General features: G+C 71.0%; 55 protein-coding genes, 1 tRNA gene, 1 pseudogene and 1 riboswitch (1 of these 58 only partly in view). Of the genes and pseudogenes, 37 read left to right on the top strand and 20 right to left on the bottom strand.

Annotated features, from left to right (window positions below; translation table 11 throughout):
- A protein-coding gene (locus tag ACI3KY_RS10355; protein WP_404930083.1) for a homoserine O-acetyltransferase crosses the window boundary here: on the bottom strand, positions 1-573 show its beginning. Its footprint begins 633 nt before the window's first position; the window shows 573 of its 1206 coding nt (coding positions 1-573); its start codon is at positions 571-573; its stop codon lies beyond the left edge, outside the window.
- A 104-nt stretch (positions 574-677) separates the two neighbouring features.
- On the opposite strand from ACI3KY_RS10355, the gene ACI3KY_RS10350 reads away from it, so the two are divergent.
- Complete coding sequence (locus ACI3KY_RS10350; protein ID WP_404930082.1) at positions 678-923, top strand: hypothetical protein; 246 nt, start codon at positions 678-680, stop codon at positions 921-923.
- 59 nt (positions 924-982) lie between these two features.
- Here the strand turns inward: ACI3KY_RS10350 and ACI3KY_RS10345 are convergent, their stop codons facing one another.
- Positions 983-2305 (bottom strand): bifunctional o-acetylhomoserine/o-acetylserine sulfhydrylase, encoded by a 1323-nt coding sequence (locus ACI3KY_RS10345; protein ID WP_404930081.1) that lies wholly within the window; start codon positions 2303-2305, stop codon positions 983-985.
- Between the two features lie 231 nt (positions 2306-2536).
- On the opposite strand from ACI3KY_RS10345, the gene ACI3KY_RS10340 reads away from it, so the two are divergent.
- From ACI3KY_RS10340 to ACI3KY_RS10325, 4 genes are read left to right on the top strand one after another with little or no spacing between them, the layout of a single operon-like run.
- Positions 2537-3325, top strand: a complete 789-nt coding sequence (locus ACI3KY_RS10340) for an SDR family oxidoreductase (protein WP_404930080.1) — start codon at positions 2537-2539, stop codon at positions 3323-3325.
- Positions 3322-4215, top strand: a complete 894-nt coding sequence (locus ACI3KY_RS10335; RefSeq protein ID WP_404930079.1) for a metal-dependent hydrolase — start codon at positions 3322-3324, stop codon at positions 4213-4215. Before ACI3KY_RS10340 ends, ACI3KY_RS10335 begins: the two co-directional genes overlap by 4 nt.
- Positions 4215-4907 carry a uracil-DNA glycosylase gene (locus ACI3KY_RS10330; protein ID WP_404930078.1) on the top strand — a complete coding sequence of 231 codons (693 nt, stop codon included), beginning with the start codon at positions 4215-4217 and terminating at the stop codon, positions 4905-4907. The genes ACI3KY_RS10335 and ACI3KY_RS10330 overlap by 1 nt, the downstream gene beginning before the upstream one ends.
- Positions 4908-4939: 32 nt before the next feature.
- Positions 4940-5551: a GNAT family N-acetyltransferase gene (locus tag ACI3KY_RS10325; protein WP_404930077.1), complete on the top strand. Its 612-nt coding sequence runs from the start codon at positions 4940-4942 to the stop codon at positions 5549-5551.
- Positions 5552-5595: 44 nt separating this feature from the next.
- Here ACI3KY_RS10325 and ACI3KY_RS10320 read toward each other — a convergent pair whose 3' ends face one another.
- The 8 genes from ACI3KY_RS10320 to ACI3KY_RS10285 form a co-directional block, all read right to left on the bottom strand.
- Positions 5596-6069 (bottom strand): hypothetical protein, encoded by a 474-nt coding sequence (locus ACI3KY_RS10320; protein WP_404930076.1) that lies wholly within the window; start codon positions 6067-6069, stop codon positions 5596-5598.
- Positions 6047-7117, bottom strand: a complete 1071-nt coding sequence (locus ACI3KY_RS10315; protein ID WP_404930075.1) for a M4 family metallopeptidase — start codon at positions 7115-7117, stop codon at positions 6047-6049. The genes ACI3KY_RS10320 and ACI3KY_RS10315 overlap by 23 nt, the downstream gene beginning before the upstream one ends.
- A 199-nt stretch (positions 7118-7316) precedes the next feature.
- On the bottom strand, positions 7317-8108 hold the full coding sequence (locus tag ACI3KY_RS10310; protein ID WP_404930095.1) for an ABC transporter ATP-binding protein: 792 nt from the start codon (positions 8106-8108) through the stop codon (positions 7317-7319).
- Between the two features lie 8 nt (positions 8109-8116).
- On the bottom strand, positions 8117-8950 hold the full coding sequence (locus tag ACI3KY_RS10305) for an ATP-binding cassette domain-containing protein (RefSeq protein ID WP_404930074.1): 834 nt from the start codon (positions 8948-8950) through the stop codon (positions 8117-8119).
- Entirely contained in the window at positions 8947-9798 is an 852-nt protein-coding gene (locus ACI3KY_RS10300) for an ABC transporter permease (RefSeq protein ID WP_404930094.1), read from the bottom strand. Before ACI3KY_RS10300 ends, ACI3KY_RS10305 begins: the two co-directional genes overlap by 4 nt.
- A 167-nt stretch (positions 9799-9965) precedes the next feature.
- Complete coding sequence (locus tag ACI3KY_RS10295) at positions 9966-10916, bottom strand: ABC transporter permease (RefSeq protein WP_404930073.1); 951 nt, start codon at positions 10914-10916, stop codon at positions 9966-9968.
- Positions 10913-12424 (bottom strand): ABC transporter substrate-binding protein, encoded by a 1512-nt coding sequence (locus ACI3KY_RS10290; protein WP_404930072.1) that lies wholly within the window; start codon positions 12422-12424, stop codon positions 10913-10915. The genes ACI3KY_RS10295 and ACI3KY_RS10290 overlap by 4 nt, the downstream gene beginning before the upstream one ends.
- Positions 12425-12592: 168 nt before the next feature.
- A complete protein-coding gene (locus tag ACI3KY_RS10285; protein WP_404930071.1) occupies positions 12593-13570 on the bottom strand; it encodes an alpha/beta fold hydrolase in 978 nt (325 codons plus the stop codon).
- A 67-nt stretch (positions 13571-13637) separates the two neighbouring features.
- On the opposite strand from ACI3KY_RS10285, the gene ACI3KY_RS10280 reads away from it, so the two are divergent.
- The 4 genes from ACI3KY_RS10280 (at position 13638) to ACI3KY_RS10265 (ending at position 15918) form a co-directional block, all read left to right on the top strand.
- Positions 13638-14147: a carboxymuconolactone decarboxylase family protein gene (locus tag ACI3KY_RS10280; RefSeq protein ID WP_404930070.1), complete on the top strand. Its 510-nt coding sequence runs from the start codon at positions 13638-13640 to the stop codon at positions 14145-14147.
- The gene (locus tag ACI3KY_RS10275) at positions 14144-14902 is read left to right on the top strand and encodes a tyrosine-protein phosphatase (RefSeq protein WP_404930069.1); all 759 of its coding nucleotides are present in this window, start codon (positions 14144-14146) and stop codon (positions 14900-14902) included. The genes ACI3KY_RS10280 and ACI3KY_RS10275 overlap by 4 nt, the downstream gene beginning before the upstream one ends.
- Positions 14903-14982: 80 nt before the next feature.
- Complete coding sequence (locus ACI3KY_RS10270) at positions 14983-15459, top strand: SIP domain-containing protein (RefSeq protein WP_404930068.1); 477 nt, start codon at positions 14983-14985, stop codon at positions 15457-15459.
- A 135-nt stretch (positions 15460-15594) separates the two neighbouring features.
- The gene (locus tag ACI3KY_RS10265) at positions 15595-15918 is read left to right on the top strand and encodes a hypothetical protein (RefSeq protein WP_404930067.1); all 324 of its coding nucleotides are present in this window, start codon (positions 15595-15597) and stop codon (positions 15916-15918) included.
- 40 nt (positions 15919-15958) lie between these two features.
- On the opposite strand, the gene ACI3KY_RS10260 is transcribed toward ACI3KY_RS10265, so the two are convergent.
- The 4 genes from ACI3KY_RS10260 to ACI3KY_RS10245 form a co-directional block, all read right to left on the bottom strand.
- A complete protein-coding gene (locus ACI3KY_RS10260; protein WP_404930066.1) occupies positions 15959-16417 on the bottom strand; it encodes a Fe-S oxidoreductase in 459 nt (152 codons plus the stop codon).
- Positions 16414-17247, bottom strand: a complete 834-nt coding sequence (locus tag ACI3KY_RS10255; protein WP_404930065.1) for an arginase family protein — start codon at positions 17245-17247, stop codon at positions 16414-16416. The genes ACI3KY_RS10260 and ACI3KY_RS10255 overlap by 4 nt, the downstream gene beginning before the upstream one ends.
- A 156-nt stretch (positions 17248-17403) precedes the next feature.
- On the bottom strand, positions 17404-18144 hold the full coding sequence (locus ACI3KY_RS10250) for a PspA/IM30 family protein (protein WP_347978540.1): 741 nt from the start codon (positions 18142-18144) through the stop codon (positions 17404-17406).
- A gap of 99 nt (positions 18145-18243) precedes the next feature.
- Entirely contained in the window at positions 18244-20277 is a 2034-nt protein-coding gene (locus tag ACI3KY_RS10245) for a TPM domain-containing protein (RefSeq protein ID WP_404930064.1), read from the bottom strand.
- Between the two features lie 322 nt (positions 20278-20599).
- On the opposite strand from ACI3KY_RS10245, the gene ACI3KY_RS10240 reads away from it, so the two are divergent.
- From ACI3KY_RS10240 to ACI3KY_RS10200, 9 genes are all read left to right on the top strand, one after another.
- Positions 20600-21442 carry a DUF3097 family protein gene (locus tag ACI3KY_RS10240; protein ID WP_404930063.1) on the top strand — a complete coding sequence of 281 codons (843 nt, stop codon included), beginning with the start codon at positions 20600-20602 and terminating at the stop codon, positions 21440-21442.
- A gap of 193 nt (positions 21443-21635) precedes the next feature.
- On the top strand, positions 21636-22301 hold the full coding sequence (gene trmB / locus ACI3KY_RS10235) for a tRNA (guanosine(46)-N7)-methyltransferase TrmB (RefSeq protein WP_404930093.1): 666 nt from the start codon (positions 21636-21638) through the stop codon (positions 22299-22301).
- A 107-nt stretch (positions 22302-22408) separates the two neighbouring features.
- Positions 22409-23653, top strand: coding sequence for an MFS transporter (locus ACI3KY_RS10230; protein WP_404930092.1), 1245 nt, complete (start codon positions 22409-22411; stop codon positions 23651-23653).
- 32 nt (positions 23654-23685) lie between these two features.
- Complete coding sequence (locus ACI3KY_RS10225; RefSeq protein ID WP_404930062.1) at positions 23686-24645, top strand: CPBP family intramembrane glutamic endopeptidase; 960 nt, start codon at positions 23686-23688, stop codon at positions 24643-24645.
- Positions 24646-24707: 62 nt separating this feature from the next.
- A riboswitch (guanidine-III (ykkC-III) riboswitch) is annotated at positions 24708-24773 on the top strand.
- A 9-nt stretch (positions 24774-24782) separates the two neighbouring features.
- The gene (locus ACI3KY_RS10220; protein ID WP_404930061.1) at positions 24783-25103 is read left to right on the top strand and encodes a DMT family transporter; all 321 of its coding nucleotides are present in this window, start codon (positions 24783-24785) and stop codon (positions 25101-25103) included.
- Positions 25104-25626: 523 nt separating this feature from the next.
- The gene (locus tag ACI3KY_RS10215) at positions 25627-27285 is read left to right on the top strand and encodes a SulP family inorganic anion transporter (protein WP_404930060.1); all 1659 of its coding nucleotides are present in this window, start codon (positions 25627-25629) and stop codon (positions 27283-27285) included.
- Positions 27286-27323: 38 nt separating this feature from the next.
- Positions 27324-29195 carry an alkyl/aryl-sulfatase gene (locus ACI3KY_RS10210; protein ID WP_404930059.1) on the top strand — a complete coding sequence of 624 codons (1872 nt, stop codon included), beginning with the start codon at positions 27324-27326 and terminating at the stop codon, positions 29193-29195.
- Between the two features lie 149 nt (positions 29196-29344).
- Complete coding sequence (locus tag ACI3KY_RS10205; protein WP_404930058.1) at positions 29345-29815, top strand: hypothetical protein; 471 nt, start codon at positions 29345-29347, stop codon at positions 29813-29815.
- A 5-nt stretch (positions 29816-29820) separates the two neighbouring features.
- Positions 29821-30801, top strand: coding sequence for a cation diffusion facilitator family transporter (locus tag ACI3KY_RS10200; protein WP_404930091.1), 981 nt, complete (start codon positions 29821-29823; stop codon positions 30799-30801).
- A 33-nt stretch (positions 30802-30834) separates the two neighbouring features.
- Here the strand turns inward: ACI3KY_RS10200 and ACI3KY_RS10195 are convergent, their stop codons facing one another.
- Together ACI3KY_RS10195 and ACI3KY_RS10190 are read right to left on the bottom strand one after the other, a co-directional pair.
- Complete coding sequence (locus tag ACI3KY_RS10195; protein WP_404930057.1) at positions 30835-31098, bottom strand: hypothetical protein; 264 nt, start codon at positions 31096-31098, stop codon at positions 30835-30837.
- 90 nt (positions 31099-31188) lie between these two features.
- On the bottom strand, positions 31189-31536 hold the full coding sequence (locus ACI3KY_RS10190; protein WP_404930056.1) for an ATP-dependent DNA ligase: 348 nt from the start codon (positions 31534-31536) through the stop codon (positions 31189-31191).
- Between the two features lie 254 nt (positions 31537-31790).
- On the opposite strand from ACI3KY_RS10190, the gene ACI3KY_RS10185 reads away from it, so the two are divergent.
- A tRNA-Arg gene (locus ACI3KY_RS10185) sits at positions 31791-31863 on the top strand.
- Positions 31864-31932: 69 nt separating this feature from the next.
- Here ACI3KY_RS10185 and ACI3KY_RS10180 read toward each other — a convergent pair.
- Entirely contained in the window at positions 31933-32757 is an 825-nt protein-coding gene (locus ACI3KY_RS10180) for an SGNH/GDSL hydrolase family protein (protein ID WP_404930055.1), read from the bottom strand.
- Positions 32758-32917: 160 nt separating this feature from the next.
- Here ACI3KY_RS10180 and ACI3KY_RS10175 point away from each other — a divergent pair, with 160 nt between their 5' ends.
- The 11 genes from ACI3KY_RS10175 to ACI3KY_RS10125 all read left to right on the top strand — a co-directional run bounded on the left by ACI3KY_RS10175 (position 32918) and on the right by ACI3KY_RS10125 (position 48354).
- Positions 32918-33805, top strand: a complete 888-nt coding sequence (locus tag ACI3KY_RS10175) for a transglutaminase family protein (RefSeq protein ID WP_404930054.1) — start codon at positions 32918-32920, stop codon at positions 33803-33805.
- 90 nt (positions 33806-33895) lie between these two features.
- Positions 33896-35563, top strand: a complete 1668-nt coding sequence (gene argS, locus ACI3KY_RS10170; RefSeq protein WP_404930053.1) for an arginine--tRNA ligase — start codon at positions 33896-33898, stop codon at positions 35561-35563.
- A 2-nt stretch (positions 35564-35565) separates the two neighbouring features.
- Complete coding sequence (locus ACI3KY_RS10165; protein ID WP_404930052.1) at positions 35566-36387, top strand: DUF2993 domain-containing protein; 822 nt, start codon at positions 35566-35568, stop codon at positions 36385-36387.
- Positions 36388-36553: 166 nt separating this feature from the next.
- A complete protein-coding gene (lysA, locus tag ACI3KY_RS10160; RefSeq protein WP_404930051.1) occupies positions 36554-38023 on the top strand; it encodes a diaminopimelate decarboxylase in 1470 nt (489 codons plus the stop codon).
- A complete protein-coding gene (locus ACI3KY_RS10155; RefSeq protein ID WP_404930050.1) occupies positions 38020-39333 on the top strand; it encodes a homoserine dehydrogenase in 1314 nt (437 codons plus the stop codon). The genes lysA and ACI3KY_RS10155 overlap by 4 nt, the downstream gene beginning before the upstream one ends.
- A gap of 20 nt (positions 39334-39353) precedes the next feature.
- Entirely contained in the window at positions 39354-40466 is a 1113-nt protein-coding gene (gene thrC / locus ACI3KY_RS10150; RefSeq protein WP_404930049.1) for a threonine synthase, read from the top strand.
- Positions 40463-41428 (top strand): homoserine kinase, encoded by a 966-nt coding sequence (gene thrB, locus ACI3KY_RS10145; protein ID WP_404930048.1) that lies wholly within the window; start codon positions 40463-40465, stop codon positions 41426-41428. Before thrC ends, thrB begins: the two co-directional genes overlap by 4 nt.
- Positions 41429-41630: 202 nt before the next feature.
- On the top strand, positions 41631-43913 hold the full coding sequence (rho, locus tag ACI3KY_RS10140; protein WP_404930047.1) for a transcription termination factor Rho: 2283 nt from the start codon (positions 41631-41633) through the stop codon (positions 43911-43913).
- Between the two features lie 21 nt (positions 43914-43934).
- A complete protein-coding gene (gene prfA / locus ACI3KY_RS10135; protein ID WP_404930090.1) occupies positions 43935-45014 on the top strand; it encodes a peptide chain release factor 1 in 1080 nt (359 codons plus the stop codon).
- Positions 45015-45111: 97 nt separating this feature from the next.
- Positions 45112-45510 carry a hypothetical protein gene (locus ACI3KY_RS10130; protein ID WP_404930046.1) on the top strand — a complete coding sequence of 133 codons (399 nt, stop codon included), beginning with the start codon at positions 45112-45114 and terminating at the stop codon, positions 45508-45510.
- A gap of 39 nt (positions 45511-45549) precedes the next feature.
- Positions 45550-48354 (top strand): AAA family ATPase, encoded by a 2805-nt coding sequence (locus ACI3KY_RS10125; RefSeq protein ID WP_404930045.1) that lies wholly within the window; start codon positions 45550-45552, stop codon positions 48352-48354.
- 41 nt (positions 48355-48395) lie between these two features.
- On the opposite strand, the gene epsC is transcribed toward ACI3KY_RS10125, so the two are convergent.
- The 3 genes from epsC to cysK (ACI3KY_RS10110) all read right to left on the bottom strand — a co-directional run bounded on the left by epsC (position 48396) and on the right by cysK (ACI3KY_RS10110) (position 50958).
- Positions 48396-48980 carry a serine O-acetyltransferase EpsC gene (gene epsC / locus ACI3KY_RS10120; RefSeq protein ID WP_404930044.1) on the bottom strand — a complete coding sequence of 195 codons (585 nt, stop codon included), beginning with the start codon at positions 48978-48980 and terminating at the stop codon, positions 48396-48398.
- Positions 48977-49930 (bottom strand): cysteine synthase A, encoded by a 954-nt coding sequence (cysK, locus tag ACI3KY_RS10115; RefSeq protein WP_404930089.1) that lies wholly within the window; start codon positions 49928-49930, stop codon positions 48977-48979. Before cysK (ACI3KY_RS10115) ends, epsC begins: the two co-directional genes overlap by 4 nt.
- Before the next feature lie 89 nt (positions 49931-50019).
- Positions 50020-50958 (bottom strand): cysteine synthase A, encoded by a 939-nt coding sequence (gene cysK, locus ACI3KY_RS10110; protein WP_404930043.1) that lies wholly within the window; start codon positions 50956-50958, stop codon positions 50020-50022.
- 202 nt (positions 50959-51160) lie between these two features.
- On the opposite strand from cysK (ACI3KY_RS10110), the gene prmC reads away from it, so the two are divergent.
- From prmC to ACI3KY_RS10075, 7 genes and pseudogenes are all read left to right on the top strand, one after another.
- Positions 51161-52039: a peptide chain release factor N(5)-glutamine methyltransferase gene (gene prmC / locus ACI3KY_RS10105; protein WP_404930042.1), complete on the top strand. Its 879-nt coding sequence runs from the start codon at positions 51161-51163 to the stop codon at positions 52037-52039.
- Between the two features lie 56 nt (positions 52040-52095).
- A pseudogene (locus ACI3KY_RS10100) lies at positions 52096-52779 on the top strand (L-threonylcarbamoyladenylate synthase); the annotation flags it as partial.
- Positions 52780-52952: 173 nt separating this feature from the next.
- Positions 52953-54170, top strand: coding sequence for an MraY family glycosyltransferase (locus ACI3KY_RS10095; RefSeq protein ID WP_404930041.1), 1218 nt, complete (start codon positions 52953-52955; stop codon positions 54168-54170).
- A complete protein-coding gene (locus ACI3KY_RS10090; RefSeq protein ID WP_404930040.1) occupies positions 54167-54655 on the top strand; it encodes a hypothetical protein in 489 nt (162 codons plus the stop codon). The genes ACI3KY_RS10095 and ACI3KY_RS10090 overlap by 4 nt, the downstream gene beginning before the upstream one ends.
- Before the next feature lie 168 nt (positions 54656-54823).
- Positions 54824-55615 carry a F0F1 ATP synthase subunit A gene (gene atpB / locus ACI3KY_RS10085; RefSeq protein ID WP_404930088.1) on the top strand — a complete coding sequence of 264 codons (792 nt, stop codon included), beginning with the start codon at positions 54824-54826 and terminating at the stop codon, positions 55613-55615.
- Positions 55616-55661: 46 nt separating this feature from the next.
- Positions 55662-55901, top strand: coding sequence for an ATP synthase F0 subunit C (gene atpE, locus ACI3KY_RS10080; RefSeq protein WP_056121278.1), 240 nt, complete (start codon positions 55662-55664; stop codon positions 55899-55901).
- Positions 55902-55942: 41 nt separating this feature from the next.
- Positions 55943-56497 carry a F0F1 ATP synthase subunit B gene (locus tag ACI3KY_RS10075; RefSeq protein WP_404930039.1) on the top strand — a complete coding sequence of 185 codons (555 nt, stop codon included), beginning with the start codon at positions 55943-55945 and terminating at the stop codon, positions 56495-56497.
- Positions 56498-56502 lie beyond the last annotated feature (5 nt).

The raw sequence follows: 56502 nt of genomic DNA, 5'->3' as shown, positions 1-56502 counted from the left end.
CCACTCGAGGGCGTGCATGCCGCCCATCGATCCGCCGACGACCGCCGCCCACACGTCGATGCCGAGCGCATCGGCGAGGCGCACCTGGGCGGCGACCTGGTCGCGGATCGTCAGGTACGGGAAGCGCGAGGCCCACTCGTAACCGTCCGGGCCGATGGATGCCGGACCCGTCGAGCCCTGGCATCCGCCGAGCATGTTGGGAGCGATGACGAACCAGCGGTCAGTGTCGATGGGCGCGCCCGGGCCGACGATGTCGTCCCACCATCCGGACGTCGGATGCCCCGCCCCTGCCGGTCCGCGGACGTGGCTGTCGCCGGTGAGGGCGTGCAGCACGAGCACGGCGTTGTCGCGTGCGGCGTTCAGCTCGCCCCACGTCTCGTAGGCGAGGCGGTAGGCGGGCAGCTCTCTTCCGCCCTCGGTGCGGAACGAGCCGAAGGCGGCGAACTGGCGGTCGCCGACCGGGTCGCCGTCACGCCACGCGCCGGTCGCCGGCGGTCGCCCCAGCAGCAGGCGGGCGTCGGCCTCCGTCACCGGCGCGCTCGGCACCGTGTCTTCGGAGGTCTGCCAGTCCATTCGTCCATTCTCGCGTGCCCGTGCGGTCGCACGCGGTCTGTTACGGGTGCCTGGTGCGCGGCGCGTGACATCGTCCGTGCACGCGCTCGTGGGATGATGCGCGGATGTCCAGCGCTGAGCCCTTCATGCCCGCCCATGAGCCGTCGCCGTCCGCTCCGCCGGAGGAGCACGACATCGATCACGATGTCGACGTGCTCTTCGAGCCCGCGGACGCGAGCGAGGACGCCGGTGCGGACCCGCAGCCGTGGCACACCGCCGCCGCCGCGCCGCCGCTGCCCCGTCCGGTGCCGGGGGCGCATCTCACGCCGGAGCAGCTCGCCGCCGACCTGACGTCCGAAGACCCCGAATGACGGATGCCTCCGCCGGCGCAGTGCGCCGGGCAGAGGCATCCGTTCCCGAGGAGGGATTATCAGGCGCGAGCGGCCTCCGACACGCGCCGGGCCGCCGCGAGCGCCTGCTCGAGGTCGGCCTTGAGGTCGTCGATGTTCTCGAGCCCGACCGACAGGCGCACGAGTCCCGGCGTGACGCCGGTCGTGAGCTGCTGCTCGGGGGTGAGCTGCGAGTGCGTGGTCGAGGCCGGGTGGATCACGAGCGAGCGCACGTCGCCGATGTTCGCCAGGTGGCTGAACAGCGTCAGCGAGTTGACGAACTCGCGGCCCGCCTCGACACCGCCCTTGAGCTCGAACGACAGCACCGCGCCCACGCCCTTCGGGGCGTAGTTGTTGGCGGCGGCGTACCAGGGCGAGGTGGGCAGGCCCGAGTAGTTGACCGACGCGACGTCGGCGTGGTTCTCGAGCCACTCGGCGATCTCCTGCGCGTTCTGCACGTGGCGCTCCACGCGCAGCGACAGCGTCTCGATGCCCTGGATGAGCAGCCACGCGCTGTTCGGCGAGATCGCGGCACCCAGGTCGCGCAGCAGCTGCACGCGCGCCTTGATGATGTACGCGAGGCCGTCGCCGACCGCGGCGGTGTACGACGCGCCGTGGTACGACGGGTCGGGAACGGTGAGCCCCGGGAACTTCTCGACGTTCTTCGACCACTCGAACGTGCCGCCGTCGACGATCACGCCTCCGATGGTGGTGCCGTGGCCGCCGAGGAACTTCGTCGCGGAGTGGACGATGATGTCGGCGCCGTGCTCGAACGGCTTGATGAGGTACGGCGTGGCGATCGTGTTGTCCACGATGAGCGGCACGCCGTTCTCGTGCGCGACGTCCGCGACGGTGCGGATGTCGAGCACGTTGATCTTCGGGTTGCCGATGGTCTCGGCGAAGAAGAGCTTCGTGTTCGGCCGGACCGCGCGGCGCCACTCCTCGGCGTCGTCCTGGTTCTCGACGAACGTCGTCTCGATGCCGAGCTTGGCCAGCGTGTACTTGAAGAGGTTGTACGTGCCGCCGTAGATCGAGCTCGACGACACGATGTGGTCCCCGGACTCGGCGATGTTGAGGACGGCGGAGGTGGCCGCCGCCTGCCCGCTCGCGAGGAGGAGCGCGCCGGTGCCGCCCTCGAGCGCGGCGAGGCGCTCCTCGACGACGGCCTGCGTCGGGTTCTGGATGCGCGTGTAGATGTTGCCGAACTCCGCGAGGGCGAAGAGGTTCGCCGCGTGGTCGGCGTTGTCGAAGACGTACGACGTGGTCTGGTAGATCGGCGTCGCGCGAGCCTTCGTCACCGGATCGGGCTGGGCCCCCGAGTGGATCTGCTTGGTCTCGAAACGCCAGTTCTCGGGTGCGGACATGGCTTGGCTCCTGCGGGATCGGATGCCGGGAGCAGGCGCCCCCAGCCGGGTTCGACAGTACGGATCCACCCGTGTTGTCAACAACCCTCCGGAAATGTGACGTAACCTCCTCGGCTCCGCTCCCCGCGCCTTTCCCGCTGGCTGGCCCCTCCCGCGCGCCGCCTCGCCCGCCACGTCAACCGGGAGGCGGGGCGGAGAGGAGGACGGGCCGCGGGTGGGTAGCGTGGAGGCATGGCGAACAGACGTGCAGTGGTGACCGGCGCGAGCTCGGGGATCGGCGAGGCGGCGGTGCGCGCGCTCCGCGCGACGGGCTGGGACGTGGTGGGCGTGGCGCGACGTGCCGACAGGCTCGCGGCCCTGGAGGCCGAGACGGGTTCGGGATCGTTCGCCGCCGACCTGACGAGCGACGCCGATGTCGAGGCGCTCGCCACCTTCCTCGCCGAGACGGGTCCGCTCCACGCGCTCGTGCACGTCGCGGGCGGCGCACGCGGCACCGATCGCGTCGAGGACGGTCGCGTCGAGGACTGGCAGTGGATGTTCGAGGCCAACGTCCTCTCGGCGCAGCGGCTCGTCTCGGCGCTGCTGCCGCAGCTGCGGCGGGGCGCGGCATCCGACGGTCACGCCGACACCCTCTTCGTCACCTCGACCGCCGCGCAGACCGCGTATGCCGGCGGCTCCGGCTACAACGCCGCCAAGGCGGGCGAGGCGATGCTCGCGCATGCGCTTCGTCTCGAGCTCAACGGCGAGCCGATCCGCGTCGTGGAGGTCGCCCCCGGCATGGTGCACACGCCCGAGTTCACGCTGAATCGCCTCGGTGGCGACAGCGCCGCCGCCGAGCGGGTGTACGACGGCGTCGACAACCCGCTCACCGCTGCAGACGTGGCCGACGTGATCGCCTACGCCCTCAATTCGCCCGGCCACGTCAACCTCGACCTCATCACCATGCGGCCGGTGGCGCAGTCCGCGCAGTACCTCCTCGCCCGCGGTCCGCTGCGTCCTCGCGGCACGGAGGAGCTGTGATCCCGACCGGCGGCACTGCCGTCACCTACCCGGTGGGCGCGACCGCGTCGCAGAGCACTGTCGTGCACGTCGCGGACGCCGGTGACGGCCGGAGGGCCGTCGTGCTCGACCAGACCGCGTTCCATCCCGTCGACACGGCGTGGCCCGACCAGCCGGCCGATCGCGGCACGCTGAGCATCGCGGGCGCCGACCTCGCAGTGGTCGACGCGGTGGTGGGCGCGCTTCCGGTGGACGCGTCACCGGACGACCGGCTCCTGCTCGGCAAGGAGGTGGTGGTGCGCACCGGCACCGAGGGGTGGACCTTCGTCGTCGCGCACCTGGTCGACGGAGAGACGCCGATCGCCGAGGGCGACGCCGTCGACGTGACGGTGGATGGTGCGTACCGCGCCGCGCTCTCGGCCGGGCACACAGCGTGCCACCTCGCCTCGCTCGCCCTCGACGCGGCCCTCGCGGGCGCCTGGCGCAAGGATGCCCCGTCCGACACCCTCGGTTCGCCCGCCTTCGATGCGCTCGCGATCCAGGAGTCGCACATCGTCGCGGACGGCGCCGTCGATGTGTACCGCATCGGCAAGTCGCTGCGGCGCAAGGGATTCGATCCGGAGGCGCTCGCGGACCTCGACGCGCTCGCCGCGCGCGTCGACGCACAGCTGGCGAAGTGGCTCGCGGCCGGCGGCGCCGTTCGCATCGAACGCGAGGGCGATGCCCTGGCCGACCGCCGCAGGTGGGTGTGCGACCTGCCCGGCGCGGCCGCGCGCATTCCGTGCGGAGGCACGCACGTCGCCTCGCTCCAGGAACTCTCGGCGGCGACGGTCTCGTTCGCCGCGTCGACGGTGGAGGGCGGAATCGAGCTCGTCATGACGACGACCGCGACGCGGGCCGAGGCGCCGTGATGGCCCTCACGCTGCCGGAGCTCGCCGACGCGGGTCTCATGGACCCCGACTGGTCGGCCGCGCTCGGGCCGGTGGCGCCCGACATCGCCGCGCTCGGCGACCGGCTGCGCGCCGAGGTGGCCGAGGGCCGTCAGTACCTGCCGGCGGGGGACCGAGTGCTGCGCGCGTTCCAGCGCCCGCTGTCCGACGTGAAAGTGCTCATCGTCGGGCAGGACCCGTACCCGACGCCGGGGCACCCGATCGGTCTGTCGTTCGCCGTCGATGCGCATGTCCGTCCGCTGCCGCGGAGTCTCGCGAACATCTACCAGGAGCTCGAGGCCGATCTCGGCATCCCCCGCGCCCCGCACGGTGATCTGTCGGCCTGGAGCGATCAGGGCGTCATGCTGCTGAACCGCGTGCTCACCGTCGCGCCCGGGGCTCCGGCATCCCATCGCGGGTGGGGCTGGGAGAAGGTGACGGAGCACGCCATCCGCACGCTCGCCGCGCGCGACCGGCCCCTCGTGGCCATCCTCTGGGGTCGGGATGCCGCGAACCTGCGCCCGCTGCTCGGGACGACGCCGATCATCGAATCGGCGCATCCGTCGCCATTGTCGGCGAGCCGCGGCTTCTTCGGATCGCGGCCGTTCTCGCGCGCCAACGAGCTGCTCGTGCAGCAGGGCGCCGCCCCCGTCGACTGGCAGCTGCCCGCGTAGCCGGGGCGTCCCGCACAAACCAGGAGGAGCGCATGCTCGAGGAGGAATACGAGAAGGACCGGCGGCGTCTGCCGCGGCACCTGCAGCGCCGGCCCGAGCCGGAGCGCCCCTTCTCGTTCAGCATCCGGCCGGTCGAAGACCGCGACATGCCCGACATCCGCGAGATCTACAACTACTACGTGACCAACTCCGTGGTCACCTTCGACGAGAAGACCTGGTCGGTCGGCCAGTGGCGCAAGAAGCGCGACCGCCTCGCCAAGCAGGGGCTGCCGTTCCTCGTGGCGGAGTCGCCCTCGGGCCAGATCCTCGGCTATGCGCTGGTGCAGCCGATGTCGAGCAAGTCGGCCTACCGGTACTCCGTGGAGAACTCCATCTACCTCGGACAGGCGGCGACCGGGAAGGGACTCGGAAAGGCGCTGCTCGAGGCCCTCATCGAGGCCAGCGAGGCTGTCGGCATCCGGCAGATGGTCGCCGTGATCAGCGACAAGGGCGCCGAGGGCTCCATCGCCCTGCACGAGAGGCTCGGCTTCGTCGAAGTCGGCCGCATGGGACGCGTCGGATTCAAATTCGGGCGCTGGCTCGGGACGATCTACATGCAGAAGGCGCTCAACCCGCCGAAGAAGAAGGGCATCTTCAGCCGCTGACCATCCGGGCGCCACCTGAGCGAACGGGCCCCAGCGGGTCTGCGTCAGCGGCCGGGGCGTTCGGAACCGGCGGACCCGCTCCGGCGGCTCCACTGCCGAACGGCCTCGACGAGTTCGCGCCAGGCACCGACCAGCTCGTCGTCCTGCAGCTCTGCCTCACGGGGATCCGCTCCCGACCAGCTCGCGCGGATGAGCCACACGAAGCCGTCGGGCATCGGACTGCGGGACTCGCCGGCCGGAGGGTGATCAGCGGTGGATGATGCCGTGAACCGCTCCGCCGCCGCGTCGTCCGTGTCGTCCACGGCCCCGCCGACCGGCGGACGTGCGTCACGCCAGGGGCAGCGATCGATGAGCGAGATCCACTCGGATGCCTCGTCCTCGGGCGGCTGGGCCGTCCACCGACGCGTCATGCCCGCGATCCCGCCGGTGCGCGCGACATCGACCTCGACGGCGGGCGCGGGTTCGGTCTCGCGGGTCGGGTCGGCGCGGGGCGTTTCAGGCGTCGGGTTCTGGGTCATCCGGGATCACGCCGACGTCCGACCACCCGGCGCGGACGGCGTCGACCTCCTCCGAGTTCTCACCGTACTCCGCGGTCGCCGCCGCGATGGTGGCACGGGCGAACGTGGTGAAGTCGGCCGTGGACGGCACCGTGCCGGAGGTGAGCGCGCGATACCAGATGAGTCCGGCCCTCTCCCACGCGTGGCCGCCGAGTGCGGTGGCGATGAGGTAGAACGCGTGGTTCGGGATGCCGGAGTTGATGTGCACCCCGCCGTTGTCGTCGCGCGTGTCGACGTAGTCGCGCATGTGGGCCGGCTGCGGGTCTTTGCCGAGCACGTCGTCGTCGTACGCCGTGCCGGGCGCCGCGAGCGAGCGCAGCGCGCGCCCCTGCACAGCATCCGTGAAGATGCCCTCGCCGATGAGCCAGCTCGCCTCGTCGGCCGTCTGCCCCTCGTGATGCTGCTCGGCCAGCGCGCCGAACACGTCGGCGATGGATTCGTTGAGCGCGCCCGACTGGCCACGGTAGAGAAGGCCGCCCTCGTCCTCCACGACGCCGTGGGCGAGCTCGTGCGCGATGACGCTGAGAGAGCCCGTGAAACCGCGGAACACCTCGTCGTCGCCGTCGCCGAACACCATGCGCTCGCCGTTCCAGAACGCGTTGTCGTAGTCGCGTCCGTAGTGCACCGTCGCGAGCAGTGAGCTCCCCGAGCCGTCGATGCTGTCGCGCGCGAATGCGTCCCACCAGAAGTCGTACGTGGCCCCGAGCCCGTCGAAGGCCTCGTCGACGGCGGCGTCGCCGGTCGCGGGGTCGTCCTCCCCGCGGACGCGCACGCCGGGCACCACCTCGCGCTGCTGGGCGTCGGAGATCGCGCGGTCGGGAGCCGGCGTGGTCTCGGCCACGAGCGTGCCCGGCTCGGGGATCGACAGGCGCAGTCGCGTGCGCTCGGGGTGGTACGGCCGCGGGGCGGCGAGCGTCGAGCGGGCCGCCTCGGCCGCGCGCGCCCAGCCCTCCTCCTGCACGGCGGCGATACGGGCGAGCAGGTACGGCGGAACGATTCCGGGGGCCATGCTCCGAACCTATCGGCGGCCGCCGACGCCGGCTCCCGCCCCGCCGACCGTCCACGGACACATCCCTCCGCCGCCCAGCGCGTCACCGCATGTGCGCACGTTTTGGCGAGTCGCCAAGAGCCGCGGCCTGGGGCGCGCTTGTTGGCGAGTCGCCAAGGATGGGCCCGAGGCGCGGGCAGGTGGGTACGGCGGGCTCAGCTCACGGTGCGTCGGCGTCGGCGTCGATGACGGGGATCGAGGCCAGCAGCCGCCGGGTGTACGCGACCTGGGGCTGCAGGAGGACCTTCTCGGTGGGGCCCTCCTCGACGATGCGGCCGTCCTTCATGACGACGACCTCGTCGCAGAGGTTCTGCACCACGCCGATGTCGTGCGAGACCAGCAGCAGCGTGAGCCCGTCCCGCTGTCGCAGCTCGCCCAGCAGCTCGAGGATCTGGGCGCGCACCGTGACGTCGAGAGCGGAGAGCGGCTCGTCGCCGACCAGCAGGCGCGGCCGATGCACGATGGCGCGGGCGAGGGCGATGCGCTGCCGCTGGCCGCCCGAGAACTCGTGGGGGAAGCGGTCGGCCATGCCCGCTTCCAGTCCCACATCCGCCAGCACCTCACGCACGCGCGCCCGGCGGTCGCCCTCGATGCCGAGCGCCCAGAGCGGCTCGCCGACGATGCGGCCCACGCTCATGCGCGGGTCGAGCGAGGCATAGGGGTCCTGGAACACGATGCCGGTCTCACGCCGCAGCCAGTGCAGCGAGCGCGCCGAGGCGCCGGCGTCGACCGGGCGTCCGTCGAATTCGACGGTGCCGGACGAAGGCTTGTCGAGCGCCAGCAGCAGGCGGACGAGGGTCGACTTGCCCGATCCGGACTCGCCGATGAGGCCGACCGACGTGCCCTCGCGCACGTCGATGTCGGCATCCTCGAGTCCGCTCGTGAAGCTGCGGCTCTCGAACAGCTGCGTCTTCGGCACGGGGTAGCGGCGCGTCAGCCCGCGGCCGCGCATGAGCACGCTCACGCCGTTCCCTCCGACGCGTCGCCGCGAGCCTCGGGCACGCCCGATCCGTTCGTCGGCGGGCGCCACAGCGTCGCGGTCGCGTCGCGGAGCAGCTCCTGAGTCACGACGGATGCCGGAGCCGACAGCAGCTGCGCCACGGGCGCGTGCTCGACCACGCGTCCGTGCTCGAGCACGACGCCGTGCGTGGCGATCTGCGACAGCACGGCGAGGTCGTGGGTGATGAAGACGAGCGACATGCCGTCGTCGCGCACGAGCGACAGCAGGAGGTCGAGGATCTCGGCTTGGATCGTGACGTCGAGCGCTGTCGTCGGCTCGTCGGCGATGAGCAGCCGCGGCCGGCACGCTAGCGCCATGGCGATCGCGACGCGCTGCCGCTGACCGCCCGACAGCTGATGCGGATAGCGGGCCACGATGCGGTCAGGGTCGGGCAGGGCGACGCGTGCTGCCTCCGCGACCGCGCGGGCCGCGGCATCCCGTTTCGAAAGTCCCTCATGGATGCGGATCGACTCGGCGATCTGCCGGCCGACGGTGCGGATGGGGTTGAGCGCGGTGCGCGGCTCCTGGAAGACGATGCCGATCTCGTCGCCGCGCAGCTGCGCCAGCTCGCGGTCGGCAAGGCCCAGGATCTCGCGGTCGTTCCACCGCACGCTGCCGCCGGCCGTCGCGCCGTCGGGCAGCAGCCCGAGGATGGCGAGGGCGGTGAGCGACTTGCCCGACCCCGACTCGCCGATGAGGCCCAGCCGCGCGCCGTCGGGCACGTCGAACGAGACGCCGTCGACGACGCGGCGCCCGCCGATCTCGATGGTGAGGTCGTGCACCTCGAGGCTCATGACACCACCTCGGGGATGTGAAGGCGCGCACGGCGCGTCGCGAAGGGGCTGCGAGAGAGCGTGGGATCAGTGGCCTCGCGCAAGCCGTCGCCGAGCAGGTTGAGGCCGAGGACCGTGAGCGTGATCGCGAGCCCCGGCCACACCACCGACAGCGGATGCACGGCGATGAACTGCTGCAGCTGCGCGAGCAGGAGACCCCACGACGGCTCGGTCACCGGCGCCCCGAATCCCAGGTACGACAGCCCGGCCTCGGCGAGCACGGCCACCGCCATGCCCCACGAGAGCTGCACGATGAACACGGGCGCGACGTTGGGCAGCAGGTGCCGCCAGAGGTTCTGCGCCGGGGTGAGTCCTGACGCCCGTCCCGCGAGCACGAAGTCGCTCTGCAGGACGCGTCTGAGCTCGGGTCGCGTGACGCGGGCGATGTTGACGCCGAAGCCGATGCCGACCGCCCAGATCACCACCCACAGCGACCCGCCCCACACCGCCGAGATCATCATCGCGATGATGAGCACCGGGAACGCGATGAGGATGTCGACGAAGACAGCCACCGACTCGCGCACCCACCTCGCGGTGAGCGCGCCGAGGGCGGCCAGGGAGATGCCGATCACCGTCGCGACGATCCCGGCGCCGACCGCCACGAACACGGTGGTGCGAGCGCCGGCCATCAGCAGGCTCAGGATGTCGCGACCCGATCCGTCGGTGCCGAGCAGGTGGGGCCAGCCAGGCGGCGCCCAGCGGTCGGAGATCTCGACCTGCTGCGGGTCGAACGGCGTCCAGAAGCTCGCGACCACCGCCGTCACGACGACCACCGCGACGACGATGAGGCCGAACCGGCCGGTCGACAGTGCCCAGAGGCGTCCGAGCCACGCCCACCGCGACGGACGCCGGGTGGCCGTCGGTGCGGGGTGCGCGGCATCCGTCGTCCCTGTCGGCGCCGGCACGACGGTGCCCGAGCCGGTCGAAGAGCCCGCGGGGTCGGCGGCGTCACCCGTGTCTGGGCCGGTCGAAGAGCTCACGACGCCTCCCGCTGCCGGGGGTCGATCACGCGATGCAGCAGGTCGACCACGAACCCGACGAGGAGCACGAACCCGGTGAGCGCGAGCAGCTCGCCCTGCACCTTGGGGAGGTCGCGTGCGGCGACGTCGGCGACCAGCATCCGTCCGATGCCGGGCAGCGAGAAGAGCTGTTCGATGATGACCGCACCCACGATGATGCCGGCGACCTGCAGGCCCAGCACCGTGATCACCGACAGGCCCACGACGGGCAGGCCATGGCGGATGAGCGCCTGGTCGCGCGTGAGGCCCTTGGCGGCGGCGGTGCGCACGAAGTCCTGCCCGACCGCCTGGAGCGTCGCACTGCGCACGAAGCGCAGCAGCATCGCGCCCTCGACGATGCCGATCGTGAGCGCCGGGAGGATGAGCGATCGCAGCGCCGCCGCCGGGTCGCTCCAGCCGGCGCGGGGGAAGCCCTGGGCGGGAAGCCATCCGAGCCAGACGGCGAAGACCACCACGAGCATCATGCCCGCCCACACGACGGGGACCGCCGCAAGAGCCTGTGCGCCCACGTTCAGCGCCGTGCCGTCGGAGCGGCCGCGCCGCATCGCCGACAGCACGCCGAGTGGCACGCTGAGCACGACCGCGATGAGGAGCGACAGGATGCCGAGGGGCACGGTCACCTCGGCCTTCTGGGCCAGTTCGTCCACGACGCGCGAGCCGGTCAGGAGGGAGGTGCCCAGATCGCCGCGGAGGAGCCCGCCGACCCAGTCGAGGTACTGGGCCGGCAGCGGCCGGTCGAGCCCGAGCCGCTCCCGGATCGCCTCCTGCTGCTCCGGGCTCGATCCGACACCGGCGATCAGATGGGCGATGTCACCCGGGAGCACCCGGAGCGTGACGAAGATGAGCACGCTGGCGACGAGCAGCCCGAGCAGAAGCAGGGCCAACCGGGTCAGCGCGTACCGGATCACCCGTTGCTCTTGGCGATCTCGGCGATGTTCAGGCGCTCGTTCACGTTGATCGAGGGCATACCGGTGATGTTAGTGCCGACCGCGACGACCGAGGCGCCGTTGTACAGCCAGTCGGCGCCCGCGTCCTCCGACACGATGCGCGCCGCCTGCTGCAGCAGGTCGGCGGCCTCCGCCGGGTCGGTGGCCGCGAGGGACTGGGCGTACAGGTCCTGCACCTCGGGGTTGTCGTAGGTGAAGTAGTACTCCGGGTCGGCCCAGTTCTCGAAGTCGTGGGCCTCGGTGTGCAGCACGAAGCTCAGGTCGTAGTCGTGATTGGTGTAGACGTCGGTGAGCCAGGTGGTGAAGTCGACCGAGTTGACGTCGAGCGTGATGCCGACTTCGTCGAGGTCCGACACCAGGATCTGCGGGATGGTCGTCGAGTAGAAGCTCGGGATCGTCAGCGTCAGCTCGAGGTCCTCGGCGCCGGCCTCCTCGAGCAGCGCCTTGGCGGCCTCCGGGTCGTAGGGGGCGACGTCCGAGAGGTCCTCGTAGCCGGGGTCGAGCTCGGGGATCGGGCCGTACTGCGTCTGCCCCGATCCCAGCGCCTCGATGATGGCGTCGTGGTCGATCGCCTGACGGATCGCCTGGCGCACGCGCTTGTCGGCCAGCGGGCCGGAGGTCTGGTTGAACGCGAGCGTGCCCTTGTCGGTGGACTTGCCGAGCACGAGCGAGAAGTCGCCGTTCGCCTCGACCTGGTCCTTGAGGTTCGCGTCGAAGCCGGTGAGCACGTCGACCTCACCCGCCAGCGCCGCATTGAGCGCGGCCTGGTTGTCGGGGATGTAGTCGAACACCACCTCGGCGGCACCTGCCGGCTCGCCCCAGTACGCGTCGTTGCGCGTCAGCGTGATGCTGTCGCCCTGGCGCCAGTCGCCCAGCACGAACGGACCCGTGCCGTTCGCCTTGGTCTGGTAGTCGACGGTGTCGCCCTCCTTGAGCACGATGCCCGCGCGGCCGGTGAGATTCCACAGCAGCGTCGAGTCGGGCGCGCTCAGGGTGAGGCTGATGTCCTGCCCGTCCGCCACGATCGACGTGACGTTCGCGAGCCGCGACGAGTCCCGCCACTCGGGGGTGTCTCGGCGGGTGGTGAGCGACCAGACGACGTCCTGGGGCGTCAGCGGCTGCCCGTCGTGGAAGGTGACGCCCTCGCGGAGCGTGAACGTGTAGGTGAGGCCGTCCGGCGACACGGTCCAGTCGCTTGCGAGCGCCGGCACGATGTCCTGCTCGGGCGTGCGGGAGACGAGTCCCTGGTAGATGTTGTCGACGAGGATCTGGTCGAGCGCCGAGCCCGCCGTCTCGCGGATGTCGAGGTTGCCAGGCTCCAGCACCAGCCGGATCGCGACCGACGCGTCCGGGTCGGGCTCGCCGGTCGCGGTGGGCGTGGCGTCGCCGCCTCCGCCGGTGCAGGCGGTGAGCGCGAGAAGGCCGGCGGCCAGGAATGCGGCGGTGGCGAGGGTGGTGCGGCGGAGCATGGAGGTCCTTTCGGGGAGGGTCCCGGTGCTGTGCGGCGACTGCTGCCCTGTGAGGGCGAGTGCGGTGTGGTCTGGCGACGGGCCGACGGGGCGGCGCCGGTGCGGATAACAGCCTAGAGACACCGCGGTGGCGAACGACAACCCGCTACTCGGAACGCAACAGAAGCGTTAGGGCTTCCCGCTGTCGCGGAATGGACGCGTTCCGTCACCGCCGGCCAGTGTGCGCAGGCGCCCGCCGAGCTCGATCGGGATCTCCTCCTGCACGTTGTGGCCCGACGAGACCGTGACGACGGATGCCTCGGGCACACGCCGGAGGAACTCCGCCGCATCCTCCTCCGTGACGTAGCCGCGCTCGCCGCGGATCAAGGTCGTCGGGGCCGCGACAGCGGCGAGATCCTCCCAGCCGGACTCGCCGAGCACGGAGGCGACCGCGTCCGGCCCTTCGACCGGCACGGACGATGTCGACGCGGCGTTCGCGAGGTGCGCGAAATGGTGCTTCCACTCGACGCGTCCGTCGGGGCGGATGCGCGAGTTGAAGTACACGCCGCGTTCGGCCTTGCGCCGCGTTCCGCCGCCGAGTCCGAACGAGAGGGCGCGGTCGACGAGCTCGTCGCGCGACGCCCAGTCAACCGGGCCCGCGAAGAAGTCGCGGATCTGGGTCGGACCCGCGTCCGGGTCGATGCCCGGTGTGATGTCGATCACGACGAGCTCGCACACGAGGTCCGGGCGGGATGCCGCCACCGCCGCGGCGGTGAGCCCGCCGAGCGACTGCCCGACGAGCAGTTGCGGTGCATCGGTCCACGCCGCGATGCCGGCGGCCACATCGGGGGCGAGCACGCGCGCGACGTAGGCGAGGTCGTCGCGCCACGACGAGTCGCCGTGCCCGGGCAGGTCGACGGCCAGGGCGGGAAGCCCGAGCGCGAGGATCGTCGTGTCCCAGGTGTGGGCGTTGAGGCCCGCGCCGTGGAGGAAGGTGACGATGGGCGCGGCGTCCGGCGCGTCGGCGGGGGAGTAGCGCAGAGCACTCAGCGTGCGGCCGTCGGGCAGGTCCAGGGTCAGACGCTCGCCGTGGGGCGCGGGGGCGTCGATGCCGGCTTCGCCCGCCTGCTCGGACAGGAACGAGAACTCGTCGATGGGGTCGCTCACCCGCTCATCATGCCGCACCGGCAGCGCCGTCGGCCCGTCTCGGTCGAGGCCTCGGTAGTCTGGCGTCATGACGGCAGAACACCGCGTGCACCTCTCGCGGGCGGCTCGACCCGCCTACCAGGCGCTCTCCGCATTCTCGAAGACCGTGGGCGGTATCGCTGCGGAGAACGGCATCGACGACCGGCTCAAGGAGCTCGTGCAGATCCACGCCTCGCAGCTGAACGGCTGCGCCTATTGCGTGCGCGTGCACGTCGAACGGGCGGTCGCCGCCGGGGTGACGGCGGACGACATCGCACAGCTCCCGGTGTGGCGGGAGTCCGGCGTCTTCTCCGATCGCGAGCGCGCCGCCCTGGAGCTGGTGGAGGCCTACGTCTTCATCCACGAGGACGGCATTCCCGACGACGTCTACGACAGCGTCGGCGGCGTGCTCAGCGAGAAGGAGTACGTCGCGCTCAGCTGGATCCTGGTGGCGATCAACGCGTTCAACCGCATCGCGATCGCGGGTCGCTACAGCACGCCGCCGCGCGACGACCTGGTCGGCGAAGACAAGGACGCCGCCGCCGGCGCCGCGTGGTGACCGTCTCCTCGCCGGGCGGAGCAGATGCGCTGCCGGCAGACCCGTCGGTGCCGGGCGCGATGAACCTCCGCGACGTTGGAGGCCTGCGCGCGGGCTCGGCGTCGACGCGTCACGGCGTGCTCTACCGGTCGGGCAACCTCGCGCGGCTCGACGCCGGCGGCACGCGCGCGCTGGCCGAACTGGGGCTCCGGCGGATCATCGACCTGCGCGCCGATGAAGAGGTGGCGCGCGAGCCGAGCCGCATCGACGGCCTGGATCTCGTCACGCAGCGCGTTCCGCTCTTCCTCGGCTCGGTCGAGTCGTTCTTCCGCGACGACCTCACCCTCGATGAGATGTACCGGCGCCTGGTCGACGACTCGTCCCAGGGCGTCGTGGCAGTGGTCCGCGGCATCCTGGCCGACCAGCCGGTGCTCGTGCACTGCACCGTCGGCAAGGATCGCACCGGCGTGACGATCGCGCTCACGCTCGCCGCTGCCGGCGTCGACACCGAGGCCGTCGTCGGCGACTACGCGCGCACCGAGGGTCTGCTCCCGCCGCGACGCAACCGCAAGATCGTCGAGCTGCTGCGCTCGCAGCATCCCGAGGCGGTCCACCTCGAAGACCTGGCGACGCGTTCCCCGGCGCCGGTCATGCGCGCTCTCCTCGAAGACGTCGGCCACCGCTACGGCTCGGCGGAGGAGTACCTGCGTGCCCACGGCCTCGCCGACGACGAGATCGCCGAGCTGCGGCGCGTACTGGTCAACCCGCACGGCTGAGTCGCGGCATCCGTCATCGTGTGTCGCGATGTATCACTGAGGTAAGGCAACCCTTCATAGGTGGTTATACTGGAGGAGCCATGCCCCACACCACTCAGCCTCAGGCCGTCGCGCACAACGCGTCGGCGTGCCGTGCGTCGCGTCATACCCGCGTGCAGCAGCTGATCACCGCCGACGAGTCCTCGCTGGCCGAGCTCGAAGCCGTGCTGGCGACGCTGCCGATCTGCTCGACGGGCCGGGTGTTCATCGAGATTCCGGATGCCTCGTGGCTGGCCGACATCTCCGCCCCGAGCCGCATGGTCGTGACGTGGCTCGACCGCTCGCAGCGCTCCGGCGCTCCCGGCACCAGCCGCGGCTGTGCCGCCGGCGAGGCGCTCTCACGCGCCGTGACCGCGTGGGCCGACGAGATGCTGTGCACCGAGGACGATCAGACCCGCATCCACCTGCTGGGCGGCTACCTGGGCACCGCCGACATCGTCGACCACCTGGTCGAGCTCGGCATCCGTGCGGATGCGATCCACGCACCCGAGCAGTACGGTCTGACGACTTCGCGCTGACCCCGCCGTTCGTTCCGCCGCGCCGGCGACCGCCGATCCTCTCGCGCGCAGCGCCTCCTCTTGTAAAGACCTCCGGGGAGGAGTTCGATGGCCCCGCGGGCGACCGCCCGTGATCCATGGGGGAAGGGGCGCATCATGCGCAGGAAGTTCATGCTGGGCGTCGCGGTGGGAGCCGTGCTCGTGCTCGGCTCCGCGGGCGGCGCGTTCGCGGGAGAGTTCAACGGGAACGGCGATTCGACCGGAGGACCCAGCCACGCGAATTCTCCGTGCGCGTATTCCGGATTGGAGGACCACGAGACCGACGGCTCCGGGGTGGAACCCGGCACGACGCAGAACTGGGGTCAATTCGACCAGGCAGATCGCAAGGCGTTCAGCCAGCGGGGCGGCGGCGCTTCCGACGTCCTCATCCCCGGACTCGGCGAATGGGGCTGCAATGCCGCCCTTCACGGAATGAAGTGAACATCTCGGCGCGACCGGAAGCCGAACCGGTCGCGCCGGGTCAGGCCGCGCCGCGGGGTACGTAGTTGCCGTCGGCGAGGCCGGCCTCGATCTCGAACCGGTTGCGCAGCGGGTTGCGGCCGGCCAACAGGTACAGGAGCGGCATGAGCAGCCCGTAGCGCTGCCACTGACGCTTGTGCACGGCCTCGTGGCGCAGCAGGGCGTCGCTGATGCGGCCGTCGCCGGTGAGGAAGCAGCCGCCGACGCACGAGCCGCCCCGCGGGAACGTCCAGCGGGGCATCCCGCGGAACACCCACAGCCCTTCGCGCTTCTCGATGGGGCCGGTGCTCCAGAGCGTTCCCCAGATCCATCCCACCGCGCACCCGTACCAGTACCCGACGCGGCTGATGGGCGAATCGAGCAGCACCGACGGGATGAGTTCGTCGATGCGGCGGCCGGCGAGCACCGAGCGCTCGGCGACGGCGCGCCAGCCCGGCGGGGGCGTGGGGATCGGGCTCATGCGAGCGCCCCGATCACGCGGAGGATCGGGCCGAGATCGTCCGTCGCCGCGGCGGCGGACGCGGGGGAGTATCCCGCGAGGGATGCCCCCACCAGCGGCACCCGTGCGCGCAGGCGCGCGATCGCCGCCGTCAGCTCGGCCACGGTGATGCCGAACGGCTCCGGGTGCGCGTTGCCCGCGATCTCGGCCGGATCGAGGGCGTCGATGTCGACGTGGACGTAGACGGCCTCGGCGCCGGTGGCGAGCACGGCGTCGGCGAGGGCGTCCGCGTCCCGGAGCGACTCCACCGTGAGCGCGGTGATGCCGAACTCCTCGACGGCGGCGAGCTCGGGATCGTCGTACGAGCGCGCGCCGCCGACCACCACTCGGTCGCCGGTGATCGCGCCGTCCAGCGACAGGTCCGGGACCCCATCGCCGATCACCGCTCGCAGCACCATGCCGGCGAACGCGCCGGACGGCGACGAGTCGGGCGAGTTGAGATCGGGATGCGCGTCGATCCACACCACGGCGAGGCCGGGGGAGCGGCGGGCGGCGTGATCGATCGGCGCGAGGGCGACGCCGCAGTCGCCGCCGATCGTGAGGACGTGCTCGTCGGGGGCGTCGGCATCGTGCGCGGCGAGGGCGTCCGCGACCAGCCCGCGCACGCGCTGAAGGGCGCTGAGCCGGTGGATGCCGGTGCCCAGCGACTCGCCGGCCTCCATGGGCACGTCCAGGACCGTCGTCGAGGAACGCGGCAGGTCACCCGCGATCGCCTGAGCGCCGTCGATGAGCTGCATCGCACGGGACGACGGGCTTCCCTGCCACTGCGGAACGACGAGGTATCGGGTCATCCCCTCATCTTCGCGCACCGCGTCGGGGCGCGGCATCCGTTGACCGCAAGCGGGCCGCACGCCGACGGCGAACATCCGGCATGCCGGCGGCGACGCGGGGACGGCGAAGGGCGCCGGATCCTCACGGACCCGGCGCCCTCGTCAACCCCGAAGGGGTCAGTTCTCGATCGCGGCCTGCACCGGCGCGCCGCCGGTCTTCAGCGCAGCGAGGCGCGCCTCGACCTCGGTCAGCTCGCCGACGTCCTCGAGGGCGTTGAACTGGGCGTCCAGGCTCGACGCGGCGAGCTCCTGCTTGCCGGCGGCCAGTGCCTCCTGGCGGCGCACCTTGTCTTCGAACCGGCCGAGCTCGCTCGTCGGGTCGAGCACGTCGATCGACTTGACGGCGTCGTGCACCTTGTTCTGGGCCTCGGCGGTCTTGGCGCGCGCGAGCAGTTCGGAGCGCTTGGACCGCAGCTGCTCCAGCTTCTGCTTCATGCCGTTGAGGCCCTCTTTGAGCTTCTCGACGACCTCGTTCTGCGTCGCGATGGTCGGCGCGATCGCCCGTGCCTCGTTCTCCTCGCTGATCTGGCGCTGCAGCGCGATCTTCGCGAGGTTGTCGAACTTGTCGGCGTCCGTGGTGTTTCCGGCCTTGCGCAGCTCGTCAGCCTTGCGGCTCGCGGCGAGAGCCTTGTTGCCCCACTCGGTGGCCGCCTGGACGTCCTCCTGGTGGTCGCGCTCGAGCAGGCGCAGGTTGCCGATCGTCTCGGCGATGGCCGACTCGGCGTCGGCGATCGAGTTCGTGTAATCGCGCACGAGCTGGTCGAGCATCTTCTGCGGGTCCTCTGCGGAGTCGAGGAGTGCGTTGATGTTCGCCTTCATGAGGGTCGAGATGCGACCGAAGATGGACTGCTTCGCCATCGGATTTCCTTCCTATCGGACTTCAGTTCTGGGTCGGTGAGTCTGGTCTGGGGAATGGATGCCGCGGGCGGCGTTCGCGGGCGGCTCCGTGTGGAGGGGTCAGAAGCGGCCACCTCCTCGGCGGGCGCGGGTGCCGCCGCCTCCGAAGCTACCGGGTCGCATGCCGCCGGAGGAGCGACCGCCGCCTCCGCCGAGCATGCCGCCCAAGCCGCCGAGCCCTCCGCCCGAGGAGCGTCCGCCGCTCAGCACAGAATTGAGGACGATGCCGCCGAGGACGGCGCCGAGCATGCCGCCGCCCGACTGGCCTCCCTGCGACCCGCCGCCGAACATGCCGCCCATTCCACCGCCGTCGAACGCGCCGACGTCGTCCTGTGCCAGCTGGATCGCCTGTCCCGCGAGCTGATCGGCGCGCTGGGCCTGCTGCATCGCCTGCGCGGGGTCGCTCGCCTGCAGCGCCTGAGCACGGGCCAGTGATGCGCCGGCCTCCGCCAAGCGCGTGCGGGCCTGTGCGCCGACGGCGCCGCGGCGCGCCATGATGTAGTCCTCCGCCGCCGACACCTGCGCGTGCGCCTGCATCATGACCTGGCCCACCATCTGCCGTGCGCGCTCCGCCTGGGCCGCGGCATCCCGCACCCCTTGCAGGAGCGAGTCGATCTGTGCGTTGGCGGCTTCGAGGCTCTGCAGTGCGGCGAGCGGGCGGCGTGCCTGGCCGGTCAGCTGTGTGCGCGCGGCGTCGAGCTGCTGTCGCGTGGCGGCGATCACGCTCGCGATCCGCCCGTCGGCATCGGGCAGCGCGGATGCCGCCGCGATGTCGCTCTCGAGCTCGCTGACGAGGGCGGCGGCATTGCGTTCGCCGGCGGCGAGGTCGGTCGCGAGCTTCTCGATCGCGTCCTCGAGCAGTGTCGCCTGGCCCACCGCCTCTTCGGCGGCCCGGATGCCCACCGCGGCCTCGCCGCCGTGGCCGGCGCCGATGGCGGTCTGCGCGGCGGCGAGCTGCTCATCGGCGAACGCCAGGCGCTGGCGCGCCTGCGCCGGGTTGTCGGCGACGGTAGCGAGCGCTTCGGGGGCGTAGGCCGTCTGCAGCTCCTGCAGTCGCGCGATCGCCTGGTCGAGGGCTGCCCCCGCCTTCGCCCGCTCGTCCTGCAGCCGGGCGAGCGCCTCCGGGGCGTTCTGCTCGAGCTTGCGCAGCTCGTCGAACGCCGCGGCCTTCTCGTCGAGCAGCGCGTTCGCGGCCTCGCAGAGGGCGATGATGCGCTCGTTCCAGGCGCGGACGTCGGCCTCGGAGTCGGGCTCCGCGTCGTCGAGTCGCTGCTTGAGCCCGAACGCCTCATCGAGGCTCTGCTGTGCGGTCGCCAGGGCCGACTCGAACTCTGTGGTCGCGGCATCCCCGAACTGCGCCTTGGCGAAGCCCAGCTCCTGCGAGCTGGTCTTGAGCGCATCGTCCGTCTCGACGAGGAGCGACGACGCGCGTCGTTCGAGGTCTTCGATGCTCGGCTGCGGCGGACCGCTCGGTCCGCCTGGCACCGCTGCGCGGGTGCGCCGGCGACGCAGGAACATCACGAGCAGCACGATGCCGACGGCCACGGCGACGATGACCAGGAGCCACGTGAACCACGACCCGCCGGATGCGCCCGAGTCGGGGGCGCCGGACCCGCCGCCGACGGCATCGGTCAGGCCGTCGGCCGCGGCGTCGACAGCGCCCAGCCAGTCGTCCTGCGCGAGCGCCGGCTGGATCCGCTGCTGCTCGATCGTCGCGAGCTGGTCCTGGGTGAGGGGCCCGGCGGAGTCGCCGGAGAGGTAGAACTGCCGCCCGTCGGTGGCGACGGCGAGAAGGTACTGCGTGGGGCCGAGCCCGTTGTCCGCGGCGGTCTGGTTCGCCCAGTCGGCCGAGTTCGAGGGGTCGCTGAACTCGTCGACGTAGACGACCCAGAGGTCGACGTCGGTCTCGGACGAGAGCTGCTCGAGCCGAGCCTCTGCTTCGGCTTCCTCGCTCGAAGAGAGCACGCCGGAGTCGTCCAGGATGTGGTTCGAGCCGAGCGACACCGGGGGAGTCGCCAGGGCGGCCGTGCCGCCGATCGCCGTGACCGCGACCACCGCAGCGGACGCCAGCGCTGCAGCCCATCGCAGTCGCATCGATCCCCCCTCTGGGATTCGGGTTACCCCTCCGGCGAGTCTATTCAGCCGCGGGGATACGACGATAGCCCACGGCCCCGGCCGTGCATGTGTGTTCGCCGAGAACGTAGGGATGCTCCCTGCCCCTCGTCCCCCGCGGCTGCCCCATCCACCGTCCCTTGCCGTCGTTGACGTCGCGTAGATGTACGGCCGGCGCGGCGCATCGCGTACATCTGAGGCAGGTCGACAGGGGGGAAGGTCGCGTGTGCGGCGGGCGTGCGGTGCGGGTCGCTGCGGGGCGCCGGGGCGGCGAGCGGGTAGCCTGCCCATCCGGAGGAGGACCATGGACGATCGCTACGGCGGGGATGTGCTGGCCACGGGGTGGAAGGGGCACGGTGTTCGCGAGGTGCCGCGGGTCGCGGCATCCCGTGATCTCGTCGTCGAGGTCGCCGGCGACGGGTTCTGCGGCGCCGTCGTCGCCGTCTCGGGCGGGCTGGTCGAGCTCGAGGACCGCACCGGCCGCCGCCGGCTCTTCCCGCTCGGGCCGGGCTTCCTCATCGAGGGCAGGGATGTCGTGCTCGGGCCGCCCGTCGCAGCACCGGCCCGCACCGGCCCGCAGCGGACGGCATCCGGTTCGTTCGCCGCCGCCGACACGCGCGCGCGCACGGCACGCGCGAGCCGCATCCTCGTCGAGGGCCGGCACGACGCCGAACTGGTCGAGCGGGTATGGGGCGACGACCTGCGCGCCGAGGGCGTCGTCGTGGAGTACCTGCAGGGCATCGATCTGCTGGATGCCGCGCTCGACGAGGAGCCGCCGACCGCCGAGCGCCGCTACGGGGTGCTCGTCGACCACCTCGTGCCCGGATCCAAGGAGTCGCGCATCGCCGACACGATCGCGCGCGGACGGCACGGCGCCCACGTGCTCATCGTGGGGCACCCGTGGATCGACGTGTGGCAGTGCGTCACGCCCCGCGCCATGGGCATCGAGCGGTGGCCCGAGGTGCCGCGCGGCACCGAGTTCAAGGTCGGCGTCTGCCGCGCGCTCGGCTGGCCGGCGCGCGACCAGGCCGACATCGCGCGGGCGTGGCAGCGCATCCTGGCGTCGGTGAAGAGCTACCGCGACCTGGAGCCGGCGTTCCTCGGCCGGGTCGAGGAGCTCATCGACTTCGTCACGGTTCCGCAGTAGCGGCAGTGCGGCATCCGGTCCGCGAACGCTGCAGTCTCCTGCGACCGCGGCGTCGCGAACTGCCGCGCTCGCAGGAATCTGCAGCGTCCGGCGCGCTCGGTAGCCTGGACGAGTGACCGATGCCGCCCCGCCGAGCCCTGAGACCCGCACATTCCGTGAGAAGCCGGTGTCGTTCGTGCGCCGGAGCGGACGGATGTCGGAGGCCCAGGATCGCGCCTGGATCGAGCTCGCCCCGCAGTACGTGATCGAGGCCCCCCGTGACCTCGCCGCCACCAGCATCCTGCCGGGGTCGCCGATCGACCCGGCGGCGGTGTGGGGGCGGGAGGCGCCGCTCGTCGTCGAGATCGGGTCGGGGCAGGGCCACGCGATCGTGCATGCCGCCACTTCCCATCCCGACACCGACTTCCTGGCCATCGAGGTCTTCCGGGCCGGACTCGCCCGCACCATGCTGGATGCCGACCGCGCCGGCGCGCGCAACCTGCGACTGGTCGAGGCGAACGCGCCCGAGGTGCTGCAGCACCTGCTGCCGCCGGCATCCGTCGACGAGCTGTGGGTGTTCTTCCCCGACCCGTGGCACAAGAAGAAGCACACCAAGCGGCGTCTCGTCGCGGACGGGTTCGCGGCGATCGCGGCCGGCGTGCTGAAGGACGGCGGGGTGCTGCGCCTGGCGACGGACTGGGAGGACTACGCCGTCCAGATGCGCGCGGTCCTGGGTGAGGCGCCGGAGTTCATCCCGACGTTCGAGGGGGAGTGGGCGCCCCGCTTCGAGGGCAGGGTGCTCACGGCGTTCGAGCGCAAGGGCGCGCGCGTGGGACGCGACATCCGCGATCTGTCGTACCGCCGCACCGCGAGGTCATGAGCTCAGGCCCGCGGCCTGCTGCCGCGCCCGATCCCGTTCCCGACCGCGACGCCGCCCTCGATGCCGGGACCGGCGCAGCGCCCGCCCGCCGCGACCGGTGGCGTTTCCTGCGTCCGCTCGCGCATCGTGATTTCCGCATGCTGTTCGGGGCGGTGGTGCTGTCGATCTTCGGCGCCGGCATGTGGGCCGTGGTCATGGTGTACACGGTCATCGGCGCCGGCGGCGGGCCGCTCGATCTCTCGGTGGTCGCCGCCTCCAACGCGGTCGGACTGCTCGCGTGCGCCATCCCGGGCGGCATCGCGGCCGACCGCATTCCGCGCCGGCTGATCCTGCGCGTCGTCGAGCTGCTGAACCTGCTGGCGATCTCGTCGGTCGCGATCGCGGGCGTGCTCGGCGCGGTGACGATCCCGCATCTCGCGATCGCCGCCTTCGTGCTCGGGGCGGGCGCCGGGTTCTTCTTCCCGGCGTACAGCGCGATCCTGCCCCGCATCCTGCCGCCCGCGCAGCTGCTCGCGGCCAACGGCCTCGAGGGTGCGATCCGGCCCGCCCTGCAGCAGGCTGCCGGCCCCGCCGTGGCGGGCGTGCTCGTCGCTGCCGTGATCGCGCCGGCGCACGCCGCATGGGGCGTCGTGGCGGCGCACGCACTGGCGCTGGTGCTGCTGATGTTCGTGCGGCCCGAGCCGGCGACGACGGACTCCGAGCAGCGCGACGCGCCCGAAGGGGTGCGCGGCGTGCTGCACGACCTGCGCGAGGCTGTCGAGTTCACCGTCCGCACGCCGTGGCTGCTGTGGACACTGCTGTTCGCAACGGGATGGGCGCTGGTGTTCATCGGCCCGGAGGAGGTGCTGCTGCCGTTCGTGACCCGCGAGCGCGTGGGGGAGGATCCGCGGCTGTTCGGCTTCCTTCTCGCGATCTACGGCGTCGGCGGCGTGCTGGGCTCGATCGTCGTGTCCTCGCTGAAGCTGCCGCGCCGGTACCTGACGGTCATGATCGGCGTCTGGGGCGTGGGCTCCCTGCCGTTCGCCGTCGTCGGGATCACCCACCAGTACTGGCTGATGGCCCTGTGCCTGTTCGTCGTCGGCTTCGCTTTCAGCTACGGACAGGTGATCTGGGGGACGCTGCTGCAGCGCCGCGTACCTCGGCGCATGCTCGGGCGCATCTCGAGCCTCGACTTCTTCGTGTCGCTTGCCCTCATGCCGCTGTCGATGGCCCTGGCGGGCCCGCTCGCCGAGGTGGTCCCCATCGAGGCGATCTTCATCGCCGCAGGCGTGATCCCGCTCGTGCTCGGCGTGCTGGCCTACCTGGTGGCCGGGATGGCGAAGGATGAGATCGCGCACCCGCTCGACCACTGACCCCGTCCGCCCCCGTCTCCGGAGCCGCCCGCATGCCCGCACACCCTGATGCCCGACACGCGCCGGTCGCCGCCTGGTCGTGGGGCCTGGTGCCGGCGCTCCTGGTGTGCCTGGCCGCGCCGGCCTTCTTCGTCGCGCGGGTGCCGTGGCTCGGCTGGGTGCTGCTGGCGGCGGGACTCGCGATAGCCGTGGTGATCGCGCGGAGGGATGCCGGCGGCGACGGTCGTGCCTCGGTCTCCGGTCGCGCGGATCCTGGCCGACCGAGCGCGGAGCGCGTCGCCGCATCCGGCACGGCCACGACCGCCGGCATCCGTTCCCCCTCCCTGTTGCGCGACCTGTCGCTCATCGCCGTGGGACTGCTCATCGTGAGTGCCATCCCGCTGAAGGCCGAGCTCGACGACCTCGCGATCCTGCGGTTCGCCCTCGCGCTCGGCGGCGCGGTGGCGGTGCCCTATGCGATCTCGCGCTGGGTGTACCGGGACGGGGCCGACAGGCGAGGCGCCATCCGCTTCCCGTGGCGCGGCGGCGGGCGCTGGACCCGGTTCCAATGGACGTGGCTGGTCGCGGTGCTCCTGCTCGGGTGGCTGATCCTGCCGTTCTACTTCATCACCTCGGGCGTCTACCTCAACTGGCCGGTCGTCGACACGCCCGAGCTCATCGCCCGGCTCTTCGTCGGAGTCGGTGCGGTGGGGATCTGGGACGAGCTGTTCTTCATCTGCACGTGCCTGGCCCTGCTGCGCCGGCACTTCCCGTTCTGGCAGGCGAACCTGCTGCAGTCGGTGGTGTTCGTGTCCTTCCTGTGGGAGCTGGGCTATCAGGCATGGGGGCCGCTGCTCACGATCCCGTTCGCGCTGCTGCAGGGCTTCATCTTCATGAAGACGCGTTCGCTCGCCTACGTCGTGACGGTGCATCTGCTCTTCGACGCCGTCGTGTTCCTCGTGCTCGTCCACGCGCACAACCCCGGCCTGCTGGACCGCCTGTTCCTCGTGTGACCGCGGGCGGGGCGTGCCCTGGCGCTGCCCAGGCGGTGCCCAGCGGTCGTGAGTAGGCTGGAGCGCGGATCCCCGACCGGATCCCCGGACGACGGATCAGTACCCGGTGAGCGACAAGACTGGCCAGGAGCATCGTCATGTCGTGGGTCGTTCTCATCGTGTCCGGAGTACTCGAGGCGGTCTGGGCCACTGCGCTCGGCAAGAGCGAGGGCTTCACCAAGCTGTGGCCGACCGTGGTCTTCGGCGTGTCGCTGGCCCTGAGCATGGGAGGCCTCGCCTGGGCCATGCGCGACATCTCCACCGGCACCGCGTACGCGGTCTGGGTCGGGATCGGCGCATCCCTCACCGTCGCGTACGCCATGATCACGGGCGACGAGGCGTTCTCGCTCGTCAGGATGCTGCTGATCCTCGGCCTCGTGGGCTGCGTGGTGGGCCTGAAGCTGGTCGGCCACGACTGAGGCCGCGCACCCGCGTGACGACAGACGGACCGGATGCCGCGGCATCCTGTCCGTCGTCTCACTCTCAACCTGACGTCGAGATGACTTCCGGATGAACTCTTGACGCGCGGCGCACGGGGGAGCACATTCGGTAGTGCGAAGAGAATACGGAGACGAGGAACCCGAAAGGGAACCGGACACGGAAACCACACTTCGCATTGACGATCCCCCCGGCGCTTCGGCACCGAGGGGATCATCGCTGTCTGCCCGGCGTCGCCGGGGCTCGTCCGCGAAGCCGGAGCCCCGGCGAGGCGCGCCTCGCAACGGGTTCCGCGCTCGTATCACGACCGGCGGGACTCGGCGCGCTCCTCAGCCCCCGATCGCGTGGCGGAGCCGACGGCGATTCTGATGGAGCGCGGGTGGGGGCGGCCGCCACGGGCGAACCGGTGTGATCGGCTCTCTTCCCGGGCGATCGGATGCGAAGCCCTCACGCCGTGCCAAGGTGGACAGGTCTGTTTCCGCCCCACGCCTCCCAGGAGCCGGCATGCAACGACCTCTCGCGGGATTGACCCCGCGTAATCTCGTCACCGAGCTCACGGCGGGGGTCACACTGCTCGCGATCGCCATCCCGCTGAACATCGGCTACGCGCAGATCGCCGGCCTTCCGCCGACGGCCGGGCTGTACGCGCTCATCGTGCCGACCGTCATCTATGCCCTGCTCGTGTCGTCCCGGCAGCTCGTGGTGTCACCCGATGCCGCGGCTGCCGCGCTGGTCGCCTCGTCGATCGGCGGGCTGGCGGCCGTCGGCAGCGCGGACTACGCGACGCTCGCCCTCGCGCAGGCCATCATCAGCGGCATCCTGTTCCTGCTCATGTCGGTGTTCAAGCTCGGGTTCCTCGCGAGCTTCCTCTCGAAGCCGATCCTCGTCGGGTTCGTCGGCGGTCTGGCACTCGACATCCTGGTGAGCCAGATCGCCAAGATGCTCGGGGTCAAGATCGACTCCGGCGGCGAGTTCCTCGACAAGGTGTCGGGTCTCGTGCTCGGACTGAACACCTTCAACGCGTGGTCGCTCACGGTGGCGGCCGTGTCGGTGGCGGTGCTGCTGCTCGGACGGCGGTTCCTGCCGAAGATCCCGTGGGCGCTCGTGGTGCTGATCGTGTCGACCGTCGTGGTCGTCTGGGCCGATCTCGCCGACAAGGGCGTCGATGTGCTCGGCGAGGTGCCCGCGGGTCCGCCCGCCCTCACGTGGCCCGTCCTCGACTGGTCGATGTGGCTGGCGCTGGTGCCGTCCGCGATAGCGCTCACGCTCGTGACGACGGCCGAAGGGCTGCTCGTCTCGCGCTCCTACGCCGAGAAGCACGGCTACCCGTTCCACGCGAACCGGGACCTGCTCGCGTTCGGCCTCGGCAACATCGCCGCCGGTGCGCAGGGCAGCTTCGCGATGGGCTCGTCGACGTCGCGCACGGCCGCGATGGATCAGGCCGGCTCGCGCACCCAGCTGCCGTCGCTCGTCCTCGCCGTGGGAACGCTGCTCCTCCTGCTGTTCGGCACCGCGCTGCTCGCCGACATCCCGTCGCCCGCCATCGGCGCCGTCGTCGGTGTCGCGATCCTGCCGCTTCTCGGCATCCGCGAGTTCGGCCGGCTGTGGCGCCAGGACCGGTTCGAGTTCGCCGTCGCCGCCACGTGCTTCCTGGTGACGCTGTTCGTGGGCGCCATCCCCGGCATCCTGGTCGCCTTCGTCCTCGCCCTGATCAACCTCGCCAAGCGCGCCGCGAACCCGGCGATCGATGTGCTCGAGGCGGACGACGACGCCAAGCAGTCCCTGCTGGAGGGCGCCCCCACCGGCGCCACGACCGCGCCGGGTCTCGTCGTGGTGCGGATGGCCGCCCCGCTGTTCTTCGCCAACGGCGAGGTGTTCACGACGGCCGTCAAGCGCGCCGTCGCGGGCGCCGACGAGCCCGTGCGCCACGTCGTCATCGACATGGAGGCCGTCAGCGACATCGACGTGACGGGCGCCGAAGCCTTCCAGTCCCTCGAGCAGTGGCTCGACGACCACGACGTGACGCTCGCCTTCAGCCGTGTCCGGCCACCCACCAGGGCCCGCCTGGAGGAGCTCGGACTCGTGTCCGGTCAGGCCTTCTTCACCACCAACCGTGCCGCCGTCGCGCGGCTTGCCGATCGCGACGGCGTTTCGAAAGACTGAGGATCAGGTCATCCGGCCGGCAGGAAAGGGAGAAGCACATGCAGCAGCGCGAACCGGAGGCGTCGATCAGACAGGCCCAGGCGGAGGCCCTCGCGTCCCTGCCGTTCGACGACGTCGATGACTTCGCCGCGGTGGAGCGCGGGTTCCTCGGCACGCTTGACGACCCGAAGATCCGCAACGACAAGGGAGAGGTGGTGTGGGATGCCTCCACCTACGACTTCGTGCAGGGCGACGCGCCCGACTCCGTCCACCCGAGTCTCTGGCGGCAGTCGAAGCTCGTGGCGAAGCACGGTCTCTTCGAAGTCGTCCCCGGCATCTATCAGGTGCGCGGACTCGACCTCTCGGTGATGTCCGTCATCGAGGGCGACACCGGCGTGATCGTCGTGGACCCGCTCATCTCGGTCGAGACCGCATCGGCGGCGATGGCCCTGTACCGCGCGCACCGCGGTGACCGTCCGATCCACGCGGTGATCCACTCGCACAGCCACATCGACCACTTCGGCGGCGTGCTCGGCATCGTCAGCCAGGACGACGTCGAAGCCGGCAAGGTGCAGATCGTCGTGCCCGAGGGGTTCCTCGAGCACTCCGTCGCCGAGAACGTGTACGCGGGCACGGCGATGTCGCGGCGCGCCGGTTACATGTACGGCGCCGCCCTCGAGCGCGGACCTCAGGGCCAAGTGGGCGCAGGACTCGGGCAGACGACGTCGACCGGCAACCCGACGATCCTGCCGCCGACCCTCGAGGTGAAGACGACCGGCGAGACGCACACGTGCGACGGCGTGGAGTTCGAGTTCCAGATGGCGCCCGGCACCGAGGCCCCGTCCGAGATGCACTTCTACCTCCCGCGCTACAGGGCGCTGTGCATGGCGGAGAACGCCACGCACACCCTCCACAACCTGCTGACGCTGCGCGGTGCCGTCGTGCGCGACCCGCACATCTGGTCGCAATACCTCACCGAGGCGATCGAGCGGTACGGCGACGAGGCCGAGGTGGTGTTCGCGTCGCACCACTGGCCGACGTGGGGCAACGAGGCGGTCAACGGGTTCCTCACGATCCAGCGCGACCTGTACGGCTACCTCCACGACCAGACGCTGCGTCTGCTCAACCAGGGCTACAACGGCGCCGAGATCGCCGAGCTGATCCAGCTGCCACCGGCGCTCGAGGCATCCTGGAGCACGCACGGCTACTACGGATCGGTGAGCCACAACGTCAAGGCGATCTACCAGCGCTACATGGGCTGGTTCGACGGCAACCCGGCGCGGCTCTGGCCGCACCCGCCCGAGGCGCTGGCCGAGCGCTACGTCGAGGCGATCGGCGGTGTCGACCGGGTCGTGGAGCTCGCGCAGACCGCCTTCGATACCGGCGACTTCCGGTGGGCGGCGACACTCCTGGACCATGCGGTGTTCGCGGACTCGGGCCACGCCGCCGCTCGCACCCTGTACGCCGACACGCTCGAACAGCTCGCGTATGGGGCGGAGAACGGCACGTGGCGCAACTTCTACCTCTCGGGCGCGACGGAGCTGCGCGACGGCAACTTCGGAACCCCCACGGTGACGGCGGCACCGCTCATCATCGCCCAGCTCACCCCGGAGCAGCTCCTCGATGCGCTCGCCATCCGTGTCAACGGACCCAGGGCATGGGACCTCGATCTCGCGGTGGACCTGACGCTCACCGACCTCGGCCGCAGCTTCCACCTGACGCTGCGCAACGGGGTGCTGATCTACGTCGAGCGCGAGCCCGATCCCGCCACGCCGCTGCAGCTCACCCTGTCGAAGATGCGCCTGATCCAGATGGCGGGCGGTGACACCCAGAGCGCGGGCATCGAGGTTCGCGGCGACGAGGGCGTCCTGCAGCAGATCCTCGGCGTGCTCGACGAGGCCGATCCGAACTTCGAGATCGTCCTGCCCTAGCGGCCCGGAGCTGAGAGCCGGCATCGCTTCGGTGATGCCGGCTCTCCGCGTCCGTGCCCGTGTCCATGGGGCTCTCGGGCGCCGTACCAGGCCGGTCAGAGAGGGTCAAGGCGCTCCCTGCGGGTGGGGCGGTCGGCAAGACTCGGAGCATGGACCGGTGGCGACGCGCCTGCTTCGTGCCCCTGCTGGCGATCGCGCTCTGCCTCGCGGGCTGCGGGCTCACCGTGCCGAGCGACCCGCTGGGCACGCTGGACCGCGTGCGCGGGGGAGTGCTCCACGCAGGTGCATCGGCCTCCGGTGAACTCGTCACCGTCGACGGCTCGGAGGTCGGGGGTTCGCTGGCCGAGCTCGTCGAGGGTCTCGCCGAGTCGCTCGATGCCCGGGTCGAGTGGACGGTCGGCAGCGAGGAGGACCTCGTCGATGATCTGGAGACCGGGGACATCGACCTCGCGATCGGGGGGATGACCGACGCGACGCCGTGGTCCGCCCGGGTGGCGGTGACGCGGGCCTACGACACCATTCCCGGTGCGCGCGGTCCGGTCGTGCTGCTGCTCCCGCTGGGGGAGAACGGGTGGCAGGCCGCCATCGAGGGCTACCTCGACAAGGAGGTCGCGCCGTGAAGACGATGGGACGCACCGACCTGCCTCCGGAGCAGCAGAACGCGCTCCGCAGCGCCATCCGGTGGGAATGGTTCACCATCGGCTACACGGTGGTGACGATCGGTGTGATCGCGCTCGTGGTCGGCGGCTCTCAGGCGATGAAGACCGCGTGGATCGAGGACATGCTCTCGCTGATCCCGCAGATCTCCTTCCTCGTCGCGCTCCTGTTCATCCGGCGTCGCCCGACGCGCGCCTTCCCCTTCGGCCTGCACCGCGTGATGGGAGTCGGGCACCTGGTGGCCGGGGTCGCACTGCTCGCGGTCGGCGGCGACCTCGCGTACGAGGCGATCAGCGGCCTGGTGGCCGGCGAGCACCCCTCCATCGGCACGGTGTACATCTTCGGGCAGACGATCTGGCTCGGCTGGTTCATGGTCGCGGTGATGAGCGTGATCGTGATCGGACCGTTCTTCTACGGGAACGCGAAAGCGAAGCTCGCGCCGAAGCTGCACAACAAGGTGCTGTATGCGGATGCCGACATGGCCAAGGCCGACTGGACCTCCACAGTGGCCTCGATCGTGGGGGTGCTCGGCGTCGGCATCGGCCTGTGGTGGCTGGACGGCGCGGCCGCACTGTTCATCTCGCTCGGCATCCTCTGGGACGGCTGGCGCAACTCGCGCGCGGCGGTGCGCGATCTCATCGATCAGCGCGCGCGCACGGAGGACGATGCCCGACCGCACCCCCTGATCGCGCGCATCGCGAACCGGGTGGAGGAGTTCCCCTGGGTGCGCGAGAGTGCCGTGCGCATGCGCGACATGGGCCAGGTGTTCCACGTGGAGGTCTTCGTCGTGCCGACCCGCGACGACGTGCGACTGGACGACATCGAAGACGTGCGCTCCTCCGTGGCGCGGCTGGACTGGAAGGTCCAGGACGTGGTGGTCATCGTGACGGCCAGCCTTCCGGACGAAGCGGAGCCGGCCAGGCGCCAGGGGTCGCAGCGCGAGGCCTGAGGCGCCCTCGGGGCTGCGTCGGCGTGGGCTCCTTCAGCCGCTGGCCCGCGCTATGCCCTCCGACCAGTCCTGGTCCGGCGCGGAACCCGGGTCCTCGTCGGGCACCGGCACCACCGCCAGCGCAACACCCGGCGACAGCAGCAGGTGCGCGGCCCGCATCTGTCCTTCGCCGTCGTTGACCTCCAGCCAGTAAATGCCGCCTTCCAGTCCCGCCTCGACCTCCGCACGGAGATCCTCGAGACGGCGTCCTCCGACGCTGTAGTGGTCCCCGCCGTAGTAAATGTCGATCCGCTTCATGAGCGCTCCCGTCCGCGGGGTACACCGTCGCACTGCGTGCGGCTCGACGGCCATCGCCTTGACAAGGCCTCGGGGGTGGCGTATCCCCGTTCAGCCGATGAGGTCCTCCTGCGCCGCGGCGTCCGCGGTCGCCGGCGCGGGCGGGGCGGGCTCGGGAACGAGATACAGTCCGGACGGCGAGTTCGCCGTGTGCGCGAGGGCGTCGATCCAGGCCGGATTCAGCTGGGGGGTGCGGCTGCCGTAGAACTTGTAGACGAGCGCGCAGCGGGGGTGCACCCAGATGGTGGTGCGGCCGTCGCCGATGCTGACGTCGTCGCGCCACGTGAAATGGAAAGGCTCGCCGCGCCGCAGCTTGGTGCCGATCACCAGCTGCAGGTGGGCGAGTGTACGGTCGTCGAAATCGACCTTCACCGTACCTTCGTAGGTCAGTTTGCCCATCGTGCGTCTCCGTTCTGAGACTGCCGGCGAACGAATCGGGGAGGTGCGGCTGGGGAGCGGACGCCGTTCAGATACACCTCCGATCCTGGCGCGGGGTACACCGTGGCGGCCAGCCCTTGACAGCCGTCTCCCGATGCACAAGCCGGCCGCGCCGGGGACGCCTGCGGTTGCGGCGTCGAGCGGTCCGATGCCGCCTGCGGGCCGTGGCCACCGTGAAAGGGCGGCGCGAACGGGATGATAGTCTCGATCGGTACGCCTCCGTAGCTCAGGGGATAGAGCGTTGGTTTCCGGTACCAAAGGTCGCAGGTTCGATTCCTGTCGGGGGCACAACAGAAAGAATCCCAGGTTCGCCTGGGATTCTTTGTTTGTCGGGCAGCAACTCGGGCGAGCCGCGAGTCAGGGCGCGACGGTCTCGCCGTCGTGCGGGGCGTCGGCCACGACCGCGGCCTGCTGCTCCATGCGCTCGATCGCGTCGGCGACTCGCCCGGCGAGGTACGCATGGCCGGCCGTCGACGGATGGTCGCGCCCGATCGGCCCGGTGTCGATGACGTCGAGGTAGTTGGTGGTGGTGATCCAGTCCTCGCCGATCGGCGAGATGTACCACCAGCCGCGCGCGGCGGCGAGCTCGCTGAGCTCCGCATCGATGTCGCGCGTCGCGCTCTCGACCGGCAGCACCTGCGGTGAGGGGCCGAGGACGACGATCGCGGCGTCGGGGTAGCGGGCCTGAAGCGCGTCCCACGCGGCGGTCACGGCATCCCGGTACCCGGTCGGGTACAGCTTGCGGTCGTTGATCGAGCCTTCGACGATGATGAGGTCGGGGTCGAGTGCGGGGTCGAGGGCGGCGATGCGCTCGCCGTAGGCCGGCCCGTCGAGACCCGGCTTCAGGTATCCGCTGCCGCGCACCCCGTTCACGACGGTCTCGACGCCGAGCTCGTCGGCGAGCAGGTACGCGAAGCCCAGCGTCGGCACCGTCGCCGCCGATCCGTAGACCCACGAGTCGCCGAACACCAGGACGCGCGCGTCCTCTTCGAGCACGAGAGGGGCGGGCGGAGCGGATGCCGCGACCGCGGCATCCCCTTCCGCGACGGCCACGGGGGCCACCGGCTCGGGTGCGCCCCAGGGTCGCAGGACCGCCACGGCGCACACCGCAGCGACGGCCAGCGCAGCGCCCAGCAGGGGGAGCCACAGCCGCCGTGCGCGAGTGCGGCCGGGCGCGTGCATGAGAAGAGGGTAAGTCATGGTTCGGGGAACACCGAACTCGGGCCGTGAACAGGGGAAACCCCAGGGAGGATCCTGAGGTTCCGCGCCATGGTCGGCCGCCTGCCGCCGGGCCTGTGGAACTCCGTGCCAGGCAGCCTTCCCGGCGTGCGAGGATACTTCGGTGCAACGCGTCGTGACCGCTGAGATGGACCTCGAACTGGGGGCATCCGTCGACCTCATCTTCCAGATCGCGGCTGCCCAGGCGGTGCCGATCTCGAACGAGCAGCTGACGTTCATCCAGGGCGATCGTGTGTACACGCCGACCGAGATCGTCGACCAGTCGGGGAGCCGGCTGCATCGCCTCACGGGCGAGCCCGGCCGCCTCGAGATCCGCTACGAGGCCACGGTCGACGGGCAGGCGTCGACGAGCCGCACGAGCGACCTCGAGGCCATCACCTACCTCCGCCCGAGCCGCTACGCGCAGTCCGACGAGGTGTTCCAGCAGGCCCGCCGGCAGTTCAAGGGCCTCTCCGGCCACGACCTCATCGCCGCGGTGTCGGAGTTCGTCTCGACGAGCACGACGTACACCCCCGGCCTCAGCCAGGGCACCGACAGCGCCGTGACGACCCTGATGACCGGGCAGGGCGTGTGCCGCGATTACGCTCATGTCGTGATCGCCCTGCTGCGAGCGATGGACATGCCCGCGCGCTACGCCGCCTGCTACGCGCCGGGCCTGCGACCCATGGACTTCCACGCCGTGGCCGAGGCGTACCTCGACGGCGCCTGGTACGTCATCGACGCCACGCGGCTGGCGAACCGGCGGTCGCTCGTGCGCATCGCGACGGGTCGGGATGCCGCGGACTGCGCCTTCCTCAGCTACCACGGCGGCTATGTCGGCCTCACTCGCCTGCATGTCGACGCGTGGGCGGTCCCCGACGCGGCGCCCCTCGACGTCCCGGCAGCCCTCCCGGTCGATCAGGCGGCCGAGTTCGGCTCGCCGGCGAGCGGAGCGGGCGTCTGGACCGATCCGGCTCTCGACGACTTCGCGGCGCTGGTGCAGATCTCCTGACGACCGGTCAGCCGTGATCGTGGACCGGCCGACGCGGGCCGGCCGCTCGCGACAGAACGTTCGGGACCCGGCGAATAGACTGGTGCGGTTATGAATCCCGAAGCCCTCTCCGTCGCCCTGCTCGCCGTCGTCGCCCCGCTCGCCGAGGCCCGACGACCCGGTGCGGCCGATGGGCTCACCCCCGCCGACCTGCCGCTCGAGCGGCCCAAGAACCGTGACCACGGCGACTGGTCCTCCAATGCGGCACTCAAGCTGGCGAAGGCCGTCGGTGCCAACCCCCGCGAGTTCGCAGCCGACATCGCTGCCGGCCTGGCCGCGGTCGACGGCGTCGCCGGTGTGGAGGTCGCGGGACCCGGCTTCATCAACATCCGATTGGATGCCGCGGCCGCCGGTGTGCTCGCGAAAACCATCGTCGATGCCGGCGCGGCGTTCGGCACCAACGAGTCGCAGCGCGGGAACACGATCAACCTCGAGTTCGTCAGCGCCAACCCGACCGGGCCGATGCACATCGGCCACACCCGGTGGGCAGCGCTCGGCGACTCCCTCGCGCGCCTGCTGCTGGCCAGCGGCGCGACGCTCGTCCGGGAGTTCTACGTCAACGACGCCGGTGCGCAGATGGACCGGTTCGGCCACTCGGTGCTGGCGGCCGCGAAGGGCGAGCCGACCCCCGAGGACGGCTACCCCGGCTCCTACATCGACGACCTGGCGCAGCGTGTCCTCTCCGCGGTGCCCGACCTGCTGTCTCTTCCGGCCGACGAGCAGCTCGTGGTCGCGCGCGACCGCGCGTACGAGCTGCAGCTCGGCGATCTGCAGGCGTCGCTGGAGAAGTTCAACGTCCACTTCGACGTCTTCTTCAGCGAGCGGACGCTGCATGCGAAGGGACCGGGCGGCGAGCCCAGCCTCGTGGACGAGGCCGTGGACCGTCTGCGCGAGCAGGGCCACGTCTTCGACGAGGACGGCGCCGTGTGGGTGCGCACCACCGACTTCGGCGACGACAAGGACCGGGTCATCCGCCGCTCCAACGGCGAGTACACCTACTTCGCCGCGGACGCGGCCTACTACCTCAACAAGGGCGACCGCGGCTTCGCGCACAAGATCTACCTGCTCGGCGCCGACCACCACGGCTACGTCCACCGGCTGAAGGCGCTCGCCGGCGCGGCGGGTGACGATCCCGACAAGGACATCGAGGTGCTCATCGGCCAGCTCGTGTCGGTCAACGGTGCGCGGCTCTCCAAGCGCGCGGGAAACATCATCGAGCTCGACGACCTCCGCGACTGGATCGGCACCGATGCGCTGCGGTACTCGCTCGCGCGCTACCCCGCCGACTCGCCGTTGACCCTGGATCCCGAGATCCTCCGCAAGCGCACGAACGACAACCCCGTCTTCTACGTGCAGTACGCACATGCGCGCACCCACAACGTGGGGCGCCATGCCGCGGCATCCGGAGTCGACCGCTCGGAGTTCGCACCCGAGCTGCTCACGCACGAGACGGAGTCGGCGCTCCTCGGCGCACTGCAGGAATTCCCGCGCATCGTCGGGTTCGCAGCCGAGGTCCGCGAGCCGCACCGCGTCGCGCGCTACCTCGAGGAGCTCGCCGGGCTGTATCACCGCTGGTACGACAACTGCCGCGTGATCCCGCTGGGCGACGAGCCCGTGGAGCCCGTCCATCGCACGCGTCTCTGGCTCAACGACGCCACGGGACAGGTTCTGCGCAACGGGCTCGACCTGCTCGGCGTCACCGCACCGGAACGGATGTAGACATGTCTCACGGCGACACGCAGGCGACGGAACCCCTTCCCGACGAGATGGTGCCCGCCGCCGCGCCGGCTCCGCGGCGCCGCGTGTGGCCGTGGATCGTGGCGTTCGCGATCGTCGCCGTGCTGGCCGTCGCCGCCTGGTTCGCGGCGGAGGCGATCGCGCGTCAGATCGTGACGGGCGTGGTGCGCGACCAGGTGCGGACGCAGCTGTCGCTGCCGGCCGACCAGCAGATCGATGTCGATGTCGCCGGAGCGGTGATCCCGCAACTCATCGGCGGCAGCATCGACGACCTCACGATCGCGTCCGACGACGTCACCTTCGGCGGCGTCACCGGCGACGTCACGGTGACGGCCCACGATGTGGCGGTGCGGGGCAACGGCGAGATGAGCGGCGCGACGGCGACCGTGTCGCTCGACGAGTCGCAGCTGCGGACCCTGCTGTCGACCGTCGAGGGCTTCCCCGCCGACACCGTCGGGCTGGCGGCTCCCCACGTCACCATGTCGCTCAACCTGCAGCTGTTCGGCGTGGCCATCCCCATCGGAGTCGCCCTCACGCCCACCGCGGCCGAGGGCCAGATCGTGCTCTCGCCCGCGTCGCTGCGGCTCGGCGACTCGGAGGTGACCGCCGATGCGCTGCGCGACCAGTTCGGCGGGCTCGCCGACACCGTGCTGCGGGACTGGAACGTGTGCATCGCGCAGTACCTCCCGGCCGGCGTGGTGCTCAGCGGCGTCGAGGTGGAGGGCGACCTCCTGGTAGCCGATTTCGACGTGGACGGCTCGATCGCCACCGATCCCGCGCTGCAGGAGAACGGCACCTGCGCCTGAGCGGCCGCGCGGCGTCACACGACACGAGGGGCCGGAGTCGTGTGCCCTAGACTTCTAGCACCGCCGGAGACCCGTATCACCCCCAGAGCGTGACCCCTCCAGCAGGCAGAGCCGTACCACCATCCCCGGACGGCCACGCGTCGAAGCTCCCACCGATTGGTCCACCGTGTCCGCCGACCCGCATACCCGCTCCGTCGTTCCCGCATGGCTGGAACGCCCCGACGACGCCAACGCCCTGGCCCGCGCGGTGTGGCCGACGGCGGCCACGCGTGACGCGGCCGGCGTCCTCGAGCTCGGCGGGATCTCCGCGACAGCGCTCCGCGAACGCTTCGGAACGCCGCTCTACGTCATCGATGAGGACGAGGTGCGCGCGACAGCGCGTCGTGCGCTGGACGCCTTCCGTGCGGCGGCGGCGCTGCACGGCGTGCAGGCCCGCGTCTACTACGCCGGCAAGGCGCTGCTGACCACCGAGGTCGTGCGCTGGGTGACCGAAGAGGGACTCGCGGTCGACGTCTGCACCGGGGGCGAGCTGGCCGTCGCGCTCGCGGCCGGCGCCGATCCGGCGAGGCTCGGCTTCCACGGCAACAACAAGTCGGTGCCCGAGCTCGAGCGCGCCGTCGAGGCGGGCGTCGGGTCCATCGTGATCGACAGCCTCATCGAGATCGAGCGCCTGGCGGCGATCGTGCAGCGCCGAGGTGCGTCGCAGGCGGTGCTGCTGCGGGTCAACAGCGGCGTGCACGCCGAGACGCACGACTTCCTCGCGACGGCCCACGAGGACCAGAAGTTCGGTTTCACGCTGACGGATGCCGCGGCCGCCGCGGCCCGCATCCGCGAGCTGGATGGTCTCCAGCTCGTCGGTCTGCACTGCCACATCGGCTCGCAGATCTTCGGCACCGCCGGCTTCGAGGAGTCCGCTGCGCGTCTCGTCGAGCTTCACGCGGAGCTGCGCCAGGGCAGCGAGCTGCCGGTGCTCAACCTCGGCGGCGGCTTCGGCATCGCCTACACGTCGGTCGACGACCCCACGCCGATCGAGGAGCTCGCGTTCGGCATCGCCGAGGCCGTGGCGCGGCAGTGCGAGGTGCGCGGCATCCCGGTTCCGAACCTCGCGTTCGAGCCGGGCAGGGCGATCGTCGGCCGTGCGGGCGTGACCCTGTACGAGGTGGGCACGACCAAGCCGGTCGCTCTCGGCGGCGACGTCAGCGGTGACGGCCTGACGCGTCTGTACGTCAGCGTCGACGGCGGCATGAGCGACAACGCCCGCCCCGCCCTGTACGGCGCCCAGTTCTCGGCGCGCATCGCGTCGCGTACGAGCGACGCCGACCCCGCTCTCGTGCGCGTCGTCGGAAAGCACTGCGAGTCGGGCGACATCGTGGTCGATGCGGAGTACCTGCCCGGCGATGTGTCACCCGGCGATCTGCTCGCCGTGCCCGCGACCGGCGCCTACTGCTTCTCGCTCGCGAACAACTACAACTACGTCCCGCGCCCGCCCGTCGTGGCGCTGCGCGGGGGAGAGGCGCGCGTCATCGTGCGCGGCGAGACGATCGACGATCTGCTCGCCCGCGATGCCGGCCTCGCGACGACCGTGTTCGATGCTGGGCGTCCTCTCGAGGACGCACCGATGGAAGGGACCGCATGACCGACTACCGCCGACTCCGCGTCGCGCTGCTGGGGGCCGGAGCCGTCGGCTCGCAGGTCGCCGCGCTGCTGCGCCAGCACGCCGACGAGCTCGCCGACCGGGCAGGAGCGCGGCTCGAGCTGGTGGGCATCGCGGTGCGCGACGTCGACGCCAAGCGCGACGTGGATCTGCCGTCCGAGCTCTTCACGACCGACGCGGACTCGCTGATCGTCGGCTCCGACATCGTCATCGAGCTCATGGGCGGCATCGAGCCGGCGCGCAGCTATCTGCTGCATGCGATCAACTCGGGTGCCGACGTCGTGACCGCCAACAAGGCGCTCCTGGCGACGCACGGTCCCGAGATCTTCGACGCGGCCGACCAGGTCGGCGCCGAGGTCTACTACGAGGCCGCAGCCGCCGGCGCCATCCCGATCATCCGCCCGCTCCGCGACTCGCTCGCGGGCGATCGGGTCCAGCGCATCATGGGCATCGTCAACGGCACGACGAACTACATCCTCGACCGCATGGACACCGAGGGCGCCGAGTTCTCCGACGTGCTCGCCGACGCGCAGCGCCTCGGGTACGCCGAATCGGACCCGACCGCCGACGTCGAAGGCTACGACGCCGCTCAGAAGGCCGCGATCCTCGCGAGCCTCGCCTTCCACACGACGGTCCCGCTCGAGGCGGTGCATCGCGAAGGCATCACCGCCATCGACTCCTCGATGATGGATGCCGCGCGCCACGCCGGGTACGTCATCAAGCTGCTCGCGGTCTGCGAGCGCCTCACCGAGGCATCCGGAGAATCGATCTCGGTGCGGGTCTATCCCGCGCTCATCGACCGCGCGCACCCGCTCGCCAGCGTGCACGGAGCGAACAACGCGGTCTTCGTGCAGGCCGAGGCCGCCGGCAACCTGATGTTCTACGGTGCAGGCGCCGGCGGCGTGCAGACCGCATCGGCCGTCCTCGGCGACGTGGTGTCGGCGGCGCGCCGTCACATCGCGGGCGGGGTGGGCGTCGGCGAGTCCACGCTCGCGAACCTCCCGATCGTGCCCGTCGGCCGTGTCACCACGCGCTACCAGATCACGCTCGAGGTCGACGACCAGCCCGGAGTGCTCGCGACGGTCGCCGGCATCCTCAGCGACGGGCGGGTCTCGATCGCCACCGTCGAGCAGACTGTCGTGGAGTCGGGCGACGGCGAGGGCGGCGTGGCCCGACTGGTGATCGGCACGCACAAGGCGTTGGAGCAGGACCTCAGCGAGACGGTGGACCGACTGGCCGCCAGCGGCGTGGTGGAACGCGTCGTCTCGGTTCTGCGGGTCGAAGGCAACTGACGGGTCTGAAGGAGACTGACATGGCACATGTTTGGCGCGGAGTCCTCCGCGAATACGCAGATCGCCTCGGCGTGACGGACACCTCGACCGTGGTCACGCTGGGAGAGGGCGGCACGCCGTTGCTGCCGGCCCCGGCGCTGTCGCGTCGCACCGGCACCGACGTGTGGGTGAAGTTCGAGGGCATGAACCCGACGGGCTCGTTCAAGGACCGCGGCATGACGGTCGCCGTCTCGCGCGCGATCGATCACGGCGCCAGGGCCGTCATCTGCGCGTCGACCGGCAACACGTCGGCCTCGGCGGCGGCCTATGCCGCGCATGCCGGCATCACGGCGGCCGTGCTCGTCCCCGAGGGCAAGATCGCCATGGGCAAGCTCAGCCAGGCCGTCGCGCACAACGGCCGTCTCATCCAGATCCGCGGCAACTTCGACGACTGTCTCGAGATCGCCCGCGAGCTCGCCGACAACTACCCGGTGCACCTGGTCAACTCGGTCAATCCCGACCGGATCGACGGCCAGAAGACCGCCGCCTACGAGGTCGTCGAGCAGCTGGGCGACGCGCCCGACTTCCACTTCATCCCCGTCGGGAACGCGGGCAACTACACCGCCTACACGCGCGGCTACCGCGAAGAGGCCGACGCCGGCGTCTCCACCCGCGTGCCCCGCATGTTCGGGTTCCAGGCCGAGGGCTCCGCGCCGCTCGTGCGCGGCGAGGTCGTGCGCAACCCCGAGACGGTGGCCAGCGCCATCCGCATCGGCAACCCCGCATCGTGGGATCTCGCCCTGGAGGCGCGCGCGGCGACGGACGGCTACTTCGGTGCCATCGACGACGACCGCATCCTCGCTGCGCAGAAGCTCCTCGCCGGCGAGGTCGGGATCTTCGTCGAGCCGGCGTCGGCGATCAGCGTCGCGGGGCTCCTCGACCGGGTCGAGGCCGGCGTCGTGCCGCAGGGCGCTCGCGTCGTGCTGACGGTCACCGGCCACGGCCTCAAGGACCCGCACTGGGCGCTGCGCAACGCGGACGGCTCGGAGGTCGAGCCCACCGTGGTCGACGCGACGACGTCGGAAGTGGCATCCGTCCTCGAACTGGTGCCCGCCGCCGCCCAGCCTGCCGAGGCCCAGGGACCGCGCGCGTGACCGCAGCCGTCGTGCCCTCATCCGGCTCGAGCGCTCCTTCCGGGCGCCGGGTCGTGGTGCGGGTTCCGGCGACGAGCGCGAACCTCGGGCCGGGCTTCGATACGCTCGGCCTCGCGCTCAGCCTCTACGACGAACTCGACGTGACAGCGCTGCCCGAGGGCGAGCTCGAGATCGAGGTCGAGGGAGCGGGCGCCGCGGACGTGCCGCGCGACGCGTCGCACCTGGTGGTGCGGGCGATCGCCTACGCGTACGAATCCGCCGGGCGACGGATGCCGGGGCTGCGCCTCGTCGCCCGCAACGTCATCCCGCACGGGCGCGGACTCGGCTCCTCGGGTGCCGCGGTCGTGGCGGGCCTCCTGGCGGCCAAGGGGCTGCTCGAGGGCGATGCCGAGCTCGGCCCCGATGCTCTGCTGCGGCTGGCGACCGAGCTCGAGGGCCACCCCGACAACGTCGCGCCCGCGCTGTTCGGCGGCCTCACGATCGCCTGGGTCGACGACGGCGGACCCCAGCACAAGAAGCTGCTTGTCCACCGCGGTGTGTCGCCACTCGTGCTCGTGCCCGAGTTCACGATGTCGACCGAGCTCGCGCGAAGCCTGCAGCCCACACAGGTGCCCCGCGAGGACGCCGTCTTCAACGTCTCTCGCTCCGCACTGCTCATCGCGGCCCTCACTCAGAGCCCCGAGCTGCTGCAGGCGGCCACCGAGGACAAGCTGCACCAGAACTACCGTGCGAGCGCCATGCCCGAGACCGACGGTCTCGTGCGGGCGCTTCGCGCGCAGGGCTTCGCGGCGGTCGTGTCGGGGGCGGGTCCGAGCGTGCTCGTGCTCGCCGACGGCCCGGGGCGCCGCCTCGAGGCGGCGGCTCTCGCGGCCGCCGTGACCGACACTCCCTGGGAGGCGCTCATGCTCGCCGTCGACTTCAAGGGTGGTACAGTGAGGGAGTACGCGGAGGGTTCCACGTAATACGTGAATCTGGCCTCCGTCGCAAATCTGCGAAACCACCGCACGGCATTCTGACCTGCCGACGTCCGCTGAGCACCCTCGCGGTCCCTCACCCCGTCGGCGGGTGTTTCGACAGGCGTGACAACTGATCGAGACGGGCAGACGCCACCCGCAGTGCTGTGCGAGTCGTGCACAATCGTTCGTTTTTCACAAGGGAGAACTCGTGGAGTCCATCTCCGAGGTCCATGCCGACGTTCCGGCCGACGAGCGCGCGGAAGCGCCCGAGGCTGTCGAGAACGCCGAGACCATCGAAGCCCCGGCCGAGGCCGTGGCAGACGACGCCGTGATCGAGGCCGTCGCCGAAGAGGCTGTGGCCGAAGCCATCGTGGCTGACGCCGTGGCCGACGAGGCGGTCATCGAGGCGGTCGCCGCCGAAGCCGTCGCCGAAGAGGCTGTCGCCGAGGCGATCGTCGCCGACGGTGCCGGCGATCCGGCCGCCGCTGAGGCCGCCGAGGCCGTGGCGGAAGAGGCCGTCGCCGAGGCGCTCGTCGCCGACGCTGTCGCAGAAGAGGCTGTCGCCGAAGCGGCGGTGGCCGATGCCGTGGCCGCTGAGGTCGTCGCGGAAGCGGTGGCCGAGGCACCCGCGAAGGCACCCCGCAAGCGGGCGCCGCGCCGGGCCAAGAGCTCGGATGTCCCCCCGGCCGAGCCCGTCGAGGCTCCCGCGGAGGCTCCGGTCGAGGCGGCACCCGCCGAGGCGGCACCCGCCCAGGCACAGGCCGACGTCGCAGAGGCGGAGGGCGCGCAGGCGGACGCCGCCGCCGATGCCGCGCCGACCGAGACCACCGAGGCAGCCCCCGCGACCGCCCCGAGGCGTCGCCAGGGTCGCGGCAGCGCGCAGGCGCGGTCCGCAGAGGCTGCAGAGGCTGCGACCGCTGAGGAGGCCCCCGCGGCCGAGTCGACGGATGGCGCCGAGCAGCCCGCCGAGCAGTCCGGAGAGGGCGAGAACGACGGCGCCGAGGCGTCCGGCCGCAGCCGCAGCCGCAGCCGCAGCCGCAGCCGCAACCGGAACACCCAGGGTGGTCAGAACCAGAACGCTCAGGGTGGTCAGAACCAGAACGCCCAGAACCAGGGCGGTCAGGGCGCGCAGGCGCAGAACGCCCAGGGCGGTCAGAACCACAACGCGCAGCCCGCGGCCGAGTCCAAGGGCGACACCCTCGAGGACGACCAGCAGTCGCAGGGCAACGGCCGTGGCCGCCAGCGCAACAAGCGCCGCGGCACGCAGGCGACCGGTGACGAGTTCGACACCGAGATCGGCGAGGACGACGTCCTCATCCCGATCGCCGGCATCCTTGACGTGCTCGACAACTACGCGTTCGTCCGCACCTCCGGCTACCTCCCCGGCCCGAGCGACGTCTACGTCTCCCTCGGCCAGGTCAAGAAGTACAACCTGCGCAAGGGCGACGCCGTCGTGGGCGCGATCAAGCAGCCGCGCGAGGGCGAGCAGTCCAGCCGCCAGAAGTACAACGCGCTCGTCAAGGTCGACGCGGTCAACGGCCTGTCGGTCGACGACGCCGCGACCCGCGTGGAATTCGGCAAGCTGACGCCGCTGTACCCGCAGGAGCGTCTGCGCCTCGAGACCGGTCCCGAGAAGCTGACGCAGCGCATCATCGACCTCGTCGCCCCGATCGGCAAGGGCCAGCGCGGTCTCATCGTCGCACCGCCCAAGGCGGGCAAGACCATCGTGCTGCAGCAGATCGCCAACGCGATCTCGACCAACAACCCCGAGGTCCACCTCATGGTCGTGCTGGTCGACGAGCGGCCCGAAGAGGTCACCGACATGCAGCGCACGGTCAAGGGCGAGGTCATCGCGTCGACCTTCGACCGTCCCGCCGAGGACCACACCACGGTCGCCGAGCTCGCGATCGAGCGCGCCAAGCGCCTCGTCGAACTCGGTCGCGACGTGGTCGTGCTGCTCGACTCGATCACGCGTCTGGGCCGTGCCTACAACATCTCGGCGCCCACCTCGGGCCGTGTGCTCACCGGTGGCGTCGACGCGTCGGCGCTGTACCCGCCCAAGCGCTTCTTCGGCGCTGCGCGCAACATCGAGAACGGCGGATCGCTCACGATCCTCGCCACCGCGCTCGTCGAGACCGGCTCCAAGATGGACGACGTCATCTTCGAGGAGTTCAAGGGCACCGGCAACAGCGAGCTGCGCCTGTCGCGCCAGCTCGCCGACAAGCGCATCTTCCCGGCGGTCGACGTGAACGCGTCGAGCACCCGCCGCGAGGAGATGCTGCTCTCTGCCGACGAGGTCAAGATCACGTGGAAGCTGCGTCGCGCTCTCGCGGGCCTCGACCCGCAGCAGGCGCTCGAGGTCGTGCTCGGCAAGCTCAAGGAGACGTCGTCCAACGTCGAGTTCCTCGTGCAGATGCAGAAGTCGATCCCGGCTCCGACCACCGGTCACAGCGGCGGACGCAGCCACGCGGACGACAACAGCATCCGCTGATCCCCGATGGGCGAACCCGCGATGTTCGATTCCGTGCGGGCGCTGATCGACGAGCACCGCGCGGTGCAGGAGGAGCTCTCCGACCCCGCGGTGCACGCCGATGCCGCGCGCGCCAAGCGCGTCAACCGGCGCTACGCCGAGCTGTCGCGCATCGTGAAGGCGCACGAGGACTGGCTGGCGGCATCCGATGATCTGGATGCGGCCCGCGAGCTCGCCCGTGACGACGAGGCGTTCGCCGAAGAGGTTCCTGCTCTCGAGGCACGGCTCGCCGAGACGCAGGAGCGGCTGCGCCGGCTGCTGATCCCGCGCGACCCCGACGACGCGCGCGACGTCATCATGGAGATCAAGCAGGGGGAGGGCGGCGCCGAGTCGGCGCTGTTCGCCGCCGATCTGCTGCGCATGTACCTGCAGTACGCCGCGTCGAAGGGCTGGAAGACCGAGCTCCTCGAGCGCAACGAGTCCGACCTGGGCGGCTACAAGGACGTCCAGGTCGCCATCAAGGGCTCCTCGTCCGACCCTGCGCAGGGCGTCTGGGCACACCTGAAGTATGAGGGTGGCGTGCACCGCGTGCAGCGCGTGCCGGCGACCGAGTCGCAGGGGCGGATCCACACGTCGACCACCGGGGTGCTGGTGTTCCCCGAGGTCGACGAGCCCGAAGAGATCCACATCGACCCGAACGACCTCAAGATCGACGTGTTCCGCTCGTCGGGTCCGGGCGGTCAGTCGGTCAACACGACCGACTCTGCGGTGCGCATCACGCACGTGCCGAGCGGGATCGTGGTGTCGATGCAGAACGAGAAGTCGCAGCTGCAGAACCGCGAGGCGGGCATGCGCGTGCTGCGCGCACGCCTGCTCGCCAAGCAGCAGGAGGAGCTCGACGCGGCGGCATCCGACGCCCGTCGCTCGCAGATCCGCGGCATGGACCGCTCCGAGCGCATCCGCACCTACAACTTCCCCGAGAACCGCATCGCCGACCACCGCACCGGCTACAAGGCGTACAACCTCGACCAGGTCATGGACGGCGCGCTCGAGCCGATCATCGAGTCGGCGATCGCCGCCGACGAGGAGGCGCGCCTGGCCGCCCTCGGCGGCGACGCCTGACCCGAGGTCCGACCCCGGCGAACGCGCTCGAACACGGACGGCGATCCGGGTGCAGGGATGCGGCGGGGGAGGGATGCCGCGGGGCTAGGGTGAGGGCGTGCTCACGTTCCTCATCCGCGCCCTGATCTTCCTCGTGTCGGCGGCGCTCGGCCTCATCGTCGCCGATCTGATCCTCCCGGGGTTCACCCTCCACTGGGACGACTGGTGGGGCATCCTCCTCGCGGTCGTGATCTTCGCCGTGCTGCAGAGCATCCTGGCGCCCTGGCTGCTGAAGATCACCCGGCGCCACGCCAACGCGCTCGTCGGGGGCATCGGCCTGCTCTCGACGTTCGTCGCACTTCTGATCGCGGTGCTGATTCCGGCAGCGGGCATCGGCATCAACGGCCCGGTGGCATGGATCATCGGGACGCTGATCGTCTGGCTGGTGACGGCGCTCGCGACGTGGCTGCTGCCGCCCCTGTTCATCAAGAACAAGGTGCAGGACCGTCGCAGCTGACGACTCCTCCGTCGTCCGGTGGATGGGATGATGGGCGTCATGCAGATCGGCCGTGTTCCTCTCGTCGGTCGCCAAGCGGATCTCGATGCGCTGCGCGCGGAGATCGCCGCCGTGGACCAGCACGGGCGAGCCGTCGTCGTGTCGGGCGATGCCGGGATGGGAAAGACACGCCTGCTGCGCGACTTCACGGAGTCGCTCGACGACGGCGTCATCGTGGTCCGCGGCGCGTCCGTCGACTCCGGCTCGGGTCCGGCGCCGCTGACCGCCATCACCGACCTGCTGCGTGATCTCGTCGATGCGCTGGGAGCGGATGCCGTGCGCGAGGCGGCCGGCCCCGCCGCCGACGCGCTCGGCGTGCTCGTTCCCTCGCTGGCCGAGGCGCCCGCAGATGCCGAACGGCTCGCCGAGCGGCTCGCCGACGTCGTCGTGGAGCTGTTCTCGCAGCTCGCGCGCACGCACCGTCTCGTCGTCATCATCGAAGACCTGCACTGGTCCGACAGCACCACATGCGAGATCGCCGCCCGGCTGGTGCGACGCGCTGCCGCGCTTCCGCTGTTCGTGCTGCTGTCGTATCGCACCGACGACGTCGGCCGGCGCCATCCGCTGCGTCCCGTCCTGGCCGAACTGGACCGCGCGCGGCTGCTGACGCATCGCCCTCTCGCGCGCCTCAGCCCGGCCGAGGTCGGCGCACTCGCCACGGCGGTGCACGGCGACACGCTCCCGGCCGATGTGCTCCATGACATCGCCGCCCGCAGCGACGGCATCCCCTTCTACGTCGAGGAGCTGGCGAGCTTCTCGGACGAGCGCCTGCCCGTATCGCTGCGTGATGTGCTGCTGCTGCGCTATGAGCGGCTGGATGCCGAGGCGGGGCGTTTCACGCGTGTGCTGGCGACCGGCGGGGTCGAGGTGCCCGACCCCGTGCTGCGCGCCGTCTTCGGGGGCGACGACTCCGCGCTGGAATCCGCGGTCCGCTGTGCCGTCGATGCGCAGGTCGTCGTGGTCCGAGGCGACGCCTACGCGTTCCGCCACGCCCTCATGCAGGAGGCGGTGTACGCCGAACTCCTTCCCACCGAGCGCACGCGGCTGCACACCGCCTATGCGGTGGCCTTGGAGGCCGCCGAGCCCACCACGCGCGTCCTGGCCGACATCGCCCACCACTGGCGGGCCGCCCACGTCCCCGATCGGGCGCTGTCGGCCGCCGTCGTGGCGCAGCACGCCGCGAGCGCAGCGTCGGCGTGGTCGACCGCGGCAGAGGCGGGGGAGCGGGCCATGGAGCTGTGGGACGCGGTGGCCGAACCGGAGGCGGTCAGCGGGATGGCGCGCGTCGAGGTGCTGCGACGGACCTCTGCGGCGCTCCTCGCCGCCAACCGGAACGATCGGGCACTCGCGTTCGCCCGGGAGGCCGTCGCGCTCTGGCCCGCGGAGGACGTCGTCGGGCGCGCGCAGATGCTCGGCGATCTGGCCACCATCGAATTCCAGGCCGGCGTGTCGGACGGGGTGGAGACCCTCGACCAGGCACTCGCGATCCTCGGCGACGATCCGCGGCACGACGTGCAGCGCGCCGGACTCCTGCTCAGCTCAGCCCGTGCGCACATGATGAACGGGCGCCAGGGCGTCGGCACCGAGGTCGCGGCGCGCGCCGGCGCGACCGCTCAGGCAGCCGCGGCAGCGGGAGACCAGGGGGCCGCCGAGATCCTCGTACAGGCGCTGCTCATCGCGGCGACCTGCCGGACCACCACGGGTGACGCCGGCGGTCTCGCGCTGTTCGAAGAGGCCCGAGCGCGCGCGGACGGCTTCGTCCGCGCCATGATGCGCTACTTCATCAACTACTCCAACGCCCTGATGCTGCTCGGCCGCTATGAGGACGCCGTGGCGGTGGCCCGCGAGGGGCAGGAGTACGGGCGCACCCACGTCGCGGATCTCGGCCCGCTCGTGATGATCCAGGCCAACATGATCGAGGCGCACATCTACGCCGGCCGCCTGCGCGAGGCCGAAGAGCTGGGTGGACTTCTCCCGATGATCGAGCCCGGCCTCTACTCGGCGTTCCTGCGTGAGCGGCTGGTGTGCCTGGCCATCTGGCGTGGGCGCATCGACGGCGCAGAGGCGGCTCTGGATGCCGCCCGCCGCGAACTCGACATGTTCGGCGCCTACGAGTTCCAGACCCGGTTCGGCATGGCCTACGACCTGGGAGAGCTGGCGCTCGCCCGCGGCGACGCCCACGGGGCGCTGTCGCACGCCCGCGCGGCATGGCAGACCCGCGCGGGCGGGGTGCTCGCGCTGCCGCTGACGGCTGTGGCGGCGCGTGCGGTCGCGATGCTGCGCGAGAACGGCGAGGATGCCGACATCGAGCCGTACCGCGCGGTGCTGGCGTCCTTCTCGGACTGGCCGGTCGCTCCGCTGTGGGCGTCAGTCTTCGCTGCGGAGCTCGGCGAGGCGTCGTGGGCGTCTGCGGTCGACGCCGTCGGCCCCGCCTACATCCGTGCCTATGCGCAGGTGCGGCACGGCGAGGAGCTCCTTGCCGCCGGCGAGCGCACCGCCGCGCGTGACGTCCTGGCAGCGGCCGTCGCCTACGCCGACCGGCTCGGCGCGGACGGGCTGACCGCCCGCGCCCAGCACGTGATGACGGATGCCGGCCTCACCGGCGACGCGTCGCGCTCCGTGCTCACCGCCCGGGAGGAGCAGGTGCTGGAGCTCGTCGCCGAGGGGCTGAGCAACGGTCAGATCGCGGAGCGCCTGTACATCAGCTCCAAGACGGTCTCGGTGCATGTGTCGGCGATCCTGCGCAAGCTCGATGCGCCCTCACGCACGGCCGCCGCGGCGATCCACCGCCGCACCGCTGCGTGACGCACGGCGCCTGGCGCGGCATCCGCTCTCCGCACCCGCGGTCAGATGTGGTACTCGGGCGTCGTCAGCAGGGCGCGCGTGTCGTCGCCGGTGCGGCGCGCGCGGGGCTTGGCGGGCACCCCGACCAGCACGGAGTCGGCGGGTGCGTCCTTCGTGACGACGGCGTTCGCGCCGACGACCGATCCCGCACCGATCGTGATCGGCCCGAGGATCTTCGCGCCCGCGCCGACCGCGACCCCGTCCTCGATCGTGGGGTGCCGCTTGCCGCCCTCGCGCTGGCGGCCGCCGAGCGTGACACCGTGGTAGAGCATGACGTCGTCGCCGACCTCGGCGGTCTCGCCGATCACCACGCCCATGCCGTGGTCGATGAAGAAGCGGCGGCCGATGGTGGCGCCGGGGTGGATCTCGATGCCGGTGAGCCAGCGTGTGACCTGCGACCCCGCCCGGGCGATGAACCGCACGTCGCGCGTCCAGAGCGCGTGCCACACGCGGTGGGCCCAGATGGCGTGCAGGCCGGGGTACAGCACGGCGATCTCGAGGCCGCCGCGCGCCGCGGGGTCGCGCAGCTTCGCCGCCGCGACGTCCTCGCGCACGCGCGCGAAGAATCCGATGCGCTCGTCGGTCATTTCGACTCCTCCTCGGGGTCGCGCAGGTGCGCATACAGTGCGGTCGAGAGGTAGTGCTCGCCCGAGTCGGGCACGATCACCACGATGCGCTGGCCGGCTGCCTCGGGGCGCGCCGCGATCTGCAGCGCCGCCCAGACGGCGGCGCCCGCCGACATCCCGGCGAGGATGCCCTCGCGGGTGGCGAGCTCGCGAGCGACCCGGATCGCGTCGTCGAACTCGACGTCGAAGATCTCGTCGACGACGGAGCGGTCGAGCACGTCGGGCACGAAGTTCGGGCCGATGCCCTGGATGCGGTGGCCGCCGGCGCGGCCCTCGGTGAGCACGGGGGAGTCCTTCGGCTCGACGAGGACGATCTTCGCGGCGGGGTTGCGCTCCTTGAGCACCTGACCGACCCCGGTGATGGTCCCTCCGGTGCCCGAGCCCGCGACGAACCAGTCGACGCGGCCGTCGGTGTCGCGCCAGATCTCCTCGGCCGTGGTGCTGCGGTGGATCGCGGCGTTCGCCTCGTGCTCGAACTGTCGGGCGAGGATCGCTCCCGGCGTCTCGTCGACGATGCGCTTGGCGGCGTCGACGGCTTCCGTCATGCCCTTGTACGGGTCGGTGAGGACCAGCTCGGCGCCGAAGGCCTTCAGGAGGGTGCGCCGCTCCTTCGACATGGAGGCGGGCATCGTGAGGATGACCTTGTAGCCGCGGGCCGCACCGATGAGCGCGAGCGCGATGCCGGTGTTGCCGCTGGTGGACTCGACGATCGTGCCGCCGGGCTGCAGCTCGCCGGCCGCCTCGGCGGCCTCGACGAGGGCGTAGCCCAGACGGTCCTTGACCGACGATCCGGGGTTGTAGAACTCCAGCTTGGCGAGCACCTCCGCGCCGAGGCCCTCGGTGAGGGCGTTGAGGCGCACCAGCGGGGTCTCGCCGAATGCGGTGGTGATGTCGGGATGGATGCCGGGCACGTGGTGCTCCTCGGTTCGGGGGCGCGGGAAGACGGCGACGGCGCGCCGGCGCCCGAACGGGTCGGGGACCGGCGCGCCGTCGTCAGGTGTCAATCCTCGCGCAGATCCTCGAACAGCGCGGTCGACAGGTAGCGCTCGCCGAACGACGGGATGATGACGACGATGTTCTTGCCCTCCGCCTCGGGACGGGCAGCGACCTGAAGAGCCGCCCAGATGGCGGCGCCCGACGAGATGCCGACGAGGATGCCGTCCTTCTCGCCCACCGCGCGCGCGGTGGAGATGGCGTCGGGGAACTCGACGTCGATGACCTCGTCGATCACGCTCTGGTCGAGGATCTCGGGAACGAAGTTCGGACCGATGCCCTGGATCTTGTGCGGTCCCGGCGTGCCCTTCGTGAGCAGCGGCGAGTCGGCCGGCTCGACGGCGATGACCTTGGCTCCCGGCACGCGCTCCTTGAGCACCTGCCCGACACCGGTGATCGTGCCGCCCGTGCCGATGCCGGCGACGAAGTAATCGACCTGGCCGTCGGTGTCGCGGAGGATCTCCTCGGCGGTGGTCTTGCGGTGGATCGCGGGGTTCGCCTCGTTCTCGAACTGACGCGCGAGCACCGCGCCCGGGATCTCGGCGACGAGCTCCTCCGCCTTCGCGACGGCGCCCTTCATGCCGCCGGCGGGGTCGGTCAGCACGAGCTCCGCGCCGTAGCCCTTGAGGAGCAGCCGGCGCTCGATCGACATCGAGGAGGGCATCGCGAGCACGACGCGGTAGCCGCGGGCGGCGCCGACCATCGCGAGCGCGATGCCGGTGTTGCCGCTGGTGGCCTCGACGATCGTTCCGCCGGGCTGCAGCTGGCCGGATGCCTCGGCGGCGTCGACGATGGCGATGCCGAGGCGGTCCTTCACGCTGGAGGCCGGGTTGTAGAACTCGAGCTTCGCCAGTAGTGTCCCGCCGACCCCCTCCGCGACGCGGTTCAGGCGCACGAGCGGCGTGTTGCCGAAGGCGGAGGTGATATCGGGATGGATGCCGGTCATGTCGGGGCCTTTCGCGGGTTCACGGCTGGTCGAGCAACAGCCTAGGGGGCGGGTTTTCGTGTGAGTCCTTCTGTGACGAAAGCCTGGTCGCGCCCGGGTACCCTTGCGCCCCGGCCGGGAGGCGAGCACGCGCCCCGTCGCCGTGGCGAGAGCGTCCGGTAGGCCGGGAGCACCGGAAGCCGGGCCTAAAGTGGATGCGGTCATGGCTTCTCCCGACGATTCCCCCTCCCTCTCCGACGCGCTCTCGCGCGCGACCGCGCGCCTGGCGGCCGTCGGCATCACCGACCCCGCCGTCGACGCCGAGCTGCTGGCCGCCTTCGTCCTCGACCTCGGTCGCGGGGGAGTGCAGGCCGCGGCTTTCCGGGGCGACGCGATCGCCGCGGCGGATGAGCGCCGGCTCGACGAGCTGGTCGCGCGTCGAGCCACGCGCGAGCCGCTCCAGCACATCATCGGGACCGCGCCGTTCCGCCACCTCGAGCTGCGCGTGGGGCCCGGCGTCTTCGTGCCGCGCCCGGAGACCGAGATGGTCGCGCAGCTGGCGATCGACGCGCTGCGGGCCGCGGCATCCGCTTCTCCCATCGCGGTGGATCTCGGCACCGGCAGCGGCGCGATCGCCCTCGCGATGGCGACCGAGGTGCCGCATGCGCGGGTGTTCGCCGCCGAGAACTCGGTCGACGCCTACGTCTGGACGAAGGAGAACTTCGCACATGTCGGCGCCGACAACGCGACCCTCGCGTTCATCGACCTCGCCCGCGCGTTCCCCGAGCTGGACGGGACCGTGTCGGTGGTGGCATCCAACCCGCCGTATGTTCCGGATGCCGCGATCCCGCGTGATCCGGAGGTGCGGCTGTTCGATCCTCCGGCTGCGCTCTACGGGGGAGAGGACGGCCTCGACGTCGTACGCGTGCTCAGCCGCGTGGGCCTCCGCCTGGCGCATCCCGGCGGCACCATCGTGATCGAGCACGGTGAGTGGCAGGGGGAGGCGATCCGCGGGATCCTCGCGGCCGACGGCTGGCGCGCGACGGCGACGCACCCCGACCTCACGATGCGCGACCGCGCCACGACGGCGCTGCATCCCTGAGCCCCTTCCCGTCTCGCAACGTTCGCGCGGCACGCGCAATTAGACTGTCGGGCGACATGTCCCCCATCTTCGACTGCCGTGACGAGGCGCAGCTGCTCACCGGCATGCGCCAGGCCCGCCAGGCCATCGCCCGGGGCGAGCTCGTCGTCCTGCCCACCGACACCGTCTACGGCGTGGCCGCCGACGCCTTCGACCACCAGGCCGTCGCACGCCTGCTCGCGGCGAAGGGCCGCGGGCGTCAGTCGCCGCCGCCGGTGCTGGTCGCCGGGGTCACGACGCTGCGCGCGCTCGTCGCCGAGGTTCCCGAACCGATCGAGCGCCTCATCGAGGAGTTCTGGCCGGGCGGTCTCACCATCGTGCTGCCCGCGCAGCCGTCGCTCTCGTGGGACCTCGGTGAGACGCGCGGCACGGTGGCGGTGCGCATGCCCGCTCACCGCCTCGCGCTCGAGCTCCTGGAGGAGACCGGCCCGCTCGCCGTCTCGAGCGCGAACCTCACCGGACAGCCCGCCGGCATCACCGCGGAGGATGCGCAGGGGATGCTGAAGGACAGCGTCGCCGTGTACCTCGGCGACGGGCCCTCGAAGACCGGCGTCCCGTCGACGATCATCGACGCGACGAGCCTCATCGGCGGCACGGAGCCGCAGGTGCGGGTGCTCCGGGAGGGTGCCGTGAGCCGCGCGCAGCTGCGCGACGTGCTCGGAGACCTCCTCGAGCCCGACGCCGGCTCCGAGGCCGACGCCGCCTCGGACTCCGGTGCGTGGCCCGATCCCGAGCGTTCGTCCGCTCCCGAGCCGGGGGCAGAGCCGGACGATTCCGGCGTCTCCGGGCCGTCGGACGAGACCGGTGACGGCGGGGGGACGGATGCCGCACCCGAACCGGCCCCCGCGCCCGAGGCGCCGGAGCCGGGCCGCTCGTGAAGCAGTACGTCTTCACGATCCTCCTCACGGCGGCGGTCACCTTCGTCCTCTCGTGGGCGGTGTGGCGCGTCAGCCTCCGATACAAGCTGTATCCCGGCATCCGCGAGCGGGATGTCCACAAGACGCCGACACCCCGCCTCGGCGGCATCGCGATGTTCCTCGGCGTGCTGGCGGCGTTCGCGGTGTCGTCGCAGCATCCGTACTTCGCCATCGTGTGGGCGCATCCCCAGCAGATGTACGCCCTGCTGGGAGCCACGGCGCTCATCGTGGTCGTCGGTGTGCTCGACGATCTCTGGGACCTCGACTGGATGATCAAGCTCGGCGCGCAGTTCCTCGCCGCAGGGGTGATCGCGTGGTTCGGCCAGCTGCAGATCTACACGCTGCCGCTCGGCGGCATGACGATCTTCTCCAGCTGGGCGAGCTTCACGCTCACCGTGTTCTCGATCGTCGTCGTGATGAACGCCGTGAACTTCATCGACGGGCTCGACGGCCTCGTCGCGGGCGTGTGCCTGATCGCCAACGTGGTGTTCTTCGCATACTCCTACATGGTCTTCCGCGACATCGGCTCGAGCACCTACTTCACGCTGTCGTCCCTCATCGCGGCGGTGCTCATCGGCGCGTGCATCGGCTTCCTGCCGCTCAACTGGAGTCCGGCCCGACTGTTCATGGGCGACTCCGGCGCGCTCATGCTGGGGCTGCTGATGGCCTGCTCGGCGATCTCGATCACCGGCAACTTCGACCCCGCGATGATCGCCGACAACGACGCCTTCGGCCGGTCGCAGCTGCTCGGTGCGTTCATCCCCATCCTGCTGCCGGTCGTGGTGGTCCTGCTGCCGTTGCTGGACTTCGGGCTGGCCGTCGTGCGGCGGATGAGCCGGGGCAAGTCCCCGTTCTCGCCCGATCGCAAACATCTTCATCACCGCATGCTCGACATGGGGCACACCGACCGCGACGCCGTCCTCATCTTCTACGCATGGACGGCGCTCGTGAGCCTCTCGGTGCTGCTGATGTACATCGGCACCACGCTGGAGTGGCCGGGGGACTACCTCTTCGGCGTGCTGTACGGCGTGGTCGGCATCGCCGCCTGCCTCGTCGTCACCTTCCTGCCCTCGTACCGCCGCGCCGCCCGCGCGACGGCCGCCCGCGCGACGGTCGCGCCGGCATCACCCCACCCGCAGCCTGATCCTGCGCCCGCACCGGAGGACGCCCGATGAGCTCCAGTCCCGTATCCAGCACCCCGATCCTGCGTACCGTCCTGGTGTGGTCCGGGACGGTGACCGCGGTGCTCGCGGTCGTCGGCGCCGTCGTGGGCTTCCTCGTCGCCGGCACGACCGGCCTCTGGAGCGCGCTCGCGGGCGTGCTCGTCGCGGCGGTCTTCCTCGGCATCACCGGCGCGAGCATCCTGATCGCCAACCGGTGGTACGGCAATGAGCTCTACGTGCCGATCTTCTTCGGGATCGTGATGGGCGGCTGGATCCTGAAGTTCGTGGTGTTCATCGCCATCCTCTTCATCCTGCGCGGACAGCCCTGGATCGAGCCCGCCGTCTTCTTCGTCGCGCTCGTCGTGAGCGTGCTCGCCTCGCTCGCGATCGACGTCGTGGTGATGCTGCGGATGCGCGTGCCGCACGTGAGCGATGTGGAGCTGCCGACCGACCCCGATGCCGGTGACCGGACCGACGGGCACCCCGAGACCCGCTGACCCGGCGCCCGCGCGGATTCAGCGACCTCACAAGTTTGATAGGCTGAACGAGCGCCCGCCCACTCGCTCTGCGAGGACTTGCGGAGTGACGCTCATCGACCATCGTCGCAACGGTTTTACACCGGTGCCCCGAAGCTGGAGCCAGCGCTGTTTACTCATGCTGCGACCCTGATCGCCCCCATTGCCGCGGACGCTCCGCCCGAGTTCCACGGCCCCTCGATTGACGAGTTCTTCCCGGAGATCCTCTTCAGCCTGGCAGGCGTTCCGATCACTCGGATCCACCTGATCCAGTTCCTCGCGACGATCGCCGTGGTCGTGATCTTCTGGCTCGGCACCCGCCGCATGCGCGTGGTCCCCGGCCGGTTCCAGAGCCTCGTCGAGATGGGCCTGGACTTCGTCCGCGTCAACATCGGCGAAGACCTGCTCGGCAAGAAGGACGCCCAGCGCTTCCTTCCGATCCTCACGACGATGTTCTTCATGATCCTGTTCATGAACATCACGGGCATCATCCCGTTCTTGAACATCGCCGGAACGAGCATCATCGCCGTGCCGCTGACGCTCGCGATCGTGAGCTACGTCACGTTCATCTATGCCGGCATCAAGAAGAGCCCGAAGAACTTCTTCAAGAACTCGCTCTTCCCGTCGGGCGTGCCGTGGCCGATCTACATCATCGTGACGCCGATCGAGCTGATCTCGACGTTCATCATCCGGCCCGTCACGCTGACGCTGCGACTCCTGATGAACATGATGGTCGGTCACCTCCTCCTGGTGCTCTTCTTCGCCGCGACGCAGTTCTTCATCATCGAGATGGGGGGCTGGTGGACGGTGCTCGGCGCCGGCAGCCTCGCGTTCGGCTTCATCTTCACTCTGTTCGAGATCCTGGTGGCCGTCCTCCAGGCCTACGTCTTCGCCCTTCTCACCGCGGTCTACATCCAGCTCGCGGTCGCCGAAGAGCACTGATACGGGACGGCCGGAAGGCCGCCCACAACCGAAAGGAAAAACCCCCGTGGACGCAACTACGGTTCTCGCCGAGGTCACCGGCTCCATCGCCACCGTCGGCTACGGTCTCGCAGCGATCGGCCCGGCCATCGGCGTGGGCATCGTCGTCGGCAAGACCATCGAGGGTGTCGCACGTCAGCCCGAACTGGCCGGCCGCCTGCAGGTGCTCATGTGGATCGGTATCGCCTTCACCGAGGCGCTCGCCTTCATCGGCATCGCGACCGGCTTCATCTTCGGCTACGCGTGATCCAGGCGACCTCCACTAACGACCTCTACTAAGGAGACAGGATGCTGAACGCTCTTGTCGCGTACGCCGCGGAGGAGCACGCGGACCCCAACCCGCTGCTCCCCGCCTGGTACGACATCATCTGGTCGTCGGTGTGCTTCATCGTCATCCTCGTCATCTTCTGGAAGGTCGCCCTTCCCCGGATGAAGAAGCTGCTCGACGAGCGCTCCGCAGCGATCGAAGGCAACATCGCGAAGGCCGACGAGGCCCAGCGCAAGGCCGAGGCGGCGCTCGAGGAGTACACCGCGCAGCTCGCCGAGGCTCGCCAGGAGGCCGGTGAGATCCGCGATGCCGCCCGTGAGGACGGCAAGAAGATCGTCGCCGAGGCGAGGGAGACCGCTGCCGCGGAAGCCACGCGTCTGACGACGACCGCACACTCGCAGATCGAAGCCGAGCGCCAGACCGCGCTCGTGTCGCTGCGCAGCGAGGTGGGCTCGCTCGCCCTCGACCTCGCCGGCGGTGTGATCGGTGAGACGCTGTCCGACGACAAGAAGGCTCAGGCCGTCGTCGACCGTTTCCTCGCGGAGCTCGAAGAGTCCGAAGGGGCGAAGGCGTAATGGGC

The organism is Microbacterium sp. ZW T2_14 (assembly GCF_044987405.1).
In the GTDB taxonomy this organism is placed as follows: Bacteria; Actinomycetota; Actinomycetes; order Actinomycetales; family Microbacteriaceae; genus Microbacterium.
This window is presented reverse-complemented; position numbering and strand designations above follow the sequence as displayed.

Coding starts and splice junctions, on each gene's coding strand:
- ACI3KY_RS10255 (WP_404930065.1), bottom strand. CDS start 17,247: ATGACCCGATACCTCGTCGTTCCGCAGTGGCAGGGAAGCCCGTCGTCC.
- thrC (WP_404930049.1), top strand. CDS start 39,354: ATGGCACATGTTTGGCGCGGAGTCCTCCGCGAATACGCAGATCGCCTC.
- ACI3KY_RS10190 (WP_404930056.1), bottom strand. CDS start 31,536: ATGGGCAAACTGACCTACGAAGGTACGGTGAAGGTCGATTTCGACGAC.
- ACI3KY_RS10330 (WP_404930078.1), top strand. CDS start 4,215: ATGGCCCTCACGCTGCCGGAGCTCGCCGACGCGGGTCTCATGGACCCC.
- ACI3KY_RS10195 (WP_404930057.1), bottom strand. CDS start 31,098: ATGAAGCGGATCGACATTTACTACGGCGGGGACCACTACAGCGTCGGA.
- ACI3KY_RS10325 (WP_404930077.1), top strand. CDS start 4,940: ATGCTCGAGGAGGAATACGAGAAGGACCGGCGGCGTCTGCCGCGGCAC.
- ACI3KY_RS10125 (WP_404930045.1), top strand. CDS start 45,550: ATGCAGATCGGCCGTGTTCCTCTCGTCGGTCGCCAAGCGGATCTCGAT.
- ACI3KY_RS10250 (WP_347978540.1), bottom strand. CDS start 18,144: ATGGCGAAGCAGTCCATCTTCGGTCGCATCTCGACCCTCATGAAGGCG.
- ACI3KY_RS10240 (WP_404930063.1), top strand. CDS start 20,600: ATGGACGATCGCTACGGCGGGGATGTGCTGGCCACGGGGTGGAAGGGG.
- ACI3KY_RS10340 (WP_404930080.1), top strand. CDS start 2,537: ATGGCGAACAGACGTGCAGTGGTGACCGGCGCGAGCTCGGGGATCGGC.
- ACI3KY_RS10280 (WP_404930070.1), top strand. CDS start 13,638: ATGACGGCAGAACACCGCGTGCACCTCTCGCGGGCGGCTCGACCCGCC.
- ACI3KY_RS10245 (WP_404930064.1), bottom strand. CDS start 20,277: ATGCGACTGCGATGGGCTGCAGCGCTGGCGTCCGCTGCGGTGGTCGCG.
- trmB (WP_404930093.1), top strand. CDS start 21,636: ATGTCGGAGGCCCAGGATCGCGCCTGGATCGAGCTCGCCCCGCAGTAC.
- ACI3KY_RS10315 (WP_404930075.1), bottom strand. CDS start 7,117: ATGGCCCCCGGAATCGTTCCGCCGTACCTGCTCGCCCGTATCGCCGCC.
- ACI3KY_RS10260 (WP_404930066.1), bottom strand. CDS start 16,417: ATGAGCCCGATCCCCACGCCCCCGCCGGGCTGGCGCGCCGTCGCCGAG.
- ACI3KY_RS10350 (WP_404930082.1), top strand. CDS start 678: ATGTCCAGCGCTGAGCCCTTCATGCCCGCCCATGAGCCGTCGCCGTCC.
- ACI3KY_RS10310 (WP_404930095.1), bottom strand. CDS start 8,108: ATGCGCGGCCGCGGGCTGACGCGCCGCTACCCCGTGCCGAAGACGCAG.
- ACI3KY_RS10305 (WP_404930074.1), bottom strand. CDS start 8,950: ATGAGCCTCGAGGTGCACGACCTCACCATCGAGATCGGCGGGCGCCGC.
- epsC (WP_404930044.1), bottom strand. CDS start 48,980: ATGACCGACGAGCGCATCGGATTCTTCGCGCGCGTGCGCGAGGACGTC.
- ACI3KY_RS10320 (WP_404930076.1), bottom strand. CDS start 6,069: ATGACCCAGAACCCGACGCCTGAAACGCCCCGCGCCGACCCGACCCGC.
- ACI3KY_RS10090 (WP_404930040.1), top strand. CDS start 54,167: ATGAGCTCCAGTCCCGTATCCAGCACCCCGATCCTGCGTACCGTCCTG.
- ACI3KY_RS10215 (WP_404930060.1), top strand. CDS start 25,627: ATGCAACGACCTCTCGCGGGATTGACCCCGCGTAATCTCGTCACCGAG.
- ACI3KY_RS10200 (WP_404930091.1), top strand. CDS start 29,821: ATGGGACGCACCGACCTGCCTCCGGAGCAGCAGAACGCGCTCCGCAGC.
- ACI3KY_RS10210 (WP_404930059.1), top strand. CDS start 27,324: ATGCAGCAGCGCGAACCGGAGGCGTCGATCAGACAGGCCCAGGCGGAG.
- argS (WP_404930053.1), top strand. CDS start 33,896: ATGAATCCCGAAGCCCTCTCCGTCGCCCTGCTCGCCGTCGTCGCCCCG.
- ACI3KY_RS10165 (WP_404930052.1), top strand. CDS start 35,566: ATGTCTCACGGCGACACGCAGGCGACGGAACCCCTTCCCGACGAGATG.
- ACI3KY_RS10155 (WP_404930050.1), top strand. CDS start 38,020: ATGACCGACTACCGCCGACTCCGCGTCGCGCTGCTGGGGGCCGGAGCC.
- ACI3KY_RS10220 (WP_404930061.1), top strand. CDS start 24,783: ATGTCGTGGGTCGTTCTCATCGTGTCCGGAGTACTCGAGGCGGTCTGG.
- prfA (WP_404930090.1), top strand. CDS start 43,935: ATGTTCGATTCCGTGCGGGCGCTGATCGACGAGCACCGCGCGGTGCAG.
- ACI3KY_RS10345 (WP_404930081.1), bottom strand. CDS start 2,305: ATGTCCGCACCCGAGAACTGGCGTTTCGAGACCAAGCAGATCCACTCG.
- ACI3KY_RS10270 (WP_404930068.1), top strand. CDS start 14,983: ATGCCCCACACCACTCAGCCTCAGGCCGTCGCGCACAACGCGTCGGCG.
- ACI3KY_RS10075 (WP_404930039.1), top strand. CDS start 55,943: ATGCTGAACGCTCTTGTCGCGTACGCCGCGGAGGAGCACGCGGACCCC.
- ACI3KY_RS10265 (WP_404930067.1), top strand. CDS start 15,595: ATGCGCAGGAAGTTCATGCTGGGCGTCGCGGTGGGAGCCGTGCTCGTG.
- ACI3KY_RS10205 (WP_404930058.1), top strand. CDS start 29,345: ATGGACCGGTGGCGACGCGCCTGCTTCGTGCCCCTGCTGGCGATCGCG.
- cysK (WP_404930043.1), bottom strand. CDS start 50,958: ATGACCGGCATCCATCCCGATATCACCTCCGCCTTCGGCAACACGCCG.
- ACI3KY_RS10180 (WP_404930055.1), bottom strand. CDS start 32,757: ATGCACGCGCCCGGCCGCACTCGCGCACGGCGGCTGTGGCTCCCCCTG.
- ACI3KY_RS10225 (WP_404930062.1), top strand. CDS start 23,686: ATGCCCGCACACCCTGATGCCCGACACGCGCCGGTCGCCGCCTGGTCG.
- prmC (WP_404930042.1), top strand. CDS start 51,161: ATGGCTTCTCCCGACGATTCCCCCTCCCTCTCCGACGCGCTCTCGCGC.
- ACI3KY_RS10290 (WP_404930072.1), bottom strand. CDS start 12,424: ATGCTCCGCCGCACCACCCTCGCCACCGCCGCATTCCTGGCCGCCGGC.